This window comes from Geotalea toluenoxydans JCM 15764 (genome assembly GCF_001311985.1).
Lineage (GTDB): Bacteria > Desulfobacterota > Desulfuromonadia > Geobacterales > Geobacteraceae > Geotalea > Geotalea toluenoxydans.
On the sequence record NZ_BBCJ01000019.1, the window covers coordinates 1 to 54,755 of the forward strand.

The following is a 54,755-nucleotide window of genomic DNA, read 5'->3' on the forward strand; positions in this document are numbered from 1 at the left end:
ACTCCTAGGTTTGGTTGTATCAGTGAAAAGGCTGCTCGTTTTTCATGACGCAAATGCCTTCTCTTGCCCATTCACGGAGCCATTCTCAATTGACAATCTTCAATTAAGATGGTAACTTTCGTCACTAATTTTCAGACTATCCCAGATCTGGCTCGGAAAGGTACACCGTGAATTTAAATAAGTTTTTCCGTGCTTTGCCATGCAGGACCCTCTTACCCCTTCTCCTTGTTGCGTCGCTTTTGACTACCCCCGCCTTTTGCCTTGATTCGGCAGATTCCCAGTTATTTATCACTGGCTTCAATGCCTATCAAAAAAAGGACTACCAGACCACGGTCGATAAGATGGGAACTCTGCTGAAGAGTTACCCGGACACCCCGTTGCGGGACATGGCCATTTTCTGGTTGGCACGTGCCAATTACAAGGCAGGGCACAAACAGGACGCAGCCAGATATATGGCCCAATTTTTCAAAGAATATCCGGACAGTCCGTTAAAAGGGACGGTGGAGGACGACCTTGTAGCCCTGGCGGGAAAATATGCCAGAGGAGAGGCAGTTGCTTCCGGTGAGAAAGCTGAAGGCGAAAGTTCTAATTCTGAAAGGGTGGCGCAGGAACAATCTGAAGCTGAAGCGAGGGCTGCAGCCAAACGGGCTGAAGAAATGCGCCTGGCCGTTCAGAAGGCGGAGGCAGAGACGGCCCGCCAGGAGAAAATGGCAGCGGACAAGGCAGCAGCGGAAAAAGCGGCAGCTGAAAAGGCCGCTTGGGAAAAGGCTGAAGCGGAGAGAGTCGCTGCCGCAAAGAAGGCTGAAGAACTGCGTGTTGTGGCAGAAAAGGCTGCTGCCGAAAAAGCACGTCAGGAAAAGCTGGCAGCTGAAAAAGCTGCCGCCGAGAAGGCAGCGGCAGAGAAAGCTGTTGCAGAAAAGGCCGCCCGGGAAAAGGCTGAGGCAGAAAGAATTGCCGCCGCCAAGAAAGCAGAAGAACTGCGCATTGCTGCAGAGAAGGCTGCTGCCGAAAAAGCGGCTCAGGAGAAAGTTGCTGCTGAGAAAGGTTCCGCCAGGACTGCTGCAGCATCGACCGGCAGGAAAAAAGAAAAATCAAAGGCCAGCAAAGCGGCAACGCTGCGTGAAAAGGCAATAACCGAATATAAATCTGTGATCGACCGTTTCCCGGGGAGTTCAGCCGCAGCAAGCGCCACAACAAAGCTCAAGGAGCTGGGCATCGTGTACCCTGCCGTTGCTGCAACCGGAGCGGCTGTTCAGGCGAAAACGCCAAGGTACTCTCCCTGGAAGTCGGGCAGTTTGCCGATCTGGATTTTACCATTACGCCACCGGCGCAATCGCTGGAAGCTGGTAAGCGCTTCACTATACCCTTTGACATTGTCAACCTGGGCAACGGCAGCGACAGTTTTTACCTGGAGTCCGGATTCCCCGCGGATTTCAATGTCCAGTTCACCTCTGCCGCTCAGCCGGTGAATCCCATAAATGTGACACCACCATTGCAAACAGGCGAAAAATTCAGGGCACTGATGACCGTAACCATACCCAGGGGAGTGATCGACGGGCAGAAAGCAAGCTTCCCCATCAAGATCGGTTCCGGTTTTGCCCTGATGTTTCCCAATCCAAGGAAGTCAGACTCTCCTTTTCCGCTCCGTTGCTGAGGGCGGTGGTAAAGGCGGAAAAGTCACAGCTGCTTCCGGGGCAGAAAATGTCTTACCGTCTGGACCTTCTGAATATAGGTACCTCATCTGCCAGGGGGGTCACTCTCAGGCTGACTTATCCCCCCCAATATGAGCCGGTAAGTCTTGTCCCTGCCGGATTCAAACCGGAAATGAAGGCCGCTCTCGTTCTGGATGGCCTGCAGCTTAACTCCGGCGAAAGCAGGGAATTCAACCTCACCTTTCAGTTGAAAGAGGATGCCCTGGCCTTGCAGGAACTCTTTCTTCGGGCCGATGTCATCAACAGCGAACTGGAAAAAAGAGATTCCTTCCTCTCTCCTGCCACAGTCGTCCAAGGAGTCAGTGGCGTCAACGTCAAGACCAGCGCTGAAAAGCTGGTGGTGATTCCCGGCCAGACGTTGCGGGTTCCCATTGTTGTCACCAACACCGGCAACATCCGCGACGACTTCGGCATCAAGCCGCTCATTCCAGGAAATGCTTCCTATTCTTTCTATCAGGATTTGAACCGGGACGGGAAAAAACAGGACAATGAGCCGGTGATAACCCACGTGGGCCCGCTGGCTCCAAAGGAAGAAGCTTATGTGGTTCTGGAGGTGACAACGCCGATAAATGAGGCGGACGGCTCTAGCATGCCCATAGCGGTAAATTTCGAGCCGGAAGGGGACAGGAGCAAAAGTGCTTCTTTGAACATGCGTCTGGTTTATTCACGCCCGGTGCTTGACCTTATCATGACCGGCAAAGGGGGAAAGGTGAAGCCCGGAGAGGTTTCTTCCTTTGAACTGAGCTGCACCAATCGCGGCTCCAATCTTGCCAAGGTGGTTGATGTGCAAACGGTCCTGCCGCAACAGCTGGCCATAGTTTCTGCCGATCCCTCTTTCTCCAGCGGCACCGGTGGCGTCTACACCTGGCGCTTCGAGGACATGGGGTCCGGTGAAAAGCGCAATATCAAGATCACCTACAAGGTAAAATCCGGTGCCGTTGTTGGTACGAATATGCAGATTAAAAACACCCTGAAATACCAGGATCTGCTGGGGATGAACTACTGATGCGGTGTTTGGCGTGGGGACTGACAGGCTGGTTGCTTCTGAGCGTTTCTCCGGTGACGGTTTTTTCGGCTGATTCCCAAATGCTCTATGTGCCGAAGCCGGCGGAATCAGGGGTTGTTCCGGCAGGCCCGGAAGAGGGAATTCTTGTGGAAGGTATTACCATCCGCAAGGGTGACACCCTGAAAGGGCTTGCCAGGAAGTATCGAGGCAGGGCTTCCTATTTCCCACAGATTCTGCTCTTTAATAAAATAGCTGATCCCGACCTTATTTTTGCCGGTTCACGACTGCTGGTTCCGGTAACTGCCGCCCATCCCGCCACCAGGGGCGATAAAAAGAAGCGGTCTCTTTTGCGGCCTGCAAAGAGCATGGCCGAGCCCGCCGCCCCAGAGGTACAGGCTAAACCACAGCCTGTTGAAGGTGCCTCCGATCATTCCCTTCTGCAGTACGAAAGAGCTGTTGCCGCGTACAAAAAAGGGCAGCTGAGCAAGGCGTTACAGGAATTCGATAGATTTCTTGCCGATTTTCCAAATTCGCCGCTGGCTGCCGATGCAAGCCTCTATCGTGCCGACTGCCTGTTAAAAATGTCCCGCCAATAGGCTGTTGAAAACTATTGCGGGGCCGGTCTGCTGTGTTGCCGCTAATTTGGAAACTCCAAGTATATCAGTATCCGTCTCGCTTCCTCTTCGCTGGAGCCTTGCATTCCGACCGACCCATGATGTTTTTCAAGCCAGGTAACCCTCTTATCTTTGATCTGTTTCCTTGCGTTCCAGTAGTTCAGCCGTCAGAGCGGCGACAGGTATTTCGGTCAGCAGAATGAGTCGTGGCGGCGTCGTCTCCCTGGTGAAGAGAAAACCATTGAGGCTTGTGCTGGTGCGGTTTCTATCGTTAAGCAAAACCGCATGCTCCCCATAACTGAAGGAAATGTCCATTGCGGAAAGAATGGATGTTGCCACCTGTTTAAGATCGGCATCCCGATTAATCCTGATAAGCTTGATACCTTCAAGCTCCAACAACCGGTAAACCGTGTAAGCAAAAGGATCTGCCGCAGAGAAGCTGACCATGAAATGCTTACCATTGCTTTCGAAAAAGCGATCGACCTTGGCGCTCAAGCGTAATGCCTGCTGGGTTGCCGACGACGTTTCGACAAAATGGTCTTTGCCCGGCTTGACGGCAAGTATGTTAAGGATTGAGTCGGCGACTTCGGAAGGATCTTTGCTCGTTACGGAACGTACAGCTATGGCAGCGCTGACTGGCGCTTCAATTGGTTGAACCGTGGAAAACCGCTGTTGAATTGCAGGTTCCGCTGCCGAAGAGGCCGAAAGAGCCGCCTCGGCTTCTCTTTTTTTCTTATGAGCAACTGCAGTATGTGACAGTCCGGTTGGTATCAGGATCGTCTGGCCGATATTCAATTTCCGGATGTCCGCGATTTTGTTGAGACTAACAACTTCGGGAATAAGTTTTTCAGCTGCTGCGTTAGTCATGCCGAAATGCTTCATCAATATCTTGAAGATATGATCGCCATTTTTGACCGTGTAGCTCATATGGCCGCTTCTTGATAATGGCTTCCGCTCTCTTTGGTCGCCTTTCCTTTGGTCAATGGCTTTGGCTGCTGCAGGATGAGGGGGCTTGGCGGCAGAGACTCTCTTTTTTGACGGGGCAGGGGTCGTATTTCTATCAAGCTCTCTGATATCTATTTCAAAGGGAGAATCCCCGGCAACTCCCGCTCTGGCGGAAAGCACGACAAAAATGGCGGTGGCAATTAATCCTAGTCTTAGTCTTATCATTTCTTTCCCATCTTCCGCTGTCACTGAAAATACAAGACAAATGCCTTCATCTGCCGATCAGATTTTCGCCTGTAAACTATGACACTGGCTTTGCCGGTGACGCCTTTTTCAATGATGTAATTTCCTTTTGCTTCGGTGGAGGTAATGGAATAGCTGACGGCCGCGGCACTTTCATGGAGACATTCCGGACAAATGATCCGGAAAGCCCCTTGGCGCTGCGGTCGATGATCTGCAGTGCGCTGATCACACCATTTTTCCTGAAGACCTTGAACTCATTGCTGCTGTCCAAGTAACGTTCCCATCCTGGATGTTCTTTGCCGTAGGCAAGATCAGGCCTGCTGGTGGGGATGAATGCGGGCAGCCTGGTCATGCCCGGGCCGGTCGCTGTTCGGGGGGCAGTGGCGGATGTCGTGGAGGGCTTTCGGTTCACCTGCAGTTTTCCGCCGATGAAAAAGTAAAGTGAGGCGGCAAAGACAATGGAGACCCCCAGGTAAAACCAGACTCGTTGTCGTGGCGCCTCTTCCTCAATAACAAAGTCGCCCGCCCGTTCCGCGTAATGGGATTCCGATTGGGGGGAAGTCCGGTCCTGGATCGGGAACGGCTCAAGATCGGTAAGAGCGCCTTCCAGCTTATCGAGAAAAGGGGAATCTACAGTCGCTTTCTGCTGCAGGCTGATTTGGCCCCCGGAGAGGGAGACACGGTCAGTCACCTCCGTCGCAGGTTCAGGTGCTCCCGGTCCTCCAGCGATAGCCATGTCTGGGGTATTTGATCCTGATTTGCACATATGGTTGTTCAGGGCCTCGGTTACCCTCAGTGCAACTTCAGCATCACTTTGGTTCAAGTCTATGCAGTCATCGACAAATTTAAGTGCTTGGGGAGAATCGCTGGTGTCAGCGCTGAGGAGAATGACGGATCCGGCCTCAGAGCTGAAGAAAGTGCGCAGGTGTCTGGCAAGGATGTCGCCGGAGAGACCGGAAAGACGATTCTGGATAAAAATAACTGCAGGCGAGCCAGATTTGACTTCCTCAGGAATATTCAGGCTGACGAAATGATGAACGTTGGCATTGCATGCTTTGGCGGCCGAGATGACGATTTGCTCCAACCGTACCTGATCTGCTATGAGGAGGACGTTAATCATGCTTTCCTTTGCCTTATGAAATGATAGCCATTTTATGTGACAGCGCCCTTATAATCAATAGCATTAATGTTGTCGAAAGATTTTTAATGCATTCGGCGGCCAGACGCAAGTGTACAGGGATGTCCATCTGGACAGGCAGATGGTCCTTTGATCTTCGGCAGGCCATTTCGACCTGTATTTAATAACTATTGATTTTATGTGTAGCCAAATCGAGGCACCGTTTTGCTTGCGATATTTAAATAAAAACTTGCATCCCTGCCGTTTCCGTGTATATTGAAGAGTCTGTTCAATTGGGGACCTGTTTCTTTCATTGCTTCTCAGTCTTTCCCATCCCCTGTTTCATCGCTCACTAACCCCCATCTGCATATTCAGCACTCCCATGAAATGCAGTAGCACATATGGTTGGCGACGATGTAGTTGAGCCGGTCATACGTGTTATTGCCGTCATTTATGCGTCGCAATGGTTGCCGCAACGGCGTTTCGCGTCTCATCTTCAGCCGTTTCCGGCACAGGATCGCTGTTTGCAGCTTCCCGTCCGAAAACCAAAGGAATTCACATGTCATTTGAATCATTGCAGTTGTCTCCTCTTATCCTCAAAGCCATTGCCGCCTGCGGTTACACGACGCCCACACCTATTCAGGAACAAGCGATACCCCTGGCTCTCGAAGGCAAGGATCTCATTGCCTCTGCCCAGACCGGGACAGGTAAAACGGCAGCATTTACCCTGCCTGCCCTGGAGCGGCTGAACGTTCGTTCCCCGATCCCCGGCCGCGGCCCACGCATCCTCGTCCTCACCCCTACCCGCGAGCTGGCCAACCAGGTCACCGATGCCGTTCGCAATTACGGTAAGTTCATGCGCGTCACCAGCGGCGCCATCCTCGGCGGGATGCCATACCGTGAGCAGTTGCAGCTTCTGTCACGTCCGGTCGACCTGATCGTAGCAACTCCGGGGCGCTTGATCGATCACCTTGACCGGGGCAGAATCAACCTTTCCCGCCTGGAACTGCTTATCCTCGACGAAGCTGACCGGATGCTGGACATGGGATTCAGCGAAGACGTGGACAGGATAGCCGCCGCCGCTCCGGCCAACCGTCAGACATTGCTCTTTACGGCGACCATGGACGATGTCATGGCCAAGCTGGCCCAGAGACTGTTGAAAGATCCGGTACGTATCGAGATCGCCGGCAAGAAAACGACCCATGAGCAGATTGAGCAGCGCTCCATGTGGCCGATAATCTGCAGCACAAGACCCGCATGCTGCAGCACCTCATTGCCGATGGCGACGTTACCAAAGCCATAATATTTTCAGCCACCAAGCGGGATGCCGATCTTCTGGCACGTGACCTTCACGCCCAGGGACATGCCGCTGCAGCCCTCCATGGCGACATGACCCAGAATGCCCGCAACAAGACCATTCAAAACATGCGGCGCGGCAAGATCAGGCTATTGGTAGCCACCGATGTGGCGGCCCGTGGACTGGACGTCAACGGCATCAGTCACGTCATCAATTTCGATCTGCCAAATTTGCCGAGGATTATGTTCACCGGATCGGCAGAACGGGAAGAGCGGGGGCTACCGGCATCGCCATCTCTTTCGCCTCGTTGAACGACCTGAATTACCTTGATCGGATCGAACGGTACACCGGCCAGACCTTGCCGATGCATGTGATTCCCGGCCTGGAGCCAACCCGTCCCCTGCGCCGTCTCAGCACTTCAGGGAAGCGCAGCCAGCCCGGAAACGGACGCGGCAAGACTCCCTACGCCGGCAACGGTCGCCGTCAAGGCAAGGATGACACAAAGGGTGGCGGTTTTGCCCAGGCTCGGAAAAGCGCTGCTCCCAGGGCGAGAAGCTCCCAGCCGGTTGTGGAATACCGCAGTCTTAAAACCGGCCGCGATGCGCGGCACTCATAATGGCGATTTGACAGCAGAATAACATTAAAGCAACGACGCCGGGCAACCGGGCGTTTTTTTTTACCGGCCAATCTTGCCTAATGAGCCCCAATTGGGTATTATTTTTTGACTTCAAATGCATTTACAAGGAGTTAGCAATGGCAGAAATTTTCGAGATCAAGCCTGACATTTTCTGGATCGGGGTAAAAGACCCGGAACTGCGCACCTTTGACGACCTCTTCCCCACCGAACACGGTACGACCTATAACTCCTACCTGATCAAGGGGAGGGACAAAATTGCCGTCGTCGATACCGTCAAGGGGAAAAGGGGTGAGGAGTACCTGGAGAAAGTCAGGCAGCTGGTAGATCCTGCCGATATCGATTATTTCGTCGTCAACCACACCGAACCGGATCATTCCGGCTCTCTTGCCTTTATGCTCAAGCATTGTCCAAAGGCAAAGGTTGTCTCGACCCAGGCCGCCCATACCTTTCTCGGCAATCTGATCCATACCCCATTCCCCTCGCAGATTGTCAAGGATGGGAGGTAATCGATCTGGGAGGCAAGCGTCTGCGTTTTCTGGTCGTGCCGTTCCTGCACTGGCCGGACACCATGTTCGCCCTGCTTGAGGAGGACGAGGTAGTCTTCACCTGTGACGCCTTCGGCTCACATTACTGCGGCTCTTCCATTTTCAATGACGAACTTCCCGATTTCAGCGCCGACATGCAATTTTACTTTGATACCATCATGCGTCCCTTCAAGGACAAGGCGCTGACGGCTATCGACAAGATGAAAAACGAGAAGATCGCGGTAATCTGCCCGAGCCACGGCCCGGTGCTGCGCAGCGATCCCTGGAAAACGGTGGGACTTTATGAAAGCTGGTGTCGCCCCGAAGCAGGGGACAAAAAGATCGTCCTTTTTTACATTTCTCCCCATGGCAATACGCAAAAAATGGCGGCCAGCGTGGTTAGGGGAGCGGCGGCAGCCGGCGTTCAGGTTGACTGCCGGCATATTAATGAGCTTACGGCAGCAGAGATCCGGGATCTGATGGAAGTTGGGGATGCGCTGATTTTCGGCATTCCCACCATTAATCGAGATGTGCCAAAGCCCATGTGGGATGTTCTTGCCTATCTTTCAACCGTCCGCCTCAAAACCAATATTGCCGCAGTTTTCGGCAGCTACGGCTGGAGTGGTGAGGCCTGCCGTCTGGCCGAAGAAAGGCTCAAGGGGCTCAACTTTAAATTGCCGGTATCCTTTGTCAGGGCACCGTTCACACCCCGGGCCGAGGCGCTGGAGCAGTGTGAGGCACTGGGACGGGCCATTGCCGAGGAAGTGCTGAAGAAATAGTTTCAAACCATGTACAGTTAAAAAGCCGGAAAAGCCGTCATGAATTTTCCGGCTTTTTTGCGTCCCTGTTTTCGGATATTCAATTTGACACGGTCCCTTGCCGGTCCCATAATGTCGGTCATCATGACAGAGCACCACGCCTTGAAAATCATAGAAGTTGCGGTACCGCTCCCCCTTGATGCCACCTTTCATTACGGAGTGCCGCCGGAGCTGGTTTGCCGGATGAAAACGGGGGTGCGGGTGCTGATCCCCTTCGGCAGGCGCAAGATCACCGGCTATATGATCGGCAATGTGTCTGAGAGTGCTGAAGAAATCAGGGAGATTATCGACGTTCTTGACGAGGAGCCGCTCTTTACGGAAAAGGAGCTGGATTTCCTGCGCTGGAGCGCCGGCTATTATTTCCACCCGCTGGGGGAAGTGATCAAGGCGGCACTGCCTGCCGGTATCAATCTTGCCAGCCGGACACGCAGTGTGGAATCGGCAGACGGAACACTGAGCAGAGAAGAAGTGCTCAAGGGGGGACGAACGGTAAAAAGGGAGACCTTTTACCGGGCACTACCTGATGTGGAACTGCCGGTTAACCTGCGTGGCAAGGGGTTGCGTCTGCTGGAATATCTTCGCCGGGTTGACGAAGCGCCGGCAGGGCTGCTTCGCCGTGAGTTCGCTGCCACAGCGGCCAATTTCCACCGTCTGCAGGACCTGGGGCTGGTTGAAGGCTCCGAGCGTGAAGTCTACCGTGATCCGTTCCGGGAAGAGGTTTTCACCCACGATACGCCGCTGGTACTCAACTTCCATCAGGCCGCGGCCCTTGAACAACTGTCAGCTGCCGGGATCAAAGAGCAGTTCGCCCCTTTTCTCCTCCATGGCGTAACCGGCAGCGGTAAGACAGAAGTCTATCTGCAGGCCATTGCCCAGGTGCTGGAAAGGGGGCGAACCGCCCTGGTTCTGGTGCCGGAGATTGCCCTCACACCGCAGCTGGTAAGGAGGTTCAAGAGCCGTTTTCGTTGCGGCATTGCCGTTTTGCACAGCGGTCTCTCCGATGGTGAGCGCTATGACGAGTGGCGGAGGATCAGGCGCCGGGAGGTTTCCATCGTCATCGGAGCCCGTTCCGCCCTGTTTGCTCCCCTCTCCCCCATGGGGATCATCGTTGTCGATGAAGAACACGAATCCTCCTACAAGCAGTCGGAAGGCTTCCATTACAATGCCAGGGACCTGGCACTGGTTCGGGGCAAGATGGAGGGGGCGGTCGTGGTTCTCGGGTCGGCAACCCCCCTGGTAACCACCTACATGCGGTACAGCAGGGAAAAATCGGCTATCTGCAGCTTCCCGAAAGGGTCCGTAATCTGCCGATGCGGGAACCGAGCTACTGGATGCCCGCGGCCGGAAAGGCGCCACCTTCCTGCCGGAGTTGATCAAATCGATCGGCGACAACCTGGCAGCTGGCGGGCAGACGCTTCTCTTCCTCAATCGCCGCGGTTTTGCCACCTATCTGGTCTGCGAAGAATGCGGCACCGTGCTCAGCTGCCCCAATTGTTCGGTGACCCTTACCTACCATCGCCGTCGCGAGCGCCACTTCTGCCACTATTGCGATTACTCCATTCCCGCCCCGTCCGTTTGCCCCAAATGCGACAGCCAGTCCATCGCCCTGCTGGGGCGAGGAACGGAACGGGTCGAAGAAGAGGTGCGGGAGATTTATGCCGATGCCAGAATTGGCCGCATGGACCGGGATACCACCACCGGCCGTGGCGGGCATGCCAGGGTGTTGAAGGGACTTGAAAACGGCACCATCGATATTCTGGTCGGCACCCAGATGATCGCCAAGGGGCATGATTTCCCCGGCGTGACGCTGGTGGGGGTAATATCAGCCGATGCCACGTTGAACATCCCGGATTTTCGCAGCAGTGAGAGGACCTTCCAGCTGATCAGCCAGGTAACCGGGCGGGCGGGGCGCGGCGACGCACCGGGAAAGGTCCTGATACAGACTCTCAATCCGGAGCATTATGCCATAACCCGCGCTGTTGCCCATGATTTCGCGGGATTTTACCAGGACGAAATCGGTTTCCGGAAAGAAATAGGCTATCCTCTTTGCTTACCTGGCGGTGCTGGTATTCTCTGGAAATTCTGCCCCGGAGGTGGAGAAGGGGGCGACGACAGCAGCAGCATTACTGCATCGTCTGAAGAGGGAAGCCAAAAGCAGGGTGGAGATCCTGGGACCGGTTTCCTCGCCCCTGGCCATGATCCGTGGCCGCTACCGGCGGCAGATCCTTCTCAAGTCAGGGCAACGCCCGGAGCTGCACCGCATGATCGCCCGGTTCAGGGGGCAGGTCAAGCTGCCGTCGGTTGTCAGGATAACAATCGATATTGATCCGCTGGATATGCTGTAGCAGGATTGCTTTATGGAGACTGAAATGGAAACAGGGACAGATAATGCCGACGCACATCTCAAACGAACCGTCATGGACCGGGAAGTGGTAGTTGCCGTGTCCGGCGGCAAGCTGGATCTGGGTCCATGGGAGCAGGTCTTCTATGGCGAATTCGACGGCAAACGGCGCAAGCGGGTCCTTGTGAAGATCATCGGAGAATGACCATGCTGACCAGAACCTTCTGTCATATTCCCGGGGTCAGCACCGCCATGGAAAAGCAGTTGTGGTTGCAGGGCATCCATTCATGGGACGCATTTCACGCCCAGACCAGGCCGGTTTTTTCTCTGACCAGGAATCATGCAGCTCTTCTCTCCCTGGACGAGTCGGAAAAGTGTCTGCTGCAGCCGGATCCCGGCTACTTCAGTAAGCTGCTGCCGGCCAGGCTTCACTGGAGGCTGTTTCCCAGTTTTCGCGATGGCACTGCCTATCTTGACATAGAGACCAGCGGCCTTTCCCGTCACAGAGACATTATCACCACCGTTGCACTTTATGACGGGAAAGAGGTACGCTATTACATACACGGACAAAATCTCGCTGACTTTCGGGAGGATGTCGCCAAGTATCAGGTGTTGGTCACCTACAACGGCAAGGCCTTCGACATCCCCTTCCTGGAGCATTACCTGGATATGTCCCTGCCCCAGTCCCACATCGACCTGATGCATGTGCTGCGCAGTCTCGGTTTCAAAGGGGGGCTCAAAGGATGCGAGAAGCAGTTGGGGCTGGTCCGTGAGGGGCTGGATGGTGTCGATGGCTCCTTTGCGGTGCGCCTGTGGCGTGATTATGCAGTCAACGGGAATACTAAAGCACTGGAAACCCTGCTGGCCTATAATATGGCGGATGCAGTCAATCTGGAAACCTTGATGGTAGAGGCCTACAACTTGAAACTGAAGGAGACCCCCTTCTTCGACAGCCTGAGGCTCGATCTGCCAAAGCGCCGGCAACTGCCCTTTTCTCCAGATTATGCTACAATTGAGCGGCTGAAACAACGTTCCTACCCCTAACCGATGGGGGCAACAAGGTGAGTTTATGCCGGGTTTATGGCCAAAACCATTCCGTTACTTCGGCGATGTCAGGCTGTTCCTCCTCATCCTGTGCATCATTCTTTCGCTTTTTGTCGTCATCGTCTCCTTTTTCCTCTATGAGCGTACCGGCAATCTTCTCCTGCTGCGGGTCAGGGAACAGGCCCTTGCCTATGCAGACCTTATCGACCACACCAAAATGTGGAACTATGATTATGGCGGCGTATATGTGGAGAAAAGGAAGGGGATCGAGTCAAACGATTACCTGCTGTGGATCGGGGTAAAACCGGATTTGAAGACTACAGACCGCAGGACCCTGACCCTGCGCAACCATGCCATAATGATCAAGGAGATCTCTGTTCGTAGCGAGCAGCAGGAGGGACCAAGCTTTCGCATCGTCAGCGCCCATCCACTGGACCCTGCCAATACTCCTGATGCCATTGAAATGACGGCCCTCCGCAAATTCGGACAGGGGGATCGTGAAATGTCGCAGATGGTGCTTAAAAATTCATCCGGACCTATTTACCGTTACCTGCTCCCCCTCCATGCTGATAAATCCTGCCTGGAATGTCATGCCACCAGGATCGGCGATGTCCTGGGCGCTCTCAGCATAACGCTGACCATCTCCGAACTGGTCCGCCAGACCCGTCTCAGCCAGCTGTTGATCGTGCTGGCGGCAATCCTGATTATCGGCCTGGTGGTAGGCATCACCTATTTCCTTACCTGGCGTCTCGTCATAAACCTGGACGAGGCTCAGCAGCGTTTGAAACGATTGGCCTCCACCGACGAATTGACCGGTCTGAGAAACCGGCGGCACATCATGGGGCGGCTGGAAGAGGAATTCGAGCGCTCTAACCGCCTGGGCGAGCCGCTCTGCATCATTATGCTCGACCTTGATCTCTTCAAGAAAATCAACGATACCTGGGGACATCCCTTTGGCGACCATGTGCTGAAATGGGTGGCCAACCGCATGAATGAGGTGGTGCGGGCCTATGACGTGGTCGGCAGGATCGGCGGCGAGGAATTTCTCATCATTCGCCAAGTACGACCCTTGGTGAGGCGGTCGTCCTTGCCGAACGACTGCGGGAAACCATCGAGCAGGAAACCATCAATCATGGCGGGACGGTCATCCCCCTTACCATCAGCGCCGGAATAGCCCTCATGGGCAAAGCCGACATCAACAGCGACGATCTGATCCGCCGCGCCGATGCAGCCCTCTACCGGGCCAAGCAGGCAGGGCGCAACCGTGTCGTGCTGTGAAAAATTCCCCAGCAACTAATCCCTGTTCCAGAACACGCGGACAAAGTTTTCATCATGGCCCCACCGGTAGCGAAGGTCCCCACTATGGGCCTTATGGATTTCCCGCCCCAGTTTCTGGGCCAGCTTGTCTTCCGTTGTCGTTATTGAAATCTCATCCTGTTCCTGCTTTATCTCCATGATGCGCCCCAGTGGGTTTTTCGCCCGTGAATGCGCTTCGGTATTTCTTATTGCATCCATAATCGAGGCCTTATGCTTTTTCAAATAATGGCCCGAAAGCGTTACGACCGCGGCCGGGGTGCCTTGCTCTATCATCAGGCAGGCGGGGCATTTTACCTTCTGAATGGCAGTATCGCCACCTGCCTTTTGCAATTCCGAGTCGTCCATGTACCAGCGTTTGTTGTGGTATAACGCACCGCAGATGGTGCAGAGAGCATCCTGTTTAGGCTGAATGTAAGCCTGGGGATTGCGCCCGGCTCTTTGCCCTTTTTCCTCGACGCTGATGCGACGATTCACTTCTCCGGAGACTGCATAGGAATTCCCTCCTTTATTGTTGGAGTACCTTAAGTATAGCACCCCCTGTTGTTATTGCCAGAGTAGGAGGGGGGTGGGTTTTGGACGGGTATCTCGTTTCAAAAGGGGGGCGGCAAAGGAGGCTCCATATGAAAAGAGGCCGCGCCCTGTGTCGGGAACGGCCTCTTTTTTGCCGGTGGGAACGGATCGGGCCTATCTGCGTTTATAAGCCCGGGAGTATACCCTGGCGTAGCGCAGGTACCAGCGATATTTGTCGCTGAGCATGGTGATCAGGCTGAAGCCCATGATGAGAATGAAGAAGGACCAGAAGATGAGGACACTGATAATCTTGGGTGCTGCAGGTTCGTGAAACATATTCATTCACCCCCTTCTGTATTAAAAAGCTGACCGAAAATCAACCTGTCTTGATGCTAATACAGATCGGTTCGATTTGGCAAACACTTTAATTAGAAAGGTGTCTTTGCCGGTCTTACAGCCGGAAAAAATAGAAAAGACCGGTGGCCAGGCAGCCATAGAGCAACAGCCCCGCCGGGCTGGAGCAGGCGACCTTCAGGTCCTTCGTGGAGGGGACAGAGCTGTAGCAAAAAAGGTAGACGGCAGCATAGAGGAGGATGGTGTGGAGCGTGTCGGCGGGAAACCAGGCAAACCAGTGGCGGTACAGGTACCAGGCGATGGCGATCAGGCCAAGGGGCGCCAGAGCGGTCGGCACTGTGGAAAAAATGCCGGCATTGCCGAAAGAAACGGAGCCGAGCACCCACAGGCGGCGAGAAGAGCCGTCGGCAATGGTGCAGTATTGACGGCGCGGGATGATGCTCAAGCCGTGGGGTCTGCCGCCGGTGATGAGGCGACGACAAAATGGGCCAACTCATGGAGAATGGTGCCGGGCAGAGCGAAAAGTATCAGCCGGAAAGAGCCGGCCCGGCCGACACGCTCCTGCATCGTGGCAAGAAAGATCGTCAGCAGGATACCGGCAAAATGGTTGGTCTGCGGATCGTTGGCAAGCATGGGTCCCCCGTGCACCGCAGAGAATATATCAATTCAATCGGGGGCGCAACAGCCGAATCCAGATATCCGTCTGCCCCGGAGTTGCCGTTTTTGCCTGCGTCTGCTATAACTTAACACCATCCATGGCTGGGCATCATGCGAAGCTTTGGTACCAATATCGACAATGGGGTTGCCATGAAAAGTCATGATCTGGATCCATCCGGGCTGGTTCCTGAAGAACGGGATGCCTGTGCCATAATCGGCTATATCAACAAAGGCGCACAGCCAACCCACGGCAACCTGCAGCGCACCATCGAGGCACTGGTCAAGATGGGGCACCGGGCAGGAGAAATCGACGGCGAGGGGGACGGCTGCGGCGTCCTCACCGACATTCCCCGGATATTATGGCAGGAGATCCTGTCGGAGAACGGCCTTGACCCGGCACTGGCGGAATCGCCGGCCTTTGCCGTAGGTCATCTGTTGCTTCCTAAAGATGAACTGCAGACCGACCCGGCTCTCAGGGAAAAAGTGGTCCGGCGTATGGAGGATGCCGGTCTAAAGGTTCTCGTGGAGCGTCCCGGCGTGGTGCGGAGCACGGTGCTTTCAACCAGTGCCCGGCTGGGGGAACCCCTCTTCTGGCAGATTGCCCTTATGTGCCCGGAAACGGCAAAGGCGCCTGAGATCCTTTTCAATCTCCAGGTGGCCTTGGAAGAGGAATTTCCCGTACATGTCGCCTCCCTTTCCACCCATGTTGCCGCATACAAGGTGCACGGGGCGCCGGAACTGCTGCCCCGCTATTATCCGGAACTCAAACGGCGCGATTTCCTTTCCAGCATCACCATCGGCCACAGCCGCTATTCCACCAATACACTTCCTACGGTGCTCCGCGCCCAGCCCTTTTCCCTGCTCGGTCACAACGGCGAAATCAACACCATCGCCCGCCTCCGGGAAGAAGCACGAATGCTGGGCATCGTCCTGCCTGCCGGCGGCAGCGATTCTCAGGACCTCAACCGCACCCTGGAGGGCTGATGTTCCGCTTTGGACTGTCCCTCTTCGAAGCCATGGAAATGGTCTTTCCTCCCATTTTCAGCGAAATGGAGAGGATGCCGGCCGAGCTTTCATCCATGTATACCTGGTTCCGCCGTTTCCTCACTGCCTCCGCCCAAGGCCCCGCAGCAATCATTGCCCGGCACGGCAGCCAGTGTGTCTTCAGTGTCGATGCCATGGGGCTGCGTCCCCTCTGGTTCGGCGAAACGGAGAAGGAGCTCTTCATATCCTCGGAGTTGGGAGTGGTGCCCCACGAGGAGATCATGTCCGACCCGAAACCCCTGGCTCCGGGGGAAAAGGTTGGCCTTGAGGTGATGCCCGGCAAGGGTGTGCGGGTGCTCTTCCATCCCGAACTGCGGCGGCACATTCATGAGCGATTCCGCAAAAGGACCAATCTTTCTGCCCACAGCAGGTCATGTGTCAGGGTGGTGCCCTGCCGGAGTCCAGTGGCGCCGGGGATAAGAGGTGGAGCCGAAACCAGAGGCTGGTGCTGGAAAACCTCATGTCGGCCCTGGCCTGGAAAAGCAGCGATGTGCAGAATTTGCGGGAGATGGCACGGTCAGGCAACGATCCCATTGCTTCCCTCGGGTATGACGGGCCCCTGGCGGCCCTCTCCCTGTCCCGGCAGAACCTGTCCGACTATTTCAAGGAACAGGTGGCGGTTGTCACCAACCGGCCATCGACCGGGAGCGGGAGTCCGAGCACTTTTCCATTCGCGTTTACCTGGGGGCAAGACCACGTTTCAAGGGACCGACGCAGCAGGGAATCGATCTTACCGTTCCCCTTCTCACCGGGGGAAGGCGTAGCGGGGTGGAGGCAACGGACGCTGCTGTCGCACGGCACTTCGGCACCTGCACATTGGAATCTCTGCTGGGGGTGTTCGGGGGGCGGAGAAACCGCCTGCTCTCCTGCGTCATGCAGCAGAATGAGTCGATCCAGCAGGCCCTGGACCGGCTGAAAAGCGAGGCCGTCTCCGCTGCCGGAAACGGCGCCCGCCTGTTGGTGCTGGATGACAGTGCCGCTTTCGGCCCCGGCAGGAGTTTTCTCGATCCATATCTTGTGGTGGCGGTGCTGCACAAGGCGCTCAAGGAGGAAACAGCCGCAGGGGGCGAGTCCCTGCGCCGTGGCGTGTCGCTGGTAGTCCGTTCCGGTGCCTGCGCAACCTCCACGACCTGATTTTCGCCCTCGGCATGGGGGCCGATGCCCTCTGTCCCTACCTGATCTGGGAACAGGCCGATGCCGAGGAGATGGGGCTGAAGAACCTTCTTTCGATCCTGGGCAAGGGGCTGGAGAAGGTCATCTCCACCATGGGAACCCACGAAATCGGTGGCTACGGTAAATACTTTGCCTCGATCGGCCTCTGCCGTCACCTGGCCGAGATTTTCGAGACTCCCAACTTTTGCGGTTCAGGTCATGGGGGCCTGACGCTTGTGCGACTCGAGGAGGAAAACCGCAGCCGGACAGCTGTGGCTCGCAGCCGGGAAAAGCAGCCGGTCCCGGTGCAGTTCCGCCTCTATCCACGGATCTGGAAGATGGTCGGCGCCGTGGCCAAGATGGATGAGACCTATGCCGACCTGTCGCGCCTGATCCGCCAACTGGAGGGAGAAAATCCCCTGGCCATCCGTCATCTCATCGACTTCCGCTTTCAGGAAGAGCTGAGCGTCGACCCCGACGAAGTTGATACCACCGTCGGCAGCCACGACTTGCCGATCCTCTTTTCCGCCATGAGCTTCGGTTCCCAGGGGGAGACCCCCTTCCGCATCTATGCCGAAGCGGCACGCCGCCTCAACATCGTCTGCATGAACGGTGAGGGAGGCGAAATCGCAGACATGCTGGGGCGCTACCGGGAAAACCGCGGCCAGCAGATCGCCTCCGGACGGTTTGGCGTCAATATGGATTTTCTCAACTCCGCCGATTTTCTGGAGATCAAGGTGGGGCAGGGGGCCAAGCCGGGCGAGGGGGGGCACCTGCCGGGATTCAAGGTGACGGCAAAGATCGCCGCCGCGCGCAATGCCACACCTGGGGTGAGCCTCATCTCCCCCTCCAACAACCACGATATATATTCCATCGAGGATCTGGCCCAGATCGTCGAGGAACTGCGGACTGCCAACCCGCGGGCTCGCATCTCCGTCAAGGTGCCGGCGGTGGCCGGTATTGCCACCATCGCCCTCGGCATCGCCAAAGCCGGTGCCGACATCATCACCATCAGCGGTTATGACGGCGGTACCGGCGCTGCCCGCCGCCATGCCATCAAGTTCGTCGGCTTGCCGGCAGATATCGGTGTCAGCGAGGCCCACCGGGCACTGGTGGAAGCAGGCATGCGGCACAAGGTGGAGATCTGGGCCGACGGCGGGGCACGCACGGCCGGGATGTATTGAAACTGATGCTGCTGGGGGCCAACCGGGTCGGCTTCGGCACCATGGCCATGGTCATCATCGGCTGTACCACTTGCCGTGGCTGCCATCTTGGCACCTGCCATGTTGCATTGCCTCCCAGATCGAGACCACGGCAGAGGCCGAGGCCAAAGGGCTGAAACGTTTCGTCCCACGGGTGCTGGAAAACGGCGTCATCTACGAGACCACCTTTTTCCGCGGCATGGCCAGGGAGATCCGCATCCTTACCGCAAAACTGGGCGCCAGGAGGACCCAGGACCTGGTGGGGCGGGCAGACCTGCTTTTCCAGGAGCGGGGGCTGGAAAACCTGGATCTGTCCGATCTGCTGACCCCGGCAAAGCTTCCTGCCGCGACGGAGATGGAGGACAATGTACGCATCATCCGCAAGCCCCTCAACTACCTGACCTCCCTTATCTCCAATCTGGTCCATAATGCCTTCCTCAGCGGTGAGACCCGGGTCCGGTACGACGATACCGACGCTTCCAGCTCCGATCGGGCCATCGGCACCCATCTGGCCGGAGTCATGGTCCGGGATATTCAACAGGGTCGGCTGTCCGGCCAGGAGCAGGCGCTGCTCCATTTCCAGCGCGACTCCATTCCCGGCAATGGTTTGGGTGCCTTCAACATCCCCCGCCTCACCATGCGGGTGGAAGGGGGAGCACAGGATGGGGTTGGCAAGTCGGCCCGTGGCGGAAAGATCGTCATCCTCAAGGGGGAAAACCGCAATGGGGTCCGAGTCGGCGGCTCAGTGGGCAAGGGGTTGGCCTATGGCGCCCAAGGGGGCACTTTCATCATTCAGGGTGATGCCGACAGCCGGGCCTGTATCCGCCTTTCCGGTGCCAATGTGGTCCTTGGCGGAAGGATCCGTTCACCGCTGGACGACGCCGTTGGCAACTGGGCAGGCAGGGCTAATCTGAAGGGATTTGCCTTTGAATACATGACCGCCGGCAGGGTTGTCGTCCTGGGCGATCCTGGCCCCTGGATCTGCTCCGGCATGACCGGCGGTATCGTTTACTGCCATCTCGATCCGGAAATGGGCATGACCAGGGATGCCCTCCGCCGCCGCATTGCCGCCGGAGCAGGGGTGGAAATCCGCGACCTGGAAGAGAATGATATTACCAATGTGGAGGAACTTCTGCTCCAGTACCATCGGGAACTGATCCGCTCCCAGCAGGAAGTGGAGGCGGACTGGGTGGAGGGTGCCGTTGCTTCCTGCCGCAACCGCTTCGTCAAGATCGTCCCGGAGAAGGTCGTGGTGACGCCGCGGAGTACTGAGTGATGCTTTTTGTTGTCGAGCATGGCACTAATGCTAAAGAGAGGAATCCACCCGGTAATGACTTTCGTTAGAGAATCCTGGCGCCTTATTGACACTGGCCCATTGGACGGTCCGGCCAACATGGCCGTCGATGAGGCGCTGCTGGAGCATTTCGACCCGGAGACCTCTCAACCGGTGCTGCGCCTCTACGGCTGGCATCCGCCCGCCTTTTCCCTGGGCCGTTATCAGCAGGCTGCAGAGGTGCTCGATCTGGAGCTCTGTACCGAGCGGGGGGTGCCGGTGGTGCGTCGCATCACCGGTGGAGGCGTCATTTACCATGCCGAGGAGCTCACCTACAGCATCGTCTGCGCACCGAAACATATTGCCAAAGCCGGCACCGTCAAGGAATCCTTTGCCCGGCTCTGCGGCTTCCTCATTTGCACCTATGGGAGGCTTGGCTTAAGGCCGGATTTGCCGTGGATAACGCCCTGGCCGGTACCAGGCTCGGCGGAAGGACCGCTTTCTGCTTTGCCGGCAAAGAGGAATACGATGTCGTAGTTGCCGGTCGCAAGTTGGGAGCAACGCCCAGCGACGGACCAAAAGGCTGATCTTCCAGCACGGTTCCATGCCACTGCGACCGGCCCTATCGTCGGCGATCCCATTCCTGCGGGAGAAGATGTCCGCCCTGGACAAAAGCACCGTCAGTCTGTCCGAACTTGGCGTGGCAGTGGACGAGGAGGCTCTGAAGCAGACGGTGGCAGAGTGTTTTGCCGAAACCATGGGGGTGGTCCTGCAAACGGACGCCTTGACGGCCGGGGAACTGGAGACTGGGCGCCAGCTGGAAGAGAAGAAATATGGCAGTTTCTCCTGGAATGCCCACGGAATCACTGGGTGAGCGAAATCACCGGAAGTGCCCTCTACCCTTGATTTATCGTTCCTGTCCCAGTAAAGTGTCAGTGTGTTGTCGCCTGTTTTTCTATGGAAAGAAACCGGAATAATCATGAAAATCACCCGTCGCCCCGAATGGCTGCAGAAAAAGGTCTCCCCCGCTGCCCATGCCGACATGGAACGTCTGCTGGGAGATCTGCAACTGCATACCGTCTGCCAGGAGGCCCACTGCCCCAATATCTCGGAATGCTTCCGCCAGCGCCAGGCGACCTTTCTTATCCTGGGCAAGCTCTGTACTCGTCTCTGTTCCTTCTGCAATGTGACAAAGCAGACACCTCTGGCAGTGGATCAAGCCGAGTCGGAGCGGGTCGCCACGGCGGTGGAGCTGTTGAAGCTGACCCACGTAGTTGTCACCAGCCCCACCAGGGATGACCTTGCCGACGGTGGGGCCGCTCTCTATGCCGCAACAGTGGCGGCAATCCGCAATGCTTCGCCCCAGACGAAGATCGAGCTCCTTGTTCCGGATTTTGCCGGCAATCAGGAAAGCATAGCCGCAGTCGTCTCGGCCTGTCCCCATATTCTCGGGCACAATCTGGAGACGGTGCCGCGACTTTATTCAATCCGCTCCGGCGCCGATTATCGGCGTTCGCTGCTGGTGCTGGCAATGATTCGTCGGCTTAACCCGGCAATGAAGACCAAGACCGGCCTCATGCTCGGCCTGGGGGAGACGGAGGAGGAGCTTTTCCAGGTTCTCCAGGACCTGCGCCGGGTGGACTGTTCATACTTGAGTCTTGGCCAGTACCTGGCGCCGAGCCGCAGCCACTATCCGGTACATGATTACCCGTCGCCGGAAACCTTCGACCGCTATCGGGAGCAGGCCCTGGCCATGGGGTTCGAGCATGTGGAGAGCGGGCCTTACGTGCGCAGTTCCTACCATGCCGAACATTACGGGACTGGCACGGGGCATGCAAAACTTTCCCATGCCCCTGCCGATTGATTTGGGGAAATCAGCTGAACAGGGGTTTTAGGACAAAGATGGACAGAACGGGTATGAAAAAAATTCCTATTTCAATGAAAATTTTGCTCTTTTTGGCCATGGTCATCCTTGGCCAAGCGCCGGCATCATCCTTAGCCGCAGCCAGAAAGTCACCGGTCGACGGCGGATTCATCACTTCCGGCGTCGGTTACCGCCCGGACCCGTTCGGCAGCGGCCGCATGGTCTATCACAACGGCTACGACATCGCCGTGCCCCTCGGTACCCCGGTCTATCCCACCCAGGCGGGCACCGTCTATTTTGCCGGCTCATACAAGGGCTATGGCAACCTGGTGGCAGTGGACCACCAAAACGGCTATGTCACCTTTTATGGCCACAATTCAGAGGTAAAGGTAACGGTGGGGCAGAAGGTGGATACAACCACCGTGATTGCCCTGGCCGGCAGCACCGGCAGGTCCACGGGTCCCCATGTGCACTACGAGGTACGGCAGGTGCCGGGATATGCCAAACAGCGGCGCGAACAGCTGGAGGCGGGGTTGAAGCAGGCGATGCAGGAAAAAATAGACGGGTGGGTTGAGGATTACGTTGCCGGCAAGGGGGGACCCGAACCGGAGAAGATCATGCCTGAGGATGCGGCCGAATAGCGCCCCGTTGCAACGTTGGTTATCGCAGTAATTCTTCTTTCACTTTTTCATCGATCAAACTATCTTCAATGGCTTCCCGGGCCCAGCTGTCCCTGCTCTGGGCGATGACCCGCGCCGCTCCCTCGGCCACAGCCGGAACGGGGCTCCACAAAGCATTGCGAATGATGCGCAGCTCATGGTCTTCCCCCTTCTTGCCGACGGCCAGTTGTCGACAGTTGCTGCAAAGCAGCGCCACGTCTTCTTGGGTCAATTCGGCCCGGTTTCCGTATTCCCATGGGCGCAGGTCTTCCTTTCCCTCGCACCATTCGCAGGCGAACTTTGCCCGCTTGGCCAAGGCCTTGCCCATGGCGGCGATGATCTCCTGCCGTTCCTTGTTTGACTGGTACCCTTTGGCCATGATGCTCCTTCCGCTGCTATTTGCAGCTGCAGTCGAAGTCCCAGGTGCATGAATTGTAGGTTTTGATGCAGTTGCCGTTCTTGTCGTAAACGAGGCATTCGGGTGTGCAGCACATGCAACCCTGCAACTTCATGCTTGCGCCTGACGGCTGCTTCAGCTGAATATCGTTGGCGAAGCGAGCCACTTCACGTCCATCCTGGTCGACGATGGCATTGCCGTCGGCGGAGATGCGCAGTTCCTTTTTTTCCACCACCTGTTTTGCTGTAGCCGGTTCTGCAGCAATGGCCCATGATGCTCCCACACAAAAGACGAAGAGTGCTGCAATCATCATTATGCCCATCGAAAAGATCTTGTTGTTCATGTTTCCTCTCCCTCGTTAGAATGATTGGTCTTACATGAAAAATCGCTTACCTTCATATACCCCGGGGACCATGGTGTCAAGAAGTTCTAAGGAATGGCCCTGTTGGTCAAGCAGCTAAATCAGGGTCATCGTTAAGTGTTCCTTGTTTCATGGTCTTTTTCCGGGCTTGTGGCTGCATCATCGGCTTCGTTTTCGGCGGCCGGAGCGGCAATTGCTTTGAGAAGCTCGGTGAAGTCTACGACATTGTCCTGTCCCGGTGCCATGGTAAAGCTTGGTGCGCCGTAATTGCTGAAGGTGCTCACATTGGCGATTCCCACGCGATAGAGCCCCTTCCGGTCAGCCACGTCGTATTGCCCCTCCACAAAGGACACATGCCCCGACGAAGCAACGCCCACATCGAAGCGGGCAGTCAGGGAGAATTTTTCCATGACATCACCCATCATCTTCGGGTCGGTGAAGGTAAGCAGGACGTTGTAGATGTCGTTGGAGATAATCTCCTGTTGATGGAGCGCCTCGGCGACACTGGCCATAGCTCCCAACCCCAAGGCGACGGATTCTGCATAGCCCAGCTGCACCCGAATGCGCCGGGTCACCCCTGCCTGCTTGTCCTGGTCGGAAAGGGCCTGATCGCTGAAGCAGCTATCCTTAAGTTGCGGCAGTTCCTTGAGCACGGCAGCCTTGATGGCCTCGTTGATCAAATCCATGTTTTTTCCGCTGAGGAGATCAAGGCCGACAAGGTTGGCCAGCTGGGGTTTCCTGGCGGCTCCTTCCTGCAAAAGTTTGTTGAGGTCGATGCGGACCAGCTTCCCTTTGGTTGATGGAGCCTGCGGGAAGAGGGTTTCCAGGACTGTTGTGTAGATAGAAGTGCCCACATAGACCGTCTGTGTCCCGTAATCCACCAGCATCGGCACCTTGATGGCGAATTCCACGTTGTCCCTGTCGTAGCGCAGGGCGTAGAGCACCTGGGACTTCTTTGCCTTCATGTCCACGGCCCCATCCACGTTGATGGAGAGGCTGCGGATCACCTCGACGCCCGTCTCGAGCGCCAGCTTGGTTTTCTTGGACGGAGTTACGGACGGCACTTTCTCGGGCAGGGTCAAATCGGTGATCCGGCTTTTTGAGCTGTAGTTGAACCCCGGGGCCGAGAAGCTCTTCGTGACCGCCTGGGTCAGGTCCTCGCGGGGGGCAGGGTGTGGGCACATCCGCCGATGCAGATTGCCGATAATAAGATGCCGATCAGGTGTTTTTGCATGTGTGTCCTCATTGGCCTTGAATGGTTTTGCTGCTGCTCGACTATTTTCTTCTTGCTCCCCCTGGGGCTTTGGCCGGATCGTCCGTAAAGACGAGCGTGCCGCTCTCGTCTGTTCCGGCATACACGTCGGTCTGACTCCGGGAGCGAGCGCTCGTGGGAGCTACGTATACGCCAGTCGGATTCCAGGAGGGAGCCGGTTCGGGGGCTACGGGTAAGTCAGTCTGATTAAATGAGGGAGCCATCTCGGGAGCTATGGTTTCGACTTCCGTGGGTGCAACAGGCGGTTCGCCGGCCCGGGAGACTCCGGGAACGAATCGGATTTCCGGAAATAAACGGTCCAGGCTATTGGAGCGGAAGTTCGGTAGAGGGGGACAATCCTGATACGATATCTGCTCGCCAATATCCAGCCGTGTCAGCAAAACCCCAAGCCAAGTTTCCCGTGACCCCTCCCGACAGCGAATGAAAGAATAACCGCCGGAGTCCAGGACTTCTTGTACGGTGCAGGTGCGGATGCCGTACCGCTCCCCGGCAGCAGCGTTTTGTGCCAGGAAGAGCGGAAGGATGATGAGTAGGGCCAATGCGTTCAGAATGTTTGTCTTGGTCATGGGCAATCCTTTTGGGGAGCAGCTTTGCCGGCCGCCCCTGTTTCTTCTTTCACTCAAGGTGGGGAGGCAGCGCGGGCAGATCTTACAGAGCATGCTTTAAAGGGTCGAGTGTACAGGGCCGGCACGCCATCACTTTTAAAGGCAGATAAACATCCGTGATCATCTCTTCTTCCCTCACATTTGGCCCCACGTTCACATAGTGAAATATCATCGGGAAATCACCGACCGACTCGCCGCTTTGAGGCAACCACGTTTCATAGATATAGCCGGCGGCCTGGTTGTTCAAGCGGGACCCTACGTTTCTTGCGCGGGCGCAACGCATGGCCGGGATCAGCTTTTTCCTGATGCCGTAAGGATTGGGGCCGACGTCTTCTTCCACCGAGAGGCAGAAATCCACATGGTGCATTGACGCCGGCGTGTTACGCGGGTCGGCGTAGTGAAGTCCATAGTTACGGTACTTCGACTGATCCAGCAGACGGTTTTCGAGCTTCCACGCGATCAGCTTTTGCGCAGTCTCGTGTTCGAGCGCCGGTGGGCCGTGATGCTCTATAAAAGCAACTTTTGTTTCAGGAAATGTGACTATTTCTACTTTCATGCAGTAACCTCTCATAGGTATGCCAGCAGGGGCTGTAGCGTCTATACCTCAGGCGAATTTACATATTGTGTCTTTGGCAGTTCCTTTAGATCAAGGAGTGAAAATCCAGCAATGGAATAGGTGGCAGAATACCCGATTTTGTTCTTCTGATAGATTAAAAGAAGCTTGTCGTTGCCGATTTGAGAAACGTTTATAAATCTGTCGACTTTAGGAGCAATGACCTTAGACGCGACCCTTTTACTTGTCCCCAAAATCGTCAGGGTCTATTTTTGCCCTTGACGGACGGGGGGCTTATAAGGGTTGAATTGTTCTTTGCGGCAATTGCACTTAGATTTACCTCGCAATGTCATTAAAACAAGTCTTGTGTTTCTTCCTCCTTCGCTTTACCTGCAACAAACAACTGATGAATTTGCCTGACCTTATCCAGCATCTCATCGTAGGTGATGATCTGCACATCCTTGAGAGAATGTCTTATAAACTCAAAAGATTTCTTTTCATGGTTGTCTGCTGGGGATCTACCTATGATCACAACGCATTGAACGTTGAATGCGTGAAAGTCATTCCACCCCGATTGATATGCCAAATTAGTAAAGTTGTTCTGTAACTGAAATTTTTGGTCTTGTACTTGGGCAATCGCACCGCCCAATTCCTTGCTATTTCGAAAGAGATTTGTACGATATTCGACGCTGCTGAGGAGAGCTGAGTCTGGCTTCTTGATTTCAAAGACTGCGAGATTTCCGGTAAATCGATTCGAAACTAAGAAATCAGTGATTTTGGTGCCAATGCCACGAATGTCGGCTCCTCCGACATGGGCCTGATCTTGAACTAGGGTGACGGGATAAGAAAATGCGAGAGTGAGGACAAAGCTGTTATCCATGAAGAATTTTTGCCAGTGAGTCTCGGACAAATTCTTAGAAAGCATTTCTTCAATAGTGGAAATAATCTGACCCAATGTGACAGATTCAATATCTGTTTTTAACTGGAGCAATGCATTGTGATGATCTTTCACAAGTTCTTCTTTATTACCCTGAACCAAGCGGATCATTGATTCTTGATCTCTTTTGCCAAGCTTAACCTTGTTATCCAAAGAATTTAACAATTCATAGATGGCACCCGCCTTAGGCCTCTTTGTCTGTATCGGGTATTTTTGAGGATCGTGTTTACGAAGAATATTTGCGTAACACAACAACAGCTTGTCGCCGCGTGCTTCCCTTTGATATCGCCTAGAAATGTTATCAATTGTACGCCGCAGGGTCTGGTAATCTCTCATGTTAAAAAAGTAGATATCACCTTCCGCTCGCGTTATCTCGGTCTTGGAGAAAACAATATGTTCTATGCCTTCAATGTTTGCTATGCTTTCGATCAGAAAGCGGTATTCCCATTTTAGCCCAAGGCCATACTGAAACTGCTTTGAAAAACCTTCTGGGAAGTGTTCCAACATTTCTTTAACTGCTTCAGGCTCCTCTATCCAGCCTTGGTCGAACCAGTCCAACGTCAAACTTGTTATACGACCGTACTTCGGTTGAAGATAGTCAGGTTTGTCTCTGCGAACGTTAATCGGATAGGTCACGACAAAACTTTGAAAAATTTCGATTATAAGAATTTTATCCTTATTGGCCTCACTCCATGAATGCCCCTCAGCTAGCGAATCTTCATTGATCGCCACGAAATAAACCCTGACAGAAGGCGGCTCTGTGTCCTCTTCCACCAACATCACAGGTTCCCAAGGGTTTTCTGGTTCTGTCCTCTCCTGCAAAGCGGGTATTATAGGGATACTGCTTTCAATAACTAGGTTTTCCGGCATCATTCCCTCCGCAGAGAAGCTTGATCAATTAAGGTTTGTCTTTGAAGAAGTGATCGTTCAACTAGTCATTGAGCAACTAGCGCCATCTACATCTATATCGCCCAATATAGATGTAAATGGTTTTTCTATACAAGATACCCCTAAGCAGGCGGGCGGTGGTTAAAGTTCTTTTGCTTCATTAGCCGTCCTTCTTGTAACATTTTTAGCTCTTCATTACCACCACCCAATCAGCAACTCAAACCTACTGCCCCAAATTCCCCCACATCCCCCCCACGCACCTGAAACGAAACCCTGTCATGCCTTGTCCCACGCTCATCCGTAAGCACCAGCTCATATCTGCCCGCAGCAGGCTTCCAGCGTCGTCCTTCCTCCCCGGCCGACAGTAGACGTCCATTCAGCGACCATCTGAGGTCGCTGCTGTTGCCGTTTTCCACTTCGAAAAAGACCAGCTGGTTTTCCGGCGGGATGTCCGGATCGATGGCGATGATGGTCCCTTCGGGGGGTAGCTGGGGGGGCATGTTTCCCGGAAGTTATCGGCTGTGCCGGTTTGGCCCCGGCCATGATGCGCTCGGCCAGCCGGTGATAGCGATTGCTCATCAGTCAAGGGGCATGAACCACTGCCTCGTATCCTCTGAAAGGATCAGCGTGATCAATGCTCGTATGGTTGATGACGGTAAACATTTTCACAGCCAATGAAAGAGAAAGCCTGGCCACGACTAAAGATAAAACCATTATGAACTTTTATCAATCGCTACATCTCATTAGCTGTGCCCACGGCAAAGGATGTTAGACTTTCCATAGGTAAGAAAAGTTAACGGGAGGAACCCCATGGCCAAGGTACAGATCGGCTGCAGCGGCTTCAATTACAACCACTGGCGCGGAAATTTCTATCCTGAAAAGCTGCCCCAGCGGCTCTGGTTTGCCCATTATTTCTCCGTCTTCTCTACCGTGGAGCTGAACGTCACCTTTTACCGGCTGCCCCAGCTTTCGGTTTTCCAGCACTGGCGGGAACAAACGCCGGATAATTTCCAGTTCGTCATCAAGGGGAGCCGCTTCATTACCCATATCAAAAAGCTGAAAGAGGTTGAGGAACCCCTGCAGCGTTTTTTTGAGGCGGCAGCGGGGCTGGGCGACAAGCTGCGGGTGGTGCTCTGGCAGCTGGCGCCCTCCTTTTTCCTGGATCTGGAACGACTTAGCCGATTCCTTGAGTTGCTGGACCGTTACCCGGTGCGCCATGCCTTCGAGTTCCGCAATGAAAGCTGGTTTAACGATCAGGTGGTGGAGCTCTGCCGTGCCCACAATGCGGCCTTCTGTCTGGCCGATTGGCCCCAGTATCTATACGAATGGGCGCCGACAGCCGACTTCATATATCTGCGCCGGCATGGCCATGGGGGGGACTATGCCGCCGACTATAGCGATGAGGAAATCGCTCTTGATGCGGAACGGATCCGGGGCTATCTCAAAGACGGGCGGGATGTGTTCATTTTCTACAATAACGATGCCCTCGGGTTCGCACCGAAAAACGCTGTGCGGCTGGCGGAGATATTGAATATTTCGAAAGTTTCAACGCCTGCCTCCCGGCCGCGGCAGGCAAAATCCATTGGAAAATCGCGGCAATTTGTGTCTTAATGTTGAAGCTTTCCCAGTTACCTGCATACGCAAGAGGAAGAAGAAAGTCATGAACGTTGAGCAGATGAAAACGGTTCTCAAGGAAATTCTCACCAAGACCGATCTCACTCCCTGTGTGGTCGGCCATCGCGGCGTCGGCAAGACCGCCGGCATTATCCAGCTGTGCCGGGAGCTGGGGCGCAGCTATGTGCCCCTTCGCCTGGGGCAGATGGAGGTTGGGGACCTGGTGGGGATTCCCTACCGGGAGGGGACGGTGATGCACTGGTCGTGCCCTTCCTGGTGGCCGGAAGACGATGGAGCGGAGACGATCATCCATTGCGACGAGCTGAACCGTGCCCAGCAGGAGGATACCCTGCAGGCCATCTTCCAGTTTGTCGAACCGCCTGCGGAGGGGCAGCAACGCGCCCTGCATACCCATAAACTGGGACTGCGCCACAAGGTGGTGGTTACCATCAATCCCCCCGACGGCACTTACCAGGTGGCGACCCTGGACCGGGCTCTGATCGACCGTATGGTCATGCTCTATGTGGAGAGCGATTACCAGTGCTGGGCCCGCTATGCCACGGCAAGGGAACTGGACGGCAGTGTCCGGGGCTTTCTTGCCGGCAATCCCGCTTTCCTGGCCCGGCAGGGGAGTGCGCTGGATATGGATGTGGAGCCGACGGAACGTGGCTGGGAAATGGTCAGCACCCTGCGCCGGCGTTGTCGTCTCCCTCGCGAACTGGAGATGGAGGTCTATGCCGGTATCATTGGCAAGGAGGCAGCCGTTTCCTTCCTGCGCTGGTGTGTCGACCAGGCAGGGCGGCCGGTACCGGCAACGGAGGTGCTTGATAACTGGCCGGCAGTGGTTGATGCCATCTGCAAGCAGCGGGACGATGCCCAGGCGGCGACCATGAACGAGCTCTTGGGCCTGCTCCAGGTATCACCCTCCCTGACGCTCCCCCAGGAAGAAAATCTGGTTGCCTACCTGGCGTGCCTCCCTCGCGACATGCGCTTTGCTACCATAAAATCTCTGCTCAAGATCCCCCCCGTGGCTCTTGCCATCAGCCAGGACAAGTACGATACGGTGGTGCTGGACGCCATCCGTGCCATGAGCGCGGAAGCATAGACGGTGACCGATCGGGTCCTGGAAAATGCCATCATCCGCCTGCTGAAGCAGTATCCGTTCTACGGGCAGTTCCTCCTCAATTTCCGCCGGGAAAGCATGGCCTGCAATGAGCCGCTGGGGGTGACCATCCGTTCGGGCCTGCCGGTCCTGACGGTGAACGGCGAGAAATTGGCTACCTTCACGCCCATGGAGCAGGAGGGGCTGTTGCGGCATGTGGTCGTGCATGTCCTACATCTGCACATGCTGCGGCGCAAGGGGCGCAACGGCCACGATTGGGATATGGCCTGCGATCTGGCGGTCAATCCGGGGATCGAAGGTCTGCCGGCGGAAGCGGCATATCCGGCCCAGTATGGTCAGCCCGATGGTCTTGCTGCCGAAGAATATTACGCCCGCCTCACCTCCCCCTTTGATATGGGGAACCTGGCCGGAGGCGGTATCGGTAATGCCGCACAGGACAGGGGGGGACATGCGGGGCCGGACGCAAGGGAGGAAGCAGCTTGCCACAGGGGCGCCACCATCGACAGCCATGCCTCCTGGCATGAAGCGGACAGCACGCCTTTCAAATTGGGGGAGGAAGTGGTGCGGGGGCTGGTCAATGGGGCGCTGAAGGCTGCTGATGGGGCGGTGCCGCCTGAGCTGCGCCAAGTCGTCGCAGGATACCTGAACCCTTCTCCTATCCCTTGGAAACAGGTGCTGCGCCAGTTCATCGCCACCGCCGGGCGGGCTGGCCGGCAGACGACCTGGAGCCGCGAGCATCGCCGCTTCGAACACACGACGCCGGGAACCAGGAAGCATCGCAAGCTCAACTTGCTGGTGGGGGTGGATGTGAGCGATTCCACCAATGCGTCCGTGTTGCGGGAAGCCTTCGCGCGGGAGCTGCAGCAGATAGCCCGCGGCCGGGAAACAACCATCACTGTGGTCTATGCCAACAGCCGCATCCGGAAGATCGAACACTTGAGCGGCAGAGGAGTGGTGCAGAGCTATCACGGCGGCGGCTTTACCGACCTGCGGCCCCTCTTCGATCATGCCCGCGCCCTGCAGCCGCGACCGGCGGCGGTCATCTATCTTACCGACGGATTCGGCGAAGCGCCGGATACCATGGAGTTTCCAACCCTGTGGGTCCTCACCAAAGAGGGGGAAAAGCCGGTGCCGTGGGGAGTGGAACTGCGGCTGGATATCTGAAATTAGGTGGTGGCGTGGGCGGTTGCCGTGACTTCGTCCATTCGCTCGGTCGCCGCAGCTGCGGACCTTGCGCCGTCTCTCAATCCTCTCGTCCGAAATGGTAGTTTGTCAGGGTAATGCCCTGTTCATCTCCTGGCGGATGTCCGCTCGCCGCTGCGGCTCGGTCACTCACTCCCGAAGCCACGACAACCGCCGGAAATTTGTAGGGCAGAAAAGGATAAACCATGGAAGAATATCAACCAATGTCCGCAGAATCGGTGGAAGCGCTGCTGCGGGAAGCGGGTGCAGAGACCATGATCAGGGCCGGCCGCTCTGAAAGCTATGGCGCTCCGCGGGACTTTTCCTTCGAGGTTAAGGGTGTCTTCGGCAATGGCATGGGACTGCACGTGGTTGCCCGCCAGTTCAATTATCGTGACCCATGGGAAGCGGAAGGGCGAGTCAACGACATGGTGGATGTGTCTCTTCTGCGGGACGGAAGCTATTCCCCACTGCCCAAGGGGTACCCCTTTTCCAGGAGACGGATCTGGAGGAGGGGGTGGACGAGGAACGGTTGCGGAGATCATCCTGGTGGTGCGGGACCTGAACCCGAAGATCTACCTGCTGCAGGAATTGACCGGAGGTTGACCATCTATGGGAATATGCCGCCGGGGTGATACACTAAAAGGAAAAACCGAGGTGTGTCGCCATGGTAAAATTTTACGATCCGAAAAACGAAGAAGAGCTGGCGCGGGTGGAAAAGGTGCTGAAGGCGGAAGGGATAGAATATTTCCTCTCCCGGGAACCGGAAAAGGGGCTGTCGCTCCAGGTGCAGGTGGCCGAGGAGGACCTGCCCAAGGCCAATGAGCTGATCAAGGAAATTAGGAATTGAATACTTCAGTTTGCTCCCTCCCCCTTGATGGGGGAGGGTTGGGGAGAGGGAGAGATCTTCTGCTTCGAAGGAGTTCAATTCACCCTCCCCCTCGCCCCCTCCCATCAAGGAGGGGGTAACATCCAGACTCACCCTCCACCCTTTTCCCATCACTTTGTATCCCTGATAAACCGCTCCACGAGAAAATCGGCCACGGCAAGGTAATCGTTCAGGTCCAGCACCGGCACGTCCAGGGCCAAGGGCTGATCGCTGGCAACGGCCACCAGGTCGGGTCGTTGTTCTCCCCCCGGCAGATGAGGGTCTCGCTCCGCTCTTTCCGGTTCAGCTCGATCTTCGGCATCCCTCCCATTTTATATCCTTCGGTGATAACAATATCTGCGTCGGCAAAATAGGTTGCTACCAGCTCTTCCACGGTGGGGGCTGTTTCGTGCTGCTTGACCATGGCCAGTTTCTGGGGGGAACAGATGAGCATGGTGTCGGCGCCGGCGGCAGTTAGCCGGTAGCTGTCCTTTCCCGGATGATCGATGTCGAAGCGGTGGGCATCGTGCTTGATCACCCCCACCTTGTATCCGCGCCGTTTCAGCTCGGCAATGACCTTTTCCAGCAGGGTTGTCTTGCCGGTTCCCGATTTTGCCACGAAAGAAACAGCTCTTTTTTCCATATGGACCTCGCTTACTGTTTTATCTGTAACTGTTGCATGTCTTCCGGGGTGTTGAGGTTGCAGAAACACCGATCCGCTCCCGCTATGGAGGCCAGCTCCGCCGGGGTTACGGTGCGGGTGGTGATTCGGGGAAAGAGGTCGAGTATGCAGGGATTACCATCTTCCAGTTGCAGGCGCATTGCCTCCTGACAACCCTTGCCATAGATGGCGAACAGCGGCTGGAGCGCATTGTCGCTCTCGGCGACCACCGCGTCAAACCCATGGCGCAGGGAGAGGAGATGGTCCATGACCATGCCTGAAGGGTAGGGGATATCGCAGGCGGAGACGAAGATGTAAGGAGTCTCGGCGACGTATAGACCGGTGTAGAGCCCTCCCAGGGCGCAGCTGGGTAAATATCCGGGTGATGGCGGACGTTATATCCTGCAAAACGTTCCGCTTCCCCACCGATGACGAGGACAGCGGCGAATCTGCCGGCAAAGAGCCCGATGATCCGTTCCACCATGGGGAGCCCGTCGATGGGGATGAATGCTTTGTCCCGCCCCATGCGGCGACTTTTCCCGCCGGCAAGAACGACGCCGGTCACTGAGTGATGAAATGTGTTTTCCACAATGGCAGCCTGTGATCTATGAGGCAGTGAGATAAGCCGTGGCAAGTGATTCGGGTGGGTCGACATCCAGTGCCCGATAAATACCGAGGATGAAGTCGAGCAGGATGGGGTCGATCTTGTGCTGCTCGTTCAACACCAGGCTGCGGGCCCTGGCTGGTGCGAAACCGGTGGCGTGGTGGGCCACCAGAGAACCCTCTTCCAGATATTTAGCCACCATGCTCCGGGAGATGAAGGTTATTCCTTGCCCCGCCACGACCTCGTCGATGATGAACGGAATGTCGTCGAAAAAGACTGTATTAGCAAAGTCGGTGCTGTTTTTCCCCAGCCCCAGCATGCTTTTGTCCAGAAATCGCCTGGCGCAGCATCCGGCCTTCTTGCAGTAAAGCCGTTCCCCGAGCAGCAATTCGATATCGACAGAGGGAGTGGACAGTCCCAAGTTTGGTGAGCTGACGAAGATCATCTCATCCTCTGGCAAGGAATATGCCTTGAATGCTCCCAGATTCAGGTCCTCACAGTATTCGATCAGCGCCAGGTCGAATATCCCCTCCTTAAGTCCCTGCAGAGCCGTTTCGGGCATCTCGAAGACGAATTTGAGGTCGCTGGTTTCGGAATGATTGGCCATGAAATCTTTGAGAATTCCCGGCAGATAGCTCGTGCCAAAGGGGAACGTGCAGCAAAAGCTGATCTTGCGACGTCCTTTCTGCGCCTGAAGCTCCTCCAGTATCTCCCGTTCTATGTTCAGCACCTGTTGAGCTTTTTCCAGCAGGATCAATCCGGCCGGCGTCGGTTTCAGGACCGGTCCCGACCGTTCCAGCAGCAGTTGGCCGTAGTGCTCCTCCAAAGCCTGAATCCTTCTGGATACAGCCGATTGGGTGACGCACAGGTTCAGGGCGGCTTTGGAAAAACTGCCCACCTTGGCCAGGACGAGAAGTGTTTTGAGGTAGGTAAAATCCACGGTTTTTGCCTGTAGAATGCGGTGTATGCGCAAAGCGCATGGAGCCGATGAGAATGTTTCGTTTGAATATATTGCAGATATTCCGGTAGATTACAAGTCTAAAGTTGCTTGTTCACTGGACGAAGACAACGCCCGCCATTCTTTGGCGAAAAGATTCAAATAGTACAAATAGAAATGGAGGTTGTATGTGGGGGCGTATTAATAAAAAGAAGTTCGTTACTCTGACTGCCTTGCTTGGCATAGGGGGGGCGGCAATGCCATCGGCAGCAGTTGTCTCTGCGGAAACCCCTGCTGCACCGGCAAGGCCGGTCATGGGCAAGATCTGCATGAATTGCCACAAGCCCGAAGGGAATAACGTCATTCGAGGCTATCTGGATGGCGTCTCTTTCAAGGCGAAAATGCTTCAGGTGAAGTTGGACGACCGGGTCGAGATCTTCAATTTCGACAAGAACACCATTCAGGTGGTCAATGAGCAGCGCAAAACCGGCTCTGGGGAGTTGCTCCAGAACAACCTGATCAGAAAAGGACATGAGATCAGGGTGGAATTCAGTCAAACAAATGGCGCAAAGACTGCCGTTAAATTGACTGCCAAGCCACCGGTGGAACTGCCCGCGGAGATGCTCATTTCGACATCTGAGCTTGAGAAACTGGTCAGGCTCGGGCCGGAAAAGGGGGGCTATTTTCTCTATGATTCCCGACCTGCCCAGCGTTTCCAGGAGGGGGCAATACCCGGCGCCGTGAATCTGCCGTTCCCCGCCTTCGACAAAATGGCGGAAAAACTGCTGCCTGCGGATAAAAAGGCCCTGCTCATCTTTTATTGCTCCGGTCCCGTTTGCAACATGAGCCCCGGCTCGGCGGCAAAGGCAAAAAAGCTGGGCTATGGCAACATCAAGGTTTACAAGGACGGGATGCCGGGGTGGACGGAGAAGCATTACGCCGTTCTGACTCCACAGTCGCTGAAGGAGGCCTGGTTGGACAAGGATATGAGCCACGTGCTGCTGGATGTGCGTTCAACCGGCACCAACAGGTTCATCAATGGGGCGATCAGCTTTCCGGCCGGCCAGGCGAAGCGCCTGGTAAAGGGGCTTGATCTGAAACTGAAGAAAGCGCCGCTCATCCTCTATGATGCCGGTAAGGACAGGGAGGCGGTAACCGTTGCCAGGGCGCTGATCAAGGCCGGTTACAGCAACGTGAAAGTGTTGACCGGCGGCTTCAAAGGCTGGGAGTCTGCGGGATTTCCCACTGAAACCGGAAAACGGTCAGCCAAGATCGTCTATATACCGAAGCTGAAGCCGGGCGAGGTGGCCCTGGACCTATTCAAGCAGTATGCGGCGGTTTTGCCTGACGGCTTTGCCATTGTCGATGTCAGGCTTCCGGCGGAAGTTAGTGTCGGCAAACTGAAAAACGCCATTGCCATTCCTCTTATGGAGCTTCGTGATCGCCAGGCGGAACTGCCCAGGGACAAGACGATCATCCTCCATTGCAATACCGGGACTCAGGCGGAAATAGCCTATAACATGCTGAAAGACCTGGGGTACATGAACGTCAGATATTTCAACGGTAAGGTGACCTTCGAGAAAGGCGGGAGCTATTCCATTACCAAGGATTGAGGTAGTTAAAGCAAGGACGTCCCTTGTGGCCCAGCTATGCGTATAAAGCATAGAGGCAATGAAAATTAATCATTGTAATAAAATTAATAATTTCCGATACAGCTAGGGTCGGATGGCGTCTGAATTGCAATGGTGAAGTTGTAGAAGCCATTAAATATGTAAAGGAGGGTGATGTTTTTTTGATGACAGGAAAGATAAATTGATTTCACAAAAGGAGGTTGTATGTCGGAAAAGGTGATGAACAGGAGCAGATTGATACTGGTTTCGCTGTTGGGCGTTTTTGCAATAGCAGCACTTACCATCTGGGGCTGCGGGACGAGCGGGTATGAAAATCCGTCCACCGATGCGGTGACGACGAAAACCGCTACCGCCCTGATTCAGGCTTCAGATCTGAAGCAGTGGTCAGAAGCAGGGCTGGTCAACAAGACCGGCGGTTATGACCGGGTGGTGGTTCTGGACGTAACCAGCAATCCTGCGGCAACATCAGCGGACAATATGACAAACACCTACTACACCGTTGGTCACATTCCCGGCGCCCAGCTCATCGCCGGCGCCAATGCCGCCAACAGTTTTCAGGAAACCCGGCCCGAGGGACCACTGGATGCCACCGGCAGCATGGTCTTCGGCGGTGCCGCCATGGATAGCCTGATCCAGAACTACGGCATTGACGGGAATACGACTATCGTCTTGACCACCGGCGGCACTGCTCCCCTCAATCTGACCAGGCATATGCCACCTTCCGCTACTGGGGATTCCCCAAAAACCGCATCAAGGTCCTGCAGGGGGGCAACGCGGCGTGGACTGCCGCAGGTTTCGCTCTGACCTCTGCCGTGCCGGGCATCAAGAAATCCTCATACGGAGTTGCCCAGAATGGCACCACCAACGTCAATACGGATATGCGCGTCTCCCTCCGGGAGATGATCGCCCACGTCAAGGGGATCGTTGGCGGCAATGCCGACAAGGTCTACATCCTCGATACCGTGCGCCCCGCTACGCAAATATCCGCCACGACAGACCTGCTGGCTACGGGTTATACCCCTTTTGACGGAGCGGTAAAAGGCTCCTATCGCTTTCCGCTGGCAGGGGTGGTGACCGGGGTGACCTTCAAGACTGCGACGAGATACGTGCTGCCATCAGTGCGGCAGTAGGAAGCGATAATGTTACGACCATCGGCGACGCCAATCGCAGCGCGGCAAAAACGATCATAACCATGTGCCGCGCCGGCAACAACGCTTCCCAGGCCTATTTCGCCCTGGATGGCATCGCCTACTACAATTCCGATGTGGACATCAAATGGTATGACGGCTCTTTGGGGCAGTGGAACCTGATGGCCTCTTCCGACCACACCGCAGTCAACGGGGCCAATGCCGGCGGCAAGCTGAAGGTGGGCTCCATCTGGGATACCACCAGCCTCATGGACAACCTCACCTGGAACGTGGACCGGGCCTTCACCATTGTCGACTATAGCGCACGGGTCCTGGGTGTGGAGCCGAGCTTTGCCGATGGTGACCAGCTCGAAGCGGCCGACCGGGCATATCGCAGCACCGTTACCGGTACATCCGGCGGTGGTGGCTCGGCGGGCGGCGGCGGATGCTGAGCGGTGGCAAAGCGTGACACCTCCTGCCCCGGCAGGAGGGAAACCTGACAAAAAAGGAGTGCATGCATGATAAAGATTACCAAGGCAGGGAAAATATCGACAGTGGCTGCCGGATTGCTTCTGGTTGCCGGCACCGCCTTTGCCGGGCCGCGGATGACTTTCGGCCCCAACGAGGAAGGCGCTCTTCAGATCGATTACAAGGGGCAATTCCAGATGACGGTCCGGGACACCGGATCGGGTGAGAACAACGACGATACCACCACCAACTTCAACTTCCGCCGAAACCGGCTGGCACTGATGGGCAAATACGGCGACATGCTCAGCCTCTATGTCCAGACCGAATTCACCGAGGACCAGAACATAACCACCCTCGGTGTCGCCAATGCCAATCAGGGAACCGAATTCCAGCTCCTTGACGCGGTGATGCGCTTCAAACTCCATGACAGTTTCCGGCTGAATGCCGGTAAATTCAAGTACAACCTTTCCCGTGAGAACCTGGAAGCTTGCGAAATGCCACTGACCCTCGACCGGTCGCTCTTTATTCGTACCGCCTATACCACCACCCGCGACACCGGTGTAGCCGTGTGGGGAAACCTGTTCGACGACATTTTCCAGTACCGCATCGATGCCATGGAAGGGCGTAAGGCCGTGTCCGGCGAGACCTCGCCCAGTTCCAACTTCCGCTACTCCTTCCGCGGCCATGTATCCCTGCTCGATCCCGAGAATGATTACGGTTACAAGGGTACCTATCTTGGGAAAAAGAAGGTCCTGACCGTCGGCGGCGCCTATCAGTTCGAACCGGAGATCGCCTATGGCGATACGGTAGCCAGGACCGACAAGAAGGATTACCAGGCCTGGACTGTTGACGGCTTCTTCGAGTATCCCCTCGAAGGACTCGGCACCGTCACCGCATCCGCTGCCTATGAAGATGTGGATCTGGATGACGCCTATAAAGGCGCCAGCCCCGACGCTGGGGTCATTGGTATCAATGGGCAGAAGAACGTTGGTACGCCAAGGCCGGTTACATGCTCCCCAACCTGCCGCTGCAGTTCTTCGGCCGTTATGAGAAGTGGCGGTTCGCATCGCTCAACAACATTTTCGACCAGAAAGTGGACTGGTACGGTGGCGGCGCCAATTACTACTTCCGTGGCCAAAACCTGAAGCTGACCATGGAACTATCCCGCACCGACTTTAACAACGAAGGGACCGTTAATGGACTGACGAGCAAAGACTTCACCAGCTTCGTCACCCAGCTGCAGCTGATATTCTGATAATTCCGGACAAGGCGGCGGTCTCCGGACCGCCGCTTTAGATTCGCTTCCTCGGGAAGCATGGGAAGGAAAGCGATGAGAATGAAAATCCGGGCACTCCTTTTTGCCTGCATGGCTCTGGCAGGAGGCGCCGCCCACGCAGACCAGATGGTCATAGAATACCGATCCGGCAATGTGCAGACACTGCGCCTGGACGAACCGAGCAGCACGATCGTTGGCATCAGCTATCAGGAAGACAGAGCATCGACAGCCGAATCACCTTCCTCCCGCGCGGCAGAGGCGGATCCCATGGGAAAAGCCGCTGAAACGGCGGTGTCAAACCAGAAGATTACCGGCACATCTCAAACAAACAACAAGCCGCAAGTTCGCATAGAATGGGCACAGCCCCTGGAATGATTATTCCGGGCATCGGGTTGTGCAACTACTAACCCTAAAGGAGATTTGTAATGAAAAGAATGATTACGAAACTGGCCACCATCTTCGCCTTGGCCGCCTTTGCGACGGCCGCCTTTGCTGCCGGATCCGTTACCGGAAAGGTAACCGCCATCGACGGAGAAAAGGTGTCGGTGACGGTAGAAAAAGAACTCCCCGCCTGGGTGAAGAAGGGTGACTCTGTTCAGGCCATGGGTGGGTCCCCCACCGTTGTCGACGTCAAGGGAAACGTGATCGTACTGAAATTCGGCAAGGCCAAAGCGGCAAAGATCAAGGCCGACAGCAAAATGACCATCAGCGAATCGGCCGGCGACGAGCTCCAGGGATGCTGAAACCGGTAGAAAAAAGCTTTGCACCCAGCGTATGATCTATTTATGGGGAGAATATGATGAACCAATGCTCAATTGGCGCCCTGGTCCTTCTTGCGGCGGCTGCCCTTCTGGCCGGCCCGGCATCTGCCGGCGGCAAGGCGGGAATCGGCTTGCAGGAGACTATTGTCGCAAAATCGGGCAAGGCGAAAACCCTTGCCCAACTGGCAAAGATGTACGACTCCAGCTCTTGCATCGAGTGCCATCAGGATAAACACGACGAAGCACAGAAGTCCATACATTCGCGCTCCATTTACGGAACGGGAAGAACGGCGTCGACCATAATGTCCGCCATCGAGAATGGCCTTATGGAACAGCCCTATTCGGGAGTCAAGAGCCCGAAGGACGTCAAGGTGGAGCACCTGATGGGGTGTGCCAAGTGTCACCTGCCGCAGCTGTCCGATGCCGAAGACTCGGTGGCCCAGGAGCTAGTCAGCACCCTCTACAGCTGGAAGGATGCCCTGAAGAAGAAGGACAAGGCAGCGGCCAAGCGCGAGGAAGACAAACTCAAGAGTGTCAACATCAACTGTCTGGTCTGCCACAATCGCAATGCCATCACCCACAAGTGGCAGGACGGCTATCCCAAGGCGGGAGTGGTCTACGGGTCGAAGGACGGTGATCATCCTTCGGACAAGTTTCCCAAGATGGCAATCAGCCCCATCATGAGCGAATCGATCCAGTGCGGCCAATGCCATGGTATGGGTCCGAATATGGAGCTCGATGAGCCGACCCAGTGCTGTACTTCCTACGGCAGTTATCTCTGGTCCTACAAATCGGAAGGTGGTCAGGAGAGCTGCCAGGAATGCCACATGAAGAAGAGCAAGCTCGGCCACAACATCCAGTCCTACCGTGATCCGGCCATGGCCAAGGCAGCGGTGGATTTCAAGATGGAATCCTACGGCTATCACTGGCGCGACGGCGCTGAAATTAAGCCGAAGGCGGTGGTCAAGGTGGAAATGACCAACCGAGCCGGACACTCCATCCCCGATGGCTGACCGACCCCCAACCGACTGGTTCTGTCGGTCATAGCAAAAACGAAGGATGGCAAGGAAGTTTTCAACCAGGAAAAAATCTATATGCCGGTTCCGCAGCAATTGGGCCGGGGTGACCGGATGGGGCGCGGCCCCTACGAGAAGAGCGGCATCATCGAGGATACCGGCTTACCGCCGGGGAAAACGGTCCATGAAAGATTCGACATCATGTTCCCCCTTGAGGAGATGGAGGTTGACGGCAAATTTGTCAACAAACCGACCGCCTACGACCTGGATGTGACCGTTCAGCTCTGGTATCTCCCCTTCGGCACAAAGAAAACCGATCCGTTCCTCTGGCACGAAGCGAGCAAGACAATCAGCATCAGCAAGAGCGGCAAGTAGCAACAATCGTTGTACCTCCTTCCTTGTAATGGCCGGCGAACCGTTCGCCGGCCTTTTTTTTGGCCTTCGATGGACAGAATGCCCGTGGGAATCCAGGGGACGCGTGCAAAGCGAGAGACGACGGAGATAGGGAAAATTGCAGCTCGACCAGGAGTACGGCCCACTCCCGGAAATGTGTAAACAAGAAGGCCGCCCCAGGGGGTGGCCTCGTAATAGTGTCGGTGGTTTTATGATGCCAGATGAAATTGGCCGATGAGATGCTGAAGCTCGCTGGAGAGGTTGGAGAGTTGGCGGGCCGCAGCCGCAGTTTCCTGGGCGCCCCGCGCCGTACTCTGAACAACGTCGGTGATCTGCTGGATGTTGCCGCTGATTTCGGCTGTGGTGGCGGTTTGCTGCTCGGCGGCAGTAGCCATCTGATTGACCTGCATGGTAACGCTCCCTACCTGCTCCAGAATTTTTTCAAGCGCCTTACCAGACTCTGCCGCCTCGGCAGTGCCACGCTCCACCTCATTTACCTCCTGTTCCATGAATGTGACGGCGCTCTTCGTCTCCTGCTGAATCGCCTTGATCATGGCGCCGATTTCCTTGGTCGCCTTGGTGGTCCGTTCCGCCAGAGCCCGAACCTCGTCCGCCACTACTGCAAAGCCCCGTCCTTGTTCGCCGGCCCGGGCTGCCTCAATGGCGGCGTTCAGCGCCAGGAGGTTCGTCTGATCGGCAATATCCTCAATAGTACCGATAATCTGGCCGATCTGGTCGCTACGGGTGCCAAGGCCCCCCACCGTTTTTGCTGTCTCACGAACCCGCTCTGCAATTCGGGCCATCTCACCGACAGTATGCCTGATTACTTCCGAACCTTTACCTGCTGTATCGCATGCACGGCGAGCCTCTTCGGCTGCGGTTGAGCAGTTAACGGCAATTTCCGTCGAGGTAGCGGCCATCTCCTCGCTGGCGGTGGCAACGGTGCCGGTTTGGGCGGCAACTTCTTCGGCCCCTGTTGCCATCTGCTCGGCATTGGCGGTGAGTTGCCCTGCGGCCGCCGCTACCTGGGTGGCGTTATCGGCTACGCCGGCAATGAGGCGGTTGAGACGATCGGCCATGGTGTTCACTGCGTCGGCCAGTTGCCCGGTTTCATCCTTCTGGTTCATATGGAGGTGATGGGCCAGATCTCCCTGGGCGATGGCCCGGGCGAACTCGACCACTTTCAGGAGAGGAGCGGTAATCTGCCGCGCCATGAACAGGCCGAAAATAACGGCGATGACCATGCCGGCAATGGCGAAGACGGCCATCTGTATGGTTGCACTGCGGGCCGTGGCTGCATTCAGTTCGTTACGTTGCTCTGCCACCGCAATCTTCATGTCGAAAACCTTTTTGATCGCTTCATCGATCTTGCGCTCATAGGCAAGCCCTTGGGTCCGCATGATATCCAGGGCGGTTTCACGGTCGCCTGCAAGGGTTGCCGTGACAATATCGTCGCGTACCGGGCCATACTCTTTGATGAGGTCTCGAAGGATGGCGAACTGCTTTTTCCCTTCGCTGGTTTCCAGGGTCTTTTCAAATTCCGTCAACTGTTCGTCGATTTCCCCGTAAAGCTTTGCGATGGTTTTGGCGTTGGCCTGCGCCCGCTGGGGGCTGTCGTCGAGGATCATGCCCCGGACGTTTACCCGTGCCTTTTGGAAGGCAATTCCCACCAGGCCGAAGGTCCCGAGGGGCTCGGTGTTGTAAGTGAACATCTGTTCGGCCTCATGTGCCAGTGTATTTATCTTCGACGTTCCGATGAAGCCGACGATCCCGGCTATAAAGGCTACCAGAACGAAGCCTGATACCAGTTTTCTGCTGAGACGAGCATTCCGAAGAAAATTCATAATGAGGCTCCTTGCTGCAGTGTTAGTAGAGAGTGCGGACAGCCAAAGATTGAGCCGCCATACCGCCTTTTTACATATTTATCGGCTAATACGGCCTTAAGTTTAAGATTGTTCATAAAAAATGTAGTTGGTGAGTGATATTTATTGCAATTGCCTGTTCGGGGTCCTTGACCTGCGTGTGTCAATGATTTGACCTTGCATTGATGATGTGCTGAACCTTATAAAGAAACATGAATTAAAGCGGGTGTTTGTTGCTGTGGGTAATGTGTCGTTGGGTGGCACTGGGATTGCAAGTACATAGCTCTTTAGATGCTTTGGTAGCTGCACAGTATGCCTGTCAGCGGGACAAGGACTATACTTGGGCAGAACCTGAAGTGCTTGCGGCAGAACCAGCCGGTCGACTTTTGCAGGGGAGTGGGCTGAGCATACAACCTTAGTGATTCGGCTCCACTCCAGGGCGGAGCAACATAAAACAACACAGGAGGAAAACAAAATGAAAAAAATCATGATGTCCATCTCGGCGGCCCTCGTCGCTCTGTCCATGGCGGCGATTGCGTTCGCCGCCGGCTCCTTTTCAGGCAAGGTCACAAAGGTTGACGGCGAAAAGATTACCGTCAAGGCCGACAATGTGCCCGCCTGGGTAAAGAAAGGTGACAACGTTCAGTCCATGGGCGGTTCTCCCAAGGTTATCAGTGTGAAAGGGGACGAGGTAGTTCTCAAGTTCGGCAAGCTAAGGCCGCCAAAATCAAGGTCGACTCCTCCCTGCGGGTTAGTCAGCCCGCAGGCGACGAGCTCCAGGGGTGCTAACACGAATGCCTCCCCGCTCTAAGCAGGGAGGCTTTTTTTTTCGCATGCCGGGCAAGCAACTGGATATTTCTGCATGGTTGAATTATAGTGACCCATCACCAAAGCGTCTATCCACAGGCCATGTCAATCAAACCAAACAATACCGGCAAACTGGTTCCACTGATCTCCCTCATGCTGCTTCTTCTGCTTACCGGATGCGGCCGTGGGAGGTCAACCTGCGAATCGTGTCACCGGGGAATCGAAAAGACCTCCGCCAGCCACACATCCTGCATATCTTGCCACGGTGGGGATGACAAGGCACGAAACAAAAATATCAGCCACAACACCATGTTCGGGCCGAAGAATCCCGCAGACCCGGAACATTGGGAGAGAACCTGCGGCGCCTGCCATGCTTCGCAGCTGGGGCGCGTGCGGTCGAACCTCATGTACACCAACACGGGGATGATCAAGAACATCCAGCTGACCTGGGAGGGGGAGAACGGGCGCCTCTACGGCGGCCGGGGCGACAAGGTCTTTGATGCCGCCGGTCGAGAGCGCCTCTTGCACGGGGTCACCGGCCTGGACCACATCTCGGGGGAACTGTACCGGAAATTCTGCTCCCAGTGCCACGTGGGGATCGAGACCAGCGGAGTTTTCGGCGCCGGCCACGGGTCGGGCTGCACCGCCTGTCACTTCCCATACAACGACCAGGCCACCTATGAGGGGAATGATCCGACCGTCAAGGGGAAGAGCCCCTATTCGGACACCCATGCCATGGAAAAACTCCCCGGCAACCAGGTCTGTTTTCGCTGCCACAACCGCAGCGGTCGCATTGCCCTTTCCTATCAAGGGTTGTACGACGGCAACAATGGACTGGTGCCGACCAGGAAGGGACTGCCGGGGCCGGTGCAGGCGAGTGGCGGGCGCAACCTTGTTCATATTGCTCCCGATGTCCACTTCGCCGCCGGCATGGACTGCATCGACTGTCATACCTCCCGCGACGTCATGGGAGATGGCTATGCCTATGAAAACATGTACCAGCAGACCGAAATAAGCTGCGAAGACTGCCATGGGGGGGCGAGCAGGCCACGCTGGCAGACGATCAGCCGGGAAAGCGATGCGGCCTTAAGGGAATCGAAAAGCTACCGGATGCAGATGCGCCATGGCATGCACATGGTGCTGACCGCCAAGGGTCGTCCCTACTCCAATGTTTTTTATCAGGACGGGACGGTCTACGTCCTTGGGAAGAGGAGCGGCAAATTGTTCAAGAGCAAGGTGATAACCGGTACTGCGGAACATGCTGTAATCGGCCACCAGCGCATGGAATGCCATGCCTGCCATTCCCGGACCGTGGTTCAGTGCTATGGTTGCCATACCACCTACGATAAGGGGGAGATGGGCACCGATTTCATCCGCCAGGAAGAAACTCCGGGTCGGTTCACTGAAAAGGAAGACTACCGCATGCTCTATCCCTTTCCCCTTGCCATCAACCAGCGGGGGAAGATCTCCCCGGTTACGCCTGGTTGTCAGACCTTCATCACGGTGGTCGAGGAAACAAAGCTGAAGTCGAAGGATGAGTATGTTGCCCGCTATAAGGGCAAAAACCAATTGCGCTTTGCCCCGTTCTATTCCCACAATACGGGTAAAAAGGCCATCGGCTGTACGGAATGCCACGGTAATCCGGCCTTCCTCGGCTTCGGTCAGCATGTTGTTGAGGGCAGCAGCATCGACGGCACCCTGATCTGTGAGAAATCCGCAGATAAGCCATTGGACGGTTTCCTGGCACTGCGACAGGGAAAGGTAAAGGCGTACTCTGCAATCACCCGGGAGCGTTCCAGGCCCCTGAACGGCCGGGAGGTGAAGAGAACCCTTGCCGTCAACCTTTGCCTTGTATGCCATGGTAGCGCCAAGGACCCCATTTATCGAAAGGAGTTGGATTATCGTGCGCTGGATGATGCCCTTCATCGCCGCTTGCTTTCTGATAGCAGCCGCTAGTACGGTGATGGCGGAAGAAAATTGCCGGGTCTGCCACCGGGTCGCTACCAGCGGTATCCATGCCGCCCTTGCCTGCAAGGACTGTCATGGCAATGATGCGACAACGACTCCCGATCCGGCCTCTGCTGCACATAAGGCCAAAGGCTGCACCAGTTGCCACAACGGTTACGGCCGGCTGTTCGACCACGCCATGGCTACCCGGACCAGGGAAAAGCAGTTTGTAGAGAAGACTTTCGCCAAGGCCGACCCGCATTTTTTTGACAAGAACTGTCAATCCTGTCACCTGCGAGGGTGCACCGACTGTCATGGCGGCAGCGGTCATTCCCTGGCCCAGGCACGTGACAGGAATTGCTTTGCCTGCCATCGGGGATACTTTGTCGGCAGCGAATATTACGGCATGGCGCCCAGAGAGGACAGTCTCCGCTATCAGCGGGGGGAGACAGCTATGGGGAGACTTTCCTCAAGATGCTGCCCGATGTCCACGCCGAGGCGGGCATTGCCTGCAGCAGCTGCCATACCATGCAGAGCCTGATCGCGGGGACCAGGACTGCAAAAGTCTGTCGCGACTGCCATAAACCCAGTGACAAGGTGCTGGAACACCGGATAAAAGTACACCTGGAGCGGATGGAGTGTTACGCCTGCCACTCGGCATGGGGGGCGCAGGAATACGGCACCTTCTATCTGCGCTTTACCGGTGGCCAGTCCCAGCAGCATTACCGACTGAAGACGGTCGATGGCAATTATGTGAAGAGCGCCTACCTGAAAAAACAGGATGCGCCGCCACTGGGGGTCAACGCCAGGGGCATGGTCAGCCCGATACGCCCCCAGTTCATCGCCTACTTCAGCGATATCCGCAACGACATGGTGGTGGGAGAGGAAAACCGGTTACTGACGGCGTCATGGAAGGCGTTTTTTCCCCATACGGTGCGTCGGGGAACTGTCATGTGCGATGGCTGCCATGACGCACCGCGGCGCTTTATCATGGAAGGAAAAGAGGACCGTATCTATCGGCTGCAGGATGATGGCATGAAAATTCCATCCTTCTGGGACAGGACCGGTCAAAAGGTCATGAACGGGGATTTTTCAGCCCCGCCCGCTACCGGGCCATGACGGAGAAAAGCGCCGCTTATCAAAGGGCATACGTGGAAAAATGGAAAAAACTGACCGATCGCGTCGAAAATTCATCATTGCCCTGATCTCCCTTTTTGCGGGTTTTTTCATCCTGAGGAAATACCTGGTGACTGGGCTGGCGCGAAAAAAAGTGCTGCTTTCCGTTGCCAAGGCCGATATCCCCTCCCATGGAGCCCTGGTCTACAAGCAGTCGAGGGTTGCCGTCATCAGGGGGATGACCGCATTACCGCCATAAGCTTGGTATGCACGCACCTGGGGTGCACGGTGACGGTGACCCCCAGGGAATTTGCCTGCCCCTGCCACGGCAGCGCCTTCGACCGGCAGGGCAGGGTAATCAAGGGGCCGGCTGATCGCCCCCTGGCCCATTTGCCGGTTGAGGACCGGGGCGACCATATCGTAGTTCTGGCAGGGAGTTAGCGTGGTCAAGGAATTTCTCAAGCATCTCTTCCCACGGGTTGTGCTGAAGGACAACCTTCGCCTGACCTACACCTTCTGTCTCGGCGGCATGGCTTTCACCGCCTTCTCCTTACTCATTGCCTCCGGGATGCTGCTTCTTTTTTACTACCAGCCATCCCCGGACAAGGCCTTCGGTTCCATTCTCTTTCTCGAATCATCGGTCTATGGCGGCCGCTATTTGCGTAGTCTGCACCGTCTTGCTTCCCATTTCTTTCTCGTGCTCATCTTTCTCCATACCCTGCGTGTCATTCTCACCGGCGCTATCAAAAACCACGGCACCTGAACTGGATCGTTGGCTGCATTCTGCTCTGTCTGTCCGTTTTTGCAGCTTACACCGGCTATCTTCTGCCCATGGACCAGCTTGCCCTCTGGGCAACCCAGACCGGCATGGAACTTCTTAATACGGCATATTTCGGCGGAATGATCAGGGATATCCTCGTTCCTGATGGGGTCGGCCAGCCCCTGTCGCTGCTTCGCTTCTATGTGCTGCATATTGTGCTGGCGCCGCTGGCCATTCTGCTTCTCTCGTTTCTCCATTTTTACCGTATCAGGAAAAACAAGGGAATCCTGCCTTACCTGTAATCCGTCACTATTGGGGGAAGTCATGAAGGAATACGTGAAGAGTTCGCCGCAGTTCTTTCGCCTCATTAAAATATCGACCGCCGTTGTCGTCGCGGTGATTTCGCTCCTGGCAATCCTTATCACTGCCCCCCTTCAGGAACCAGCTGACTTGGCCAAAGTGCCCAACCCGGTCAAGTCGGCCTGGTTTCTCCTCTGGATCCAGGAACTGGTCAGCTATTCCAAATACCTGATCTATGCAGTTGCCCTGACAGCCGTCTTTTTCTTCATCCTTCCCTGGTTTCCTTCCGGTAGCACGGCGGAAAAAGCCCGTTGGTTTGCCACGGGGCAGACGGCGGTGAACGTCATAACTATCATCGTCTTCACAGCCATAACCGCTCTCACCATTATCGCCATGTTCTTCAGAGGTGCCAACTGGTCGCTGGTCGTCTTTTCATAATCCTTGCCCTGATGCTGCTCTTTCCTGCCATGGTATCGGCGGGCCGGAAAAGTGCCTGTCTGACCTGTCATCCACCCCACCATGCCGGCCGCGGCAGCTGCACCGGCTGTCATCGAGGAAACGATCGTAGCGAGAGGAAAAATATTGCCCATCACGGCTGATCGGCGGCCGCTATGCCCACTTCACCATCCAGGGCAGTAAGGTTGTAGAAGAGGGCAAAAAACTGATCGGTGCTGCAGACTGCCGGCGCTGCCACACGACGGGAGATCGCGGTAATCGGCTGGCTGCCGATCTGGACAAGCTTTTTCCGGACGCATCCCCCGAGGATGTCTTCAAGGCGATCAAAAACCCGGTGCTTTACATGCCTGATTTCCATTTTGTCGATACCGAAATCGTCTCCCTGGTCAATGCCATTGCCAGCGGCGCCAGGCAGGAAACGGATCGCCAGAGAGAAACGGTGCAGGTGGTTCATTTTATACCTGATGGCTTGGCCAGGGAAAACAGCTTCGTCAGGCTGTGCGGCTCCTGTCATAAGCTGTTAAGCCACCGCTACGGCGGCTTGGCAATGGCACTATGGGGCCTAGCCTCTCGGGGCTCTTTAGCGAGTTTTATCCCGCCACCTTTGCCGGCAAGACCAGGTGGCGGGAGGAGAGCCTGAAAAGGTGGCTGAAAAACCCCCGCAAGGTGCGACCAAATGCTTTGATGCCACCTGTTGCAGTCACGGCAGCCGAGTTGGAACAACTGACAGACGCCATGGTTGTCCCCCACCAGGAAAAGAATTCACGCTAAAATCAAGCAGAATGAAGACCTGTTCCCGAATTGACAGCAAGTTGTCAATTATTAAACCCGTGCTAATCTTTCTGTAGCAGGCTGATGATAATCAATAAAATAATTTTGGGCGGAGGTTGAGCTATGGCAAAAATAGCGTGGGTCGATGAGGACGTCTGTATCAGCTGCGGTCTGTGCGTCAACAACCTTTCGGGGGTGTTCCGCTTCAATGATGACGGCAAGGCCGAGTGTTACAATCCTGAAGGCGCAGCGGAAGATGAGATCCAGCGGGAGGCCATCGATGCCTGCCCGGTTTCATGCATCCATTGGAAAGAGTAACCGGGCGACGGAAGACCGGCAACTCAAGCTGTCAAGGAGACGACGTTTATGGAGACGGCGAGGATCAATGAAGTCCTGGCGCAGCAGATAGCAGTAGTAAGGGGACAGGCGGACCGTCTCGATAACAGGGACGTGCCGCGGTTGCGGATTGAGGTTGCGGAGATGGAGAAGTCGGTGGGCAGGCTGAGGGAACTGGTCGATGCATTGCCTTGAGCCGGTTCCGGCGCCGGCGGGGCAAAGGTAGAATTAACCGCAACGGACGAAGAATAAACGGGCGGGACAGCAATGTTCCGCTTTTTTCTTATTGTGATACGAACGGAAACCTAATCAGCCCCAGCGACCATCCCCCGCGAGGGCCACAACACCTGCTGATCCGTTTGGCCCATGCCGAAAGTTAACTGCCCCCTCTTGCCGATTTCACAAACGCAACGCTCGCCATGGCGGAGGAAATCCACAATCTGCGGACAGGTTTAGTGAGCGCCTTTAAAATTTTCGCTCTGTGCGCAGCCCTTTCATTCCTGGAAAAATACTTCCTTTTGATCATTCTAATTTTCTTGCAATATTCGTATTCGCGGATATACTGTGGCCAAAAAATTTTACACGCAGCGGTTATCGGCGCAAAAATCTGCTAATGCCTCGCGGTCTGTCAGAGACACTTTGGCATTGAGAAGTTGTTTTTTGAGGAGGGGAATGAGATCTCTGTGGTGCTCGTCGGTTTCTCTTATGGAATAGTAAATCCAGAGGCCGCATCGGCGGTCGTTGACCCACCCTGCTTTCCTAAGATGAGCCAGATGGCGGGAGGTTGTGGACTGGGGCAATTTCAGCGCCCCGATAATGTCACAGACACAGAGTTCGCCTTCGGCAAGAAGGAGAGCCAGAATACGTAAACGTATCTCGTCTGCCAAGCTTTTATATATCTGCACATTTTGTTTCATGACGAAACTATATCCGCCTAGAAAGATATGGTCAAGTGTGCCAGCTGCAATCTACTGAATTAAACAACCAGGGAGGGAGAGTGGATGAAAAAGTTCAGGTTTTTCTTAACCGGCTTCACCGCATTGGTGTGGCTGGGGAGTGCGTTTGCCGTAGTTGGCGGTGGTGAAGTTACCATCAAGGGTGGAACGGCCGGAGATGTCCGTTTCAGTCATGAGGTGCATGTGGAAACGGCTGCCATGGGCTGCAAGGAATGCCACCCCAAGCCCTATCTGGACACGAAGCAGCACAAGCATGTGACCATGAAGGAGATGCAGAAGGGGAAATCATGCGGAGCGTGCCATAACGGCAAGAAGGCTTTCAGTGTCAAAGGCGATTGCGCCAAGTGCCATAAGAAATAAGGAGGGGTAGATGGAAAAGGACATTTTGATCGTCATGCAGGAAGATCTTGAGCGTGCCCTGAAAAAACCTGCGGAAGAGCGCCGTTGGGCAATGCTCCTTGACCTGCGCAAGTGTGTTGGCTGTCATGCCTGCACCATTGCCTGCGTTTCGGAAAACAAGCTGCCGCCAAAGCTTTATTACAGGCCGGTTTTTGAATACGAGCAGGGGAAATACCCGAAGGTAAACCGCAGCTATCTGCCCAAACCGTGCATGCAGTGCGACAACCCGCCTTGCGTTGCCGCTTGTCCGGTGAAAGGCCCGGATGGCGCCACCTGGAAGGAAACCAAGGGGATCGGCAACGGCATCGTTCCGGTCAATTACGCCAAATGCATCGGCTGCGGCAAGTGTGTTCCCGCCTGCCCCTATCAGGCCAGAACCATGGACGACGGTTCCTATCACACGGCAGGCACTCCCCAGTTGCAGGTCTACGAAACCCTTCCCTCCTTCGAGTACGGCAAAAAATGGCCGCGCAAGGGAAAGGACCAGCCCATCGGCAATGCCCGTAAGTGTCACTTCTGTATCCATCGCCTGGCCAATGGCATGCTGCCCCAGTGCATCACCACTTGCATCGGCAGGGTCGGCTACTTCGGCGATGAGAGTGATCCAAAAAGCCTGATCGCCCAGGTGAAGAAGGGGAACAAGATTCAGATCCTGAAGAAAAAGCTCGGCACGGCGCCTCGTGTTTACTATATCGCCAATGAGAAGCTGGAGGTAATCTATGGATAGGCATGAAGATAAAGAACTTCTTGAAAATAAAAGGCATGAGCCGCAGAAAATTTCTCAAGACCAGTGCCATGGTCGGTTGTGGCGCGCTGGTGGCTGCCCAGCTGGACTTTGCAAGGGGCTGATAGCCCGTGTCGAAGCAGGCGAAATTACCGAAGCCGAGGCGTACGAGCTGATGAAGGCGGAAAACACTCTCTACACGGTTTGTCTCAATTGCAACACCGGTTGCGGCATCAAGGTGAAGATTCTTGAGGGGGTGGCGGTCAAGGTGGATGGCAACCCGTACAACCCTTTTACTCTCCATCCGCACCTGGAGATGAAAGAAGACATCGCCAGGGGAGCCAAGATTGATGGCGCCATCTGTCCTAAAGGGCAGTCAGGCCACCAGGGGGCATACGATCCCTACCGAATCCGCCAGGTCTTGAAGAGGGCCGGCAGGAGGGGAGAGGGAAAATGGCAGTCGGTTCCCTTCGATCAGGCGGTCAGCGAGATCGTCAATGGCGGTCTCCTCTTCAGCCATGTTCCCGGAGAAGAAAACCGCCACGTGGACGGTTTGAAATCCCTCTATGTCCTCACCGACCACAAGGTCTATGAGGAGATGGGGAGCGATGTGGTCAAGATCCGCAAGAAGAAGATGACGGTTGCCGAATTCAAGACCAAGCATGCCGCCAATCTGGATAAGCTCATTGACCCCGACCACCCGGATTTCGGCCCGAAGAACAACCAGTTCGTCTACTGGTGGGGACGGAAGAAGGGAGGCAGGAGCGATTTCGCCAAGCGCTTTACCGAGCAATTCGGCACAGTCAACACCCACGGCCATACCACCGTCTGCCAGGGCTCCCTCTACTTTGCCTGCAAGGCCATGAGCGAGCAGTACGTGGGGGACACTTTCAAGGACGGCCAGAAATTCTACTGGCAGCCCGACCAGGAGAACTCCGAGTACATCCTTTTTGTCGGCTCCAACCTCTTCGACGGCAATTACGGACCTCCCAACCGGACACCCCGCATGACCCAGCGTATGGTGGAGGGAAAACTGAAGACCACGGCCGTCGACCCGCGCTTCACCAAGCTGGCTGCCAAGGCGAACCGCTGGCTGCCGATCCAGCCGGGCACCGATGCCGCCCTTGCCATGGGCATGACCCGCTGGATTCTGGAAAACAAGCGTTTCGACGCCAAATATCTGGCCAATGCCAACAAAGCAGCTGCCGCAGCCGACAAGGAGACCACCTGGAGCAACGGCGCTTGGCTGGTCAAGCTTGACAAGGATGGAAAACCGGGGGTTTTCCTCCGGGCCTCCGAAATCGGCCTGAAGGCCAAAGAGGTACGCAAGGACAAGGATGGCAAGGACTTCGATTTCGAGTACCTGGTGGCCATGAAGGACGGCAAACCGGTTGCCTTCGATCCCAATGACGAGAAAGAGGCCGTGGAAGGGGAGCTGTTTGTTGCCGCCGAACTTACGGACAAGGCCGGCAAGCCGGTCAAGGTGAAGAGCGGCCTGCAGGTAATGCTGGAAACTGCCAAGGAGAAAACCCTGGCCGAATACGCAAGATTTGCGGCCTTGAAGTCAAGGTCATCGAGGAGGTGGCGAGGGAACTGACCAGCTATGGCAAAAAGGCTGCCGTCGATGTTCACCGCGGCCCGGCCCAGCATACCAACGGCTTCTATAACATTGCTTCTCTGATGAACCTGAACCTGCTTCTGGGCAACTTCGACTGGAAGGGGGGCATGATCGTCGCTTCCACCTATAATACCGACGGCACCAAGAGCGAAAAGCAGCCTTTCAACCTGAAGAAGATCAGCCCGAAAGGGGCAAAACCCTTCGGACTGTCCATTATCCGTCACGATGCCAAATACGAGGAGTCGACCCTTTTCGAGACGGCCAAATATCCGGCCAAGCGCAACTGGTGGCCGCTCTCTTCCGACGTTTATGAGGAAATCCTCCCTTCCATGGCCGATGCCTATCCCTATCCGGCAAAGGTAGTCTTCTCCTATATGGGTGCGCCATCCTACTCGCTGCCTGCAGGCCACACCATGATCGAGGCGCTGGTCAACACCGACCGCATTCCCCTCTACTTCGCCAGCGATATAACCATCGGTACTACAACCATGTATGCCGACTATATCTTCCCCGACCTTCACTACCTGGAGCGTTGGGAGATGCAGGGCTCGCACCCCAACATGCCGGTCAAGGTGCAGCCGATCCGCCAGCCGGTCATTCCTTCACCCAATGAGGTGGTCAAGGTTTTCGGCGAGGAGCAGCCCATATCCTATGAGACTCTGTGGCTGGCCCTGGCCGAGAAACTGGGACTGAAGGGATTCGGTCCCAACGGCTTCGGTGAAGGGAAGCCCCTTACCCGTCCCGATGATTTCTACATCCGAATGGTCGCCAACGTGGCTGGAGACAGCAAGGAGCCGGTGCCTGATGCCGGTGCGGCGGAGATCGAGACCTTCCTCAAGGCCCGAAGCACCTGCCGAAGAATGTTTTCGATGTGGATCGCTGGCAGAAGATCGCCGGACCCGCCTTTGCCAAGGTGGTGTATGTGCTGAACCGTGGCGGCCGCTTTGATAGCCAGGCCAATACCTACAAGGGAGACCATGTGGCCAACAAGTACGGCAAGCAGATCAACCTCTACCAGGAAAAAACCTACAAGTGCAAGGATGCTTTCACCGGCAAGCATTACTACGGCATGGCCCGTTACATGCCGGTGGCAGACACTCTTGACCGGCTGCCGGTGGAGCAGTCGAAGGGGTACGACCTGCACCTGATTACCCAGCGGGACATTCGCATGACCAAGTCCCGCACCATCACCAATCAGTACCTGACCGACTCCATCCCGGAAAACAGCATCATCATCCACACCAAGGACGCTAAAAGGCTGGGCCTGAAGGCCGGGCAGAAGGTGAAGGTGGTTTCGGCCACCAATCCGGCAGGGGAGTGGGATCTGAAGAACGGGACGAAAGTGCCATGGTCGGCAAGGTGCAGATTACCGAGACCATCCGCCCGGGTGTTGTAACCTTTACCCTTGGCCACGGCCATTGGGCTACCGGCGCCAGCGATGTGACCATCGACGGCAAGGTGATCAAGGGCGATCCCAGGAGGGCTGCCGGCATCCATGCCAATGCAGCCATGTGGATCGACCCGCACCTGAAGAACACCTGCATGATCGACAAGGTTGGGGGAAGCGTGTCATTCTATGATACAAAAGTGAAGCTGGTGAAAGTTTAACGATCGTCAAGGAATTTTCTGTGTGATTACAAGCGGGCTGCCGGAAACGGGAGCCCGCTTTTTTTGGACCAGTTCATGAAATCAGCTAAA

Annotated in this window: 56 protein-coding genes and 12 pseudogenes; 49 read left to right on the plus strand and 19 right to left on the minus strand. The window is 55.7% G+C overall.

Annotated elements, in window-relative coordinates:
• Nucleotides 1-167 precede the first annotated feature (167 nt).
• From JCM15764_RS28425 to JCM15764_RS13065, 4 genes are read left to right on the plus strand one after another with little or no spacing between them, the layout of a single operon-like run.
• Entirely contained in the window at nucleotides 168-1,469 is a 1,302-nt protein-coding gene (locus tag JCM15764_RS28425; protein ID WP_369412320.1) for a tetratricopeptide repeat protein, read from the plus strand.
• Nucleotides 1,470-1,522: 53 nt separating this feature from the next.
• A complete protein-coding gene (locus JCM15764_RS28430) occupies nucleotides 1,523-1,654 on the plus strand; it encodes a hypothetical protein (RefSeq protein WP_369412321.1) in 132 nt (43 codons plus the stop codon).
• Between the two features lie 47 nt (nucleotides 1,655-1,701).
• Nucleotides 1,702-2,718, plus strand: a complete 1,017-nt coding sequence (locus JCM15764_RS28435) for a COG1361 family protein (RefSeq protein WP_369412322.1) — start codon at nucleotides 1,702-1,704, stop codon at nucleotides 2,716-2,718.
• Nucleotides 2,718-3,314, plus strand: a complete 597-nt coding sequence (locus tag JCM15764_RS13065; RefSeq protein WP_054696438.1) for a LysM peptidoglycan-binding domain-containing protein — start codon at nucleotides 2,718-2,720, stop codon at nucleotides 3,312-3,314. Before JCM15764_RS28435 ends, JCM15764_RS13065 begins: the two co-directional genes overlap by 1 nt.
• A gap of 144 nt (nucleotides 3,315-3,458) precedes the next feature.
• Here the strand turns inward: JCM15764_RS13065 and JCM15764_RS13070 are convergent, their stop codons facing one another.
• Both JCM15764_RS13070 and JCM15764_RS13075 read right to left on the minus strand, forming a co-directional pair.
• Nucleotides 3,459-4,502, minus strand: coding sequence for a LysM peptidoglycan-binding domain-containing protein (locus tag JCM15764_RS13070; protein ID WP_054696440.1), 1,044 nt, complete (start codon nucleotides 4,500-4,502; stop codon nucleotides 3,459-3,461).
• A 76-nt stretch (nucleotides 4,503-4,578) separates the two neighbouring features.
• Nucleotides 4,579-5,640: a hypothetical protein gene (locus tag JCM15764_RS13075; protein ID WP_054696443.1), complete on the minus strand. Its 1,062-nt coding sequence runs from the start codon at nucleotides 5,638-5,640 to the stop codon at nucleotides 4,579-4,581.
• A 556-nt stretch (nucleotides 5,641-6,196) separates the two neighbouring features.
• Between JCM15764_RS13075 and JCM15764_RS13080 the strand changes: the two are divergent.
• The 9 genes and pseudogenes from JCM15764_RS13080 (at nucleotide 6,197) to JCM15764_RS13105 (ending at nucleotide 13,576) form a co-directional block, all read left to right on the plus strand.
• Nucleotides 6,197-7,550 (plus strand): annotated as a pseudogene (locus JCM15764_RS13080) (DEAD/DEAH box helicase).
• A 137-nt stretch (nucleotides 7,551-7,687) separates the two neighbouring features.
• Nucleotides 7,688-8,077, plus strand: coding sequence for an oxygen-binding di-iron domain-containing protein (locus tag JCM15764_RS23585; RefSeq protein ID WP_243688952.1), 390 nt, complete (start codon nucleotides 7,688-7,690; stop codon nucleotides 8,075-8,077).
• Between the two features lie 35 nt (nucleotides 8,078-8,112).
• Nucleotides 8,113-8,874, plus strand: a complete 762-nt coding sequence (locus JCM15764_RS23590; protein ID WP_369412323.1) for a flavodoxin domain-containing protein — start codon at nucleotides 8,113-8,115, stop codon at nucleotides 8,872-8,874.
• Nucleotides 8,875-8,997: 123 nt separating this feature from the next.
• A pseudogene (locus tag JCM15764_RS29850) lies at nucleotides 8,998-10,086 on the plus strand (primosomal protein N' family DNA-binding protein); the annotation flags it as partial.
• A gap of 196 nt (nucleotides 10,087-10,282) precedes the next feature.
• Nucleotides 10,283-10,897: pseudogene (gene priA / locus JCM15764_RS29855) on the plus strand (replication restart helicase PriA); the annotation flags it as partial.
• Between the two features lie 109 nt (nucleotides 10,898-11,006).
• Nucleotides 11,007-11,258 (plus strand): hypothetical protein, encoded by a 252-nt coding sequence (locus JCM15764_RS29860; protein ID WP_279384440.1) that lies wholly within the window; start codon nucleotides 11,007-11,009, stop codon nucleotides 11,256-11,258.
• Nucleotides 11,259-11,282: 24 nt separating this feature from the next.
• Complete coding sequence (locus JCM15764_RS13095; protein ID WP_279384434.1) at nucleotides 11,283-11,459, plus strand: YjbQ family protein; 177 nt, start codon at nucleotides 11,283-11,285, stop codon at nucleotides 11,457-11,459.
• A gap of 2 nt (nucleotides 11,460-11,461) precedes the next feature.
• Nucleotides 11,462-12,298: a ribonuclease H-like domain-containing protein gene (locus JCM15764_RS13100; protein ID WP_054696565.1), complete on the plus strand. Its 837-nt coding sequence runs from the start codon at nucleotides 11,462-11,464 to the stop codon at nucleotides 12,296-12,298.
• 358 nt (nucleotides 12,299-12,656) lie between these two features.
• Nucleotides 12,657-13,576, plus strand: a pseudogene (locus JCM15764_RS13105) (diguanylate cyclase).
• A 15-nt stretch (nucleotides 13,577-13,591) separates the two neighbouring features.
• Here JCM15764_RS13105 and JCM15764_RS13110 read toward each other — a convergent pair.
• The 4 genes from JCM15764_RS13110 to JCM15764_RS23605 form a co-directional block, all read right to left on the minus strand.
• Nucleotides 13,592-14,089 (minus strand): BCAM0308 family protein, encoded by a 498-nt coding sequence (locus JCM15764_RS13110; protein WP_054696446.1) that lies wholly within the window; start codon nucleotides 14,087-14,089, stop codon nucleotides 13,592-13,594.
• 210 nt (nucleotides 14,090-14,299) lie between these two features.
• On the minus strand, nucleotides 14,300-14,467 hold the full coding sequence (locus tag JCM15764_RS23595; protein ID WP_243688954.1) for a hypothetical protein: 168 nt from the start codon (nucleotides 14,465-14,467) through the stop codon (nucleotides 14,300-14,302).
• A 109-nt stretch (nucleotides 14,468-14,576) separates the two neighbouring features.
• Entirely contained in the window at nucleotides 14,577-14,924 is a 348-nt protein-coding gene (locus JCM15764_RS23600; protein WP_243688955.1) for a hypothetical protein, read from the minus strand.
• A complete protein-coding gene (locus JCM15764_RS23605; RefSeq protein ID WP_243688956.1) occupies nucleotides 14,921-15,112 on the minus strand; it encodes a hypothetical protein in 192 nt (63 codons plus the stop codon). The genes JCM15764_RS23600 and JCM15764_RS23605 overlap by 4 nt, the downstream gene beginning before the upstream one ends.
• Nucleotides 15,113-15,247: 135 nt before the next feature.
• Between JCM15764_RS23605 and JCM15764_RS29865 the strand changes: the two are divergent.
• The 5 genes and pseudogenes from JCM15764_RS29865 to JCM15764_RS13135 all read left to right on the plus strand — a co-directional run bounded on the left by JCM15764_RS29865 (nucleotide 15,248) and on the right by JCM15764_RS13135 (nucleotide 22,312).
• Nucleotides 15,248-19,810, plus strand: a pseudogene (locus JCM15764_RS29865) (glutamate synthase-related protein).
• Between the two features lie 54 nt (nucleotides 19,811-19,864).
• Complete coding sequence (locus JCM15764_RS28445; protein ID WP_369412324.1) at nucleotides 19,865-20,344, plus strand: lipoate--protein ligase family protein; 480 nt, start codon at nucleotides 19,865-19,867, stop codon at nucleotides 20,342-20,344.
• A 67-nt stretch (nucleotides 20,345-20,411) separates the two neighbouring features.
• Nucleotides 20,412-20,681 carry a hypothetical protein gene (locus JCM15764_RS28450; RefSeq protein WP_369412325.1) on the plus strand — a complete coding sequence of 90 codons (270 nt, stop codon included), beginning with the start codon at nucleotides 20,412-20,414 and terminating at the stop codon, nucleotides 20,679-20,681.
• A 105-nt stretch (nucleotides 20,682-20,786) separates the two neighbouring features.
• A complete protein-coding gene (gene lipA / locus JCM15764_RS13130; RefSeq protein WP_054696448.1) occupies nucleotides 20,787-21,671 on the plus strand; it encodes a lipoyl synthase in 885 nt (294 codons plus the stop codon).
• A 53-nt stretch (nucleotides 21,672-21,724) separates the two neighbouring features.
• Nucleotides 21,725-22,312 carry a M23 family metallopeptidase gene (locus JCM15764_RS13135; protein ID WP_243688958.1) on the plus strand — a complete coding sequence of 196 codons (588 nt, stop codon included), beginning with the start codon at nucleotides 21,725-21,727 and terminating at the stop codon, nucleotides 22,310-22,312.
• Nucleotides 22,313-22,331: 19 nt separating this feature from the next.
• On the opposite strand, the gene JCM15764_RS13140 is transcribed toward JCM15764_RS13135, so the two are convergent.
• From JCM15764_RS13140 to JCM15764_RS13170, 7 genes are all read right to left on the minus strand, one after another.
• Nucleotides 22,332-22,709, minus strand: coding sequence for a hypothetical protein (locus JCM15764_RS13140; RefSeq protein ID WP_054696450.1), 378 nt, complete (start codon nucleotides 22,707-22,709; stop codon nucleotides 22,332-22,334).
• A gap of 16 nt (nucleotides 22,710-22,725) precedes the next feature.
• Nucleotides 22,726-23,070 (minus strand): hypothetical protein, encoded by a 345-nt coding sequence (locus JCM15764_RS13145; protein WP_054696452.1) that lies wholly within the window; start codon nucleotides 23,068-23,070, stop codon nucleotides 22,726-22,728.
• 131 nt (nucleotides 23,071-23,201) lie between these two features.
• On the minus strand, nucleotides 23,202-24,443 hold the full coding sequence (locus JCM15764_RS13150; protein WP_243688959.1) for a hypothetical protein: 1,242 nt from the start codon (nucleotides 24,441-24,443) through the stop codon (nucleotides 23,202-23,204).
• The gene (locus tag JCM15764_RS13155; RefSeq protein ID WP_054696456.1) at nucleotides 24,364-24,927 is read right to left on the minus strand and encodes a hypothetical protein; all 564 of its coding nucleotides are present in this window, start codon (nucleotides 24,925-24,927) and stop codon (nucleotides 24,364-24,366) included. Before JCM15764_RS13155 ends, JCM15764_RS13150 begins: the two co-directional genes overlap by 80 nt.
• A gap of 82 nt (nucleotides 24,928-25,009) precedes the next feature.
• Nucleotides 25,010-25,522 carry an AraC family transcriptional regulator gene (locus JCM15764_RS13160; RefSeq protein ID WP_243688960.1) on the minus strand — a complete coding sequence of 171 codons (513 nt, stop codon included), beginning with the start codon at nucleotides 25,520-25,522 and terminating at the stop codon, nucleotides 25,010-25,012.
• A gap of 349 nt (nucleotides 25,523-25,871) precedes the next feature.
• On the minus strand, nucleotides 25,872-27,329 hold the full coding sequence (locus JCM15764_RS13165) for a Shedu immune nuclease family protein (protein ID WP_243688961.1): 1,458 nt from the start codon (nucleotides 27,327-27,329) through the stop codon (nucleotides 25,872-25,874).
• Between the two features lie 224 nt (nucleotides 27,330-27,553).
• Nucleotides 27,554-27,844, minus strand: a complete 291-nt coding sequence (locus JCM15764_RS13170) for a hypothetical protein (RefSeq protein WP_054696467.1) — start codon at nucleotides 27,842-27,844, stop codon at nucleotides 27,554-27,556.
• 310 nt (nucleotides 27,845-28,154) lie between these two features.
• On the opposite strand from JCM15764_RS13170, the gene JCM15764_RS13175 reads away from it, so the two are divergent.
• The 5 genes and pseudogenes from JCM15764_RS13175 to JCM15764_RS13195 all read left to right on the plus strand — a co-directional run bounded on the left by JCM15764_RS13175 (nucleotide 28,155) and on the right by JCM15764_RS13195 (nucleotide 32,113).
• The gene (locus JCM15764_RS13175) at nucleotides 28,155-28,955 is read left to right on the plus strand and encodes a DUF72 domain-containing protein (RefSeq protein ID WP_243688962.1); all 801 of its coding nucleotides are present in this window, start codon (nucleotides 28,155-28,157) and stop codon (nucleotides 28,953-28,955) included.
• Nucleotides 28,956-29,004: 49 nt separating this feature from the next.
• Entirely contained in the window at nucleotides 29,005-30,063 is a 1,059-nt protein-coding gene (locus tag JCM15764_RS13180; protein WP_054696470.1) for a hypothetical protein, read from the plus strand.
• Between the two features lie 3 nt (nucleotides 30,064-30,066).
• Nucleotides 30,067-31,245, plus strand: a complete 1,179-nt coding sequence (locus JCM15764_RS13185; protein ID WP_054696473.1) for a vWA domain-containing protein — start codon at nucleotides 30,067-30,069, stop codon at nucleotides 31,243-31,245.
• Between the two features lie 224 nt (nucleotides 31,246-31,469).
• Nucleotides 31,470-31,869, plus strand: a pseudogene (locus tag JCM15764_RS13190) (hypothetical protein).
• Nucleotides 31,870-31,930: 61 nt separating this feature from the next.
• On the plus strand, nucleotides 31,931-32,113 hold the full coding sequence (locus tag JCM15764_RS13195; RefSeq protein ID WP_054696476.1) for a putative signal transducing protein: 183 nt from the start codon (nucleotides 31,931-31,933) through the stop codon (nucleotides 32,111-32,113).
• A gap of 149 nt (nucleotides 32,114-32,262) precedes the next feature.
• Here JCM15764_RS13195 and mobB read toward each other — a convergent pair.
• The 4 genes and pseudogenes from mobB to JCM15764_RS13210 form a co-directional block, all read right to left on the minus strand.
• Nucleotides 32,263-32,774: pseudogene (mobB, locus tag JCM15764_RS13200) on the minus strand (molybdopterin-guanine dinucleotide biosynthesis protein B).
• An 11-nt stretch (nucleotides 32,775-32,785) separates the two neighbouring features.
• On the minus strand, nucleotides 32,786-33,151 hold the full coding sequence (gene mobA / locus JCM15764_RS23625; protein ID WP_369412327.1) for a molybdenum cofactor guanylyltransferase: 366 nt from the start codon (nucleotides 33,149-33,151) through the stop codon (nucleotides 32,786-32,788).
• A 65-nt stretch (nucleotides 33,152-33,216) separates the two neighbouring features.
• A pseudogene (mobA, locus tag JCM15764_RS28455) lies at nucleotides 33,217-33,447 on the minus strand (molybdenum cofactor guanylyltransferase); the annotation flags it as partial.
• A complete protein-coding gene (locus JCM15764_RS13210) occupies nucleotides 33,398-34,336 on the minus strand; it encodes a LysR family transcriptional regulator (protein ID WP_054696480.1) in 939 nt (312 codons plus the stop codon). The pseudogene mobA (JCM15764_RS28455) and the gene JCM15764_RS13210, both read right to left, overlap by 50 nt.
• Nucleotides 34,337-34,521: 185 nt before the next feature.
• On the opposite strand from JCM15764_RS13210, the gene JCM15764_RS13215 reads away from it, so the two are divergent.
• The 8 genes and pseudogenes from JCM15764_RS13215 to extKL all read left to right on the plus strand — a co-directional run bounded on the left by JCM15764_RS13215 (nucleotide 34,522) and on the right by extKL (nucleotide 40,987).
• On the plus strand, nucleotides 34,522-35,946 hold the full coding sequence (locus tag JCM15764_RS13215; RefSeq protein WP_054696483.1) for a rhodanese-like domain-containing protein: 1,425 nt from the start codon (nucleotides 34,522-34,524) through the stop codon (nucleotides 35,944-35,946).
• Nucleotides 35,947-36,168: 222 nt separating this feature from the next.
• Nucleotides 36,169-36,768, plus strand: a complete 600-nt coding sequence (locus tag JCM15764_RS23635; RefSeq protein WP_243688963.1) for a rhodanese-like domain-containing protein — start codon at nucleotides 36,169-36,171, stop codon at nucleotides 36,766-36,768.
• 8 nt (nucleotides 36,769-36,776) lie between these two features.
• Complete coding sequence (locus JCM15764_RS23640) at nucleotides 36,777-37,094, plus strand: hypothetical protein (RefSeq protein WP_243688964.1); 318 nt, start codon at nucleotides 36,777-36,779, stop codon at nucleotides 37,092-37,094.
• A gap of 62 nt (nucleotides 37,095-37,156) precedes the next feature.
• Nucleotides 37,157-37,543, plus strand: coding sequence for a hypothetical protein (locus JCM15764_RS23645; protein WP_243688965.1), 387 nt, complete (start codon nucleotides 37,157-37,159; stop codon nucleotides 37,541-37,543).
• A 66-nt stretch (nucleotides 37,544-37,609) separates the two neighbouring features.
• Nucleotides 37,610-38,814, plus strand: a pseudogene (gene extI / locus JCM15764_RS13225) (selenite/tellurite reduction operon porin ExtI).
• 75 nt (nucleotides 38,815-38,889) lie between these two features.
• Nucleotides 38,890-39,210, plus strand: a complete 321-nt coding sequence (locus JCM15764_RS13230) for a hypothetical protein (RefSeq protein ID WP_243688966.1) — start codon at nucleotides 38,890-38,892, stop codon at nucleotides 39,208-39,210.
• Between the two features lie 50 nt (nucleotides 39,211-39,260).
• The gene (gene extJ, locus JCM15764_RS13235; protein WP_054696489.1) at nucleotides 39,261-39,578 is read left to right on the plus strand and encodes a selenite/tellurite reduction operon protein ExtJ; all 318 of its coding nucleotides are present in this window, start codon (nucleotides 39,261-39,263) and stop codon (nucleotides 39,576-39,578) included.
• A gap of 56 nt (nucleotides 39,579-39,634) precedes the next feature.
• The gene (gene extKL / locus JCM15764_RS13240; protein ID WP_279384441.1) at nucleotides 39,635-40,987 is read left to right on the plus strand and encodes a multiheme c-type cytochrome (seleno)protein ExtKL; all 1,353 of its coding nucleotides are present in this window, start codon (nucleotides 39,635-39,637) and stop codon (nucleotides 40,985-40,987) included.
• A gap of 227 nt (nucleotides 40,988-41,214) precedes the next feature.
• Here extKL and JCM15764_RS13250 read toward each other — a convergent pair whose 3' ends face one another.
• A complete protein-coding gene (locus tag JCM15764_RS13250) occupies nucleotides 41,215-42,849 on the minus strand; it encodes a methyl-accepting chemotaxis protein (RefSeq protein ID WP_054696494.1) in 1,635 nt (544 codons plus the stop codon).
• Nucleotides 42,850-43,342: 493 nt separating this feature from the next.
• On the opposite strand from JCM15764_RS13250, the pseudogene extJ (JCM15764_RS13255) reads away from it, so the two are divergent.
• From extJ (JCM15764_RS13255) to JCM15764_RS23650, 11 genes and pseudogenes are all read left to right on the plus strand, one after another.
• A pseudogene (gene extJ / locus JCM15764_RS13255) lies at nucleotides 43,343-43,656 on the plus strand (selenite/tellurite reduction operon protein ExtJ).
• A gap of 120 nt (nucleotides 43,657-43,776) precedes the next feature.
• A complete protein-coding gene (gene extM, locus JCM15764_RS13260; protein WP_054696573.1) occupies nucleotides 43,777-45,630 on the plus strand; it encodes a selenite/tellurite reduction operon c-type cytochrome ExtM in 1,854 nt (617 codons plus the stop codon).
• Nucleotides 45,631-45,637: 7 nt separating this feature from the next.
• Nucleotides 45,638-46,740 (plus strand): annotated as a pseudogene (gene extO / locus JCM15764_RS13265) (selenite/tellurite reduction operon b-type cytochrome iron-sulfur cluster-binding subunit ExtO).
• Nucleotides 46,741-46,780: 40 nt separating this feature from the next.
• Complete coding sequence (locus tag JCM15764_RS28460) at nucleotides 46,781-46,996, plus strand: hypothetical protein (RefSeq protein ID WP_369412330.1); 216 nt, start codon at nucleotides 46,781-46,783, stop codon at nucleotides 46,994-46,996.
• Between the two features lie 29 nt (nucleotides 46,997-47,025).
• Entirely contained in the window at nucleotides 47,026-47,178 is a 153-nt protein-coding gene (locus JCM15764_RS28465; RefSeq protein ID WP_369412326.1) for a QcrA and Rieske domain-containing protein, read from the plus strand.
• 1 nt (nucleotide 47,179) lies between these two features.
• Nucleotides 47,180-47,799, plus strand: a pseudogene (locus JCM15764_RS13275) (cytochrome b N-terminal domain-containing protein).
• Nucleotides 47,800-47,821: 22 nt separating this feature from the next.
• Nucleotides 47,822-48,235 (plus strand): selenite/tellurite reduction operon b-type cytochrome membrane protein ExtQ, encoded by a 414-nt coding sequence (gene extQ, locus JCM15764_RS13280; RefSeq protein ID WP_054696576.1) that lies wholly within the window; start codon nucleotides 47,822-47,824, stop codon nucleotides 48,233-48,235.
• Nucleotides 48,236-48,422: 187 nt separating this feature from the next.
• The gene (extS, locus tag JCM15764_RS28470; protein WP_369412328.1) at nucleotides 48,423-48,893 is read left to right on the plus strand and encodes a selenite/tellurite reduction operon c-type cytochrome lipoprotein ExtS; all 471 of its coding nucleotides are present in this window, start codon (nucleotides 48,423-48,425) and stop codon (nucleotides 48,891-48,893) included.
• Complete coding sequence (locus JCM15764_RS13290) at nucleotides 48,809-49,024, plus strand: hypothetical protein (protein WP_054696500.1); 216 nt, start codon at nucleotides 48,809-48,811, stop codon at nucleotides 49,022-49,024. The genes extS and JCM15764_RS13290 overlap by 85 nt, the downstream gene beginning before the upstream one ends.
• Before the next feature lie 123 nt (nucleotides 49,025-49,147).
• Nucleotides 49,148-49,342 carry a ferredoxin gene (locus JCM15764_RS13295; RefSeq protein WP_012646438.1) on the plus strand — a complete coding sequence of 65 codons (195 nt, stop codon included), beginning with the start codon at nucleotides 49,148-49,150 and terminating at the stop codon, nucleotides 49,340-49,342.
• 48 nt (nucleotides 49,343-49,390) lie between these two features.
• A complete protein-coding gene (locus JCM15764_RS23650) occupies nucleotides 49,391-49,555 on the plus strand; it encodes a hypothetical protein (protein WP_243688968.1) in 165 nt (54 codons plus the stop codon).
• Between the two features lie 383 nt (nucleotides 49,556-49,938).
• Here JCM15764_RS23650 and JCM15764_RS13300 read toward each other — a convergent pair whose 3' ends face one another.
• A complete protein-coding gene (locus tag JCM15764_RS13300) occupies nucleotides 49,939-50,277 on the minus strand; it encodes an ArsR/SmtB family transcription factor (protein ID WP_054696503.1) in 339 nt (112 codons plus the stop codon).
• A gap of 84 nt (nucleotides 50,278-50,361) precedes the next feature.
• On the opposite strand from JCM15764_RS13300, the gene JCM15764_RS13305 reads away from it, so the two are divergent.
• From JCM15764_RS13305 to JCM15764_RS23675, 7 genes are read left to right on the plus strand one after another with little or no spacing between them, the layout of a single operon-like run.
• The gene (locus tag JCM15764_RS13305) at nucleotides 50,362-50,676 is read left to right on the plus strand and encodes a cytochrome c3 family protein (RefSeq protein WP_054696506.1); all 315 of its coding nucleotides are present in this window, start codon (nucleotides 50,362-50,364) and stop codon (nucleotides 50,674-50,676) included.
• Between the two features lie 10 nt (nucleotides 50,677-50,686).
• On the plus strand, nucleotides 50,687-51,442 hold the full coding sequence (locus JCM15764_RS13310; RefSeq protein WP_054696509.1) for a 4Fe-4S dicluster domain-containing protein: 756 nt from the start codon (nucleotides 50,687-50,689) through the stop codon (nucleotides 51,440-51,442).
• Nucleotides 51,443-51,477: 35 nt separating this feature from the next.
• The gene (locus JCM15764_RS23655; protein ID WP_243688987.1) at nucleotides 51,478-51,564 is read left to right on the plus strand and encodes a twin-arginine translocation signal domain-containing protein; all 87 of its coding nucleotides are present in this window, start codon (nucleotides 51,478-51,480) and stop codon (nucleotides 51,562-51,564) included.
• Nucleotides 51,565-51,614: 50 nt separating this feature from the next.
• Nucleotides 51,615-53,036: a molybdopterin-dependent oxidoreductase gene (locus JCM15764_RS23660; RefSeq protein WP_243688969.1), complete on the plus strand. Its 1,422-nt coding sequence runs from the start codon at nucleotides 51,615-51,617 to the stop codon at nucleotides 53,034-53,036.
• Complete coding sequence (locus JCM15764_RS23665; protein ID WP_243688970.1) at nucleotides 53,021-53,986, plus strand: molybdopterin-dependent oxidoreductase; 966 nt, start codon at nucleotides 53,021-53,023, stop codon at nucleotides 53,984-53,986. Before JCM15764_RS23660 ends, JCM15764_RS23665 begins: the two co-directional genes overlap by 16 nt.
• Nucleotides 53,929-54,453, plus strand: coding sequence for a molybdopterin dinucleotide binding domain-containing protein (locus tag JCM15764_RS23670; RefSeq protein ID WP_243688971.1), 525 nt, complete (start codon nucleotides 53,929-53,931; stop codon nucleotides 54,451-54,453). Before JCM15764_RS23665 ends, JCM15764_RS23670 begins: the two co-directional genes overlap by 58 nt.
• Nucleotides 54,405-54,665, plus strand: coding sequence for a hypothetical protein (locus tag JCM15764_RS23675; protein WP_243688972.1), 261 nt, complete (start codon nucleotides 54,405-54,407; stop codon nucleotides 54,663-54,665). The genes JCM15764_RS23670 and JCM15764_RS23675 overlap by 49 nt, the downstream gene beginning before the upstream one ends.
• Nucleotides 54,666-54,755 lie beyond the last annotated feature (90 nt).

What these genes read in the sequence shown, in the direction of transcription:
- JCM15764_RS13075 (WP_054696443.1), bottom strand. Translation starts at nt 5,640, where the DNA reads ATGATTAACGTCCTCCTCATAGCAGATCAGGTACGGTTGGAGCAAATC.
- JCM15764_RS13170 (WP_054696467.1), bottom strand. Translation starts at nt 27,844, where the DNA reads ATGCCCCCCCAGCTACCCCCCGAAGGGACCATCATCGCCATCGATCCG.
- JCM15764_RS23645 (WP_243688965.1), top strand. Translation starts at nt 37,157, where the DNA reads ATGTGCCGCGCCGGCAACAACGCTTCCCAGGCCTATTTCGCCCTGGAT.
- JCM15764_RS13175 (WP_243688962.1), top strand. Translation starts at nt 28,155, where the DNA reads ATGGCCAAGGTACAGATCGGCTGCAGCGGCTTCAATTACAACCACTGG.
- JCM15764_RS28435 (WP_369412322.1), top strand. Translation starts at nt 1,702, where the DNA reads ATGTCTTACCGTCTGGACCTTCTGAATATAGGTACCTCATCTGCCAGG.
- JCM15764_RS13310 (WP_054696509.1), top strand. Translation starts at nt 50,687, where the DNA reads ATGGAAAAGGACATTTTGATCGTCATGCAGGAAGATCTTGAGCGTGCC.
- JCM15764_RS13135 (WP_243688958.1), top strand. Translation starts at nt 21,725, where the DNA reads ATGAAAAAAATTCCTATTTCAATGAAAATTTTGCTCTTTTTGGCCATG.
- JCM15764_RS13180 (WP_054696470.1), top strand. Translation starts at nt 29,005, where the DNA reads ATGAACGTTGAGCAGATGAAAACGGTTCTCAAGGAAATTCTCACCAAG.
- JCM15764_RS13145 (WP_054696452.1), bottom strand. Translation starts at nt 23,070, where the DNA reads ATGAACAACAAGATCTTTTCGATGGGCATAATGATGATTGCAGCACTC.
- JCM15764_RS28445 (WP_369412324.1), top strand. Translation starts at nt 19,865, where the DNA reads ATGACTTTCGTTAGAGAATCCTGGCGCCTTATTGACACTGGCCCATTG.
- JCM15764_RS23595 (WP_243688954.1), bottom strand. Translation starts at nt 14,467, where the DNA reads ATGAATATGTTTCACGAACCTGCAGCACCCAAGATTATCAGTGTCCTC.
- JCM15764_RS13165 (WP_243688961.1), bottom strand. Translation starts at nt 27,329, where the DNA reads ATGATGCCGGAAAACCTAGTTATTGAAAGCAGTATCCCTATAATACCC.
- JCM15764_RS23660 (WP_243688969.1), top strand. Translation starts at nt 51,615, where the DNA reads ATGAAGGCGGAAAACACTCTCTACACGGTTTGTCTCAATTGCAACACC.
- JCM15764_RS13215 (WP_054696483.1), top strand. Translation starts at nt 34,522, where the DNA reads ATGTGGGGGCGTATTAATAAAAAGAAGTTCGTTACTCTGACTGCCTTG.
- JCM15764_RS13160 (WP_243688960.1), bottom strand. Translation starts at nt 25,522, where the DNA reads ATGAAAGTAGAAATAGTCACATTTCCTGAAACAAAAGTTGCTTTTATA.
- extQ (WP_054696576.1), top strand. Translation starts at nt 47,822, where the DNA reads ATGAAGGAATACGTGAAGAGTTCGCCGCAGTTCTTTCGCCTCATTAAA.
- JCM15764_RS28450 (WP_369412325.1), top strand. Translation starts at nt 20,412, where the DNA reads ATGCCACTGCGACCGGCCCTATCGTCGGCGATCCCATTCCTGCGGGAG.
- JCM15764_RS23585 (WP_243688952.1), top strand. Translation starts at nt 7,688, where the DNA reads ATGGCAGAAATTTTCGAGATCAAGCCTGACATTTTCTGGATCGGGGTA.
- JCM15764_RS13095 (WP_279384434.1), top strand. Translation starts at nt 11,283, where the DNA reads ATGGAAACAGGGACAGATAATGCCGACGCACATCTCAAACGAACCGTC.
- JCM15764_RS13300 (WP_054696503.1), bottom strand. Translation starts at nt 50,277, where the DNA reads ATGAAACAAAATGTGCAGATATATAAAAGCTTGGCAGACGAGATACGT.
- JCM15764_RS13290 (WP_054696500.1), top strand. Translation starts at nt 48,809, where the DNA reads ATGGGGCCTAGCCTCTCGGGGCTCTTTAGCGAGTTTTATCCCGCCACC.
- JCM15764_RS13195 (WP_054696476.1), top strand. Translation starts at nt 31,931, where the DNA reads ATGGTAAAATTTTACGATCCGAAAAACGAAGAAGAGCTGGCGCGGGTG.
- JCM15764_RS13305 (WP_054696506.1), top strand. Translation starts at nt 50,362, where the DNA reads ATGAAAAAGTTCAGGTTTTTCTTAACCGGCTTCACCGCATTGGTGTGG.
- JCM15764_RS23650 (WP_243688968.1), top strand. Translation starts at nt 49,391, where the DNA reads ATGGAGACGGCGAGGATCAATGAAGTCCTGGCGCAGCAGATAGCAGTA.
- JCM15764_RS13150 (WP_243688959.1), bottom strand. Translation starts at nt 24,443, where the DNA reads ATGCCGGAACAGACGAGAGCGGCACGCTCGTCTTTACGGACGATCCGG.
- JCM15764_RS23655 (WP_243688987.1), top strand. Translation starts at nt 51,478, where the DNA reads ATGAGCCGCAGAAAATTTCTCAAGACCAGTGCCATGGTCGGTTGTGGC.
- JCM15764_RS13295 (WP_012646438.1), top strand. Translation starts at nt 49,148, where the DNA reads ATGGCAAAAATAGCGTGGGTCGATGAGGACGTCTGTATCAGCTGCGGT.
- lipA (WP_054696448.1), top strand. Translation starts at nt 20,787, where the DNA reads ATGAAAATCACCCGTCGCCCCGAATGGCTGCAGAAAAAGGTCTCCCCC.
- JCM15764_RS13155 (WP_054696456.1), bottom strand. Translation starts at nt 24,927, where the DNA reads ATGACCAAGACAAACATTCTGAACGCATTGGCCCTACTCATCATCCTT.
- extM (WP_054696573.1), top strand. Translation starts at nt 43,777, where the DNA reads ATGTCAATCAAACCAAACAATACCGGCAAACTGGTTCCACTGATCTCC.
- JCM15764_RS13230 (WP_243688966.1), top strand. Translation starts at nt 38,890, where the DNA reads ATGAGAATGAAAATCCGGGCACTCCTTTTTGCCTGCATGGCTCTGGCA.
- JCM15764_RS13065 (WP_054696438.1), top strand. Translation starts at nt 2,718, where the DNA reads ATGCGGTGTTTGGCGTGGGGACTGACAGGCTGGTTGCTTCTGAGCGTT.
- JCM15764_RS23675 (WP_243688972.1), top strand. Translation starts at nt 54,405, where the DNA reads ATGGTCGGCAAGGTGCAGATTACCGAGACCATCCGCCCGGGTGTTGTA.
- JCM15764_RS13250 (WP_054696494.1), bottom strand. Translation starts at nt 42,849, where the DNA reads ATGAATTTTCTTCGGAATGCTCGTCTCAGCAGAAAACTGGTATCAGGC.
- JCM15764_RS13100 (WP_054696565.1), top strand. Translation starts at nt 11,462, where the DNA reads ATGCTGACCAGAACCTTCTGTCATATTCCCGGGGTCAGCACCGCCATG.
- JCM15764_RS13070 (WP_054696440.1), bottom strand. Translation starts at nt 4,502, where the DNA reads ATGATAAGACTAAGACTAGGATTAATTGCCACCGCCATTTTTGTCGTG.
- extJ (WP_054696489.1), top strand. Translation starts at nt 39,261, where the DNA reads ATGAAAAGAATGATTACGAAACTGGCCACCATCTTCGCCTTGGCCGCC.
- JCM15764_RS28430 (WP_369412321.1), top strand. Translation starts at nt 1,523, where the DNA reads ATGACCGTAACCATACCCAGGGGAGTGATCGACGGGCAGAAAGCAAGC.
- JCM15764_RS23605 (WP_243688956.1), bottom strand. Translation starts at nt 15,112, where the DNA reads ATGCTTGCCAACGATCCGCAGACCAACCATTTTGCCGGTATCCTGCTG.
- JCM15764_RS28460 (WP_369412330.1), top strand. Translation starts at nt 46,781, where the DNA reads ATGGAAAAAACTGACCGATCGCGTCGAAAATTCATCATTGCCCTGATC.
- JCM15764_RS13140 (WP_054696450.1), bottom strand. Translation starts at nt 22,709, where the DNA reads ATGGCCAAAGGGTACCAGTCAAACAAGGAACGGCAGGAGATCATCGCC.
- JCM15764_RS23635 (WP_243688963.1), top strand. Translation starts at nt 36,169, where the DNA reads ATGTCGGAAAAGGTGATGAACAGGAGCAGATTGATACTGGTTTCGCTG.